This is a genomic window from Xanthomonas sp. WHRI 6108, from assembly GCF_040202385.2.
GTDB lineage: Bacteria > Pseudomonadota > Gammaproteobacteria > Xanthomonadales > Xanthomonadaceae > Xanthomonas > Xanthomonas arboricola.
On sequence record NZ_CP168198.1, the window covers coordinates 3430163 to 3487575 of the forward strand.

Sequence of the window (57413 nt, forward strand, 5' to 3'; positions counted from 1 at the left end):
CGGCGGCAACTGCGATTCATCGCTGGCGGCAATGCGCGCTGCCGATGCCTGGCCGGCACTGTGCGGTGACGAGGTCGCAGTGCTCGCCTAACATCATCCAGCGCGGCAGCGCGTTGAACCGTCTTTCTGCCCCGACGCAGTGCCATGCCGGTACGGCCACGCAACAGCCGGCCCGCCGCGCTAGCGCATGTAGAGACCGGGACGATAGCGTTCCATCAGCGACTGCGGAGCCAGCGGCGGCGTGAAGCCGTAGCGCGCATAGAGACCATGCGCATCGCTGGTGGCCAGGCTGAAACGGCGCAGCCCCTGCAGATCGGGGTGCGCCATGACCGCGTCCATCATTGCCTTGCCATAGCCCTTGCCCTGATGCTCGGGCAACACGAACACATCGCCCAGATAGGCGACGGTTGCATAGTCGGAAACCACCCGCGCAAAGGCCACCTGCCCGCCCTGCAGAAACCCGCCGAAGCACAGCGAGTTGGCGATGGAGCGCTGTACCACCGCAAGCGGGATGTCCCTGGCCCAGCTGCTGTGCTGGGCCAGGTAGCGATGGACCAGCGCAACATCGAGTTCGGAGTGATCGGTGGAAACGCGCAGCGGCGACATGACAACAGCTCCGGCAACAGTGGGCCTCAGGGTAGCGCCTGCGCAGGCAGCAGCAACAGTGCGCACAGCACCAGCATGAATCCTGCGATCACCGCATCCAGCACACGCCATGCGCGCGGATCGCGGAAGGCCGGCTGCAACAAGCGCGCGCCATGGCCCAAAGCGGAAAACCACGCGATGCTGGCCAGGCACGCACCCGACGCGAATGCCCAGCGCAGCTGGCCCGGGTAGCGCGCGGACAGGCTGCCCAGCAGCAGCATCGTATCCAGATAGACATGCGGGTTGAGAAAGGTAAATGCCAGGCACGCCAGCATGGCGCGCTGCCAGCGTTGCGCACCCGCCTGCGACGGCGCCAACCCGCTGGTGCCACGCCAGGCCCTGCGTGCAGCCAGCGCGCCATATGCCGCGAGAAATGCAGCTCCCGCATAGCGAAGTCCCTGCAGCAGCTCCGGCCATTGCGTCACCAGCACGCCGATCCCGGCTACGCCCAGCACGATCAGCGCGATATCGCCGAACGCGCAGATCGCCACCACCAGACCGACATGCTGGCGCTGCAGTCCCTGCCGCAGCACGAATGCATTCTGCGCACCGATGGCGATGATGAGACCTGCGCTGGCGATAAAGCCAGAGATTGCGGCTTGAAGGAACACGAGCACCTCCCGGATCACAGGCGCCAATGCTGGGCGTTCCGCTGCAATTAGGAAAACTAAATCTTCTGTATCCTGCTTAGAACTTCTAATCCCGCCGAACGCCATGGATCTTCTGCATCCGCAACTGGCCGCATTCGCTGCCGTTCTCGAGGAAGGCAGCTTCGACGCCGCTGCGCAGCGGCTGTCGGTGACGCCGTCGGCAATTTCGCAGCGGGTCAAGGCACTGGAAGACCGGCTCGGCCAGGTGCTGGTGATCCGCAAGGCCCCCTGCCGCCCTACCCCGGCCGGTGAACGCCTGCTGCGCCGGGTGAAGCCGATGCAGGTCCTGGAATCCGAAGCGATCGCCGACTTCCTTCCCGGCGACAGCAGCGCCGGGCATCCGCGCACGCTGGCCATCGCCGTCAATGACGACTCGCTGCAGACCTGGTTTCTGGCGGCCCTGTCGGCGCTGCACCGGAAGCACTGCGTTCTTTTCGATGTGCAGATGGACGACCAGGACCACACCCTGGAGCTGTTGCGCTCCGGGGCGGTGCTCGGTGCCGTCACCGCCGAGCGCAAGCCGCTGCAGGGCTGCAATGTGCAGGCGCTGGGAGTGATGCGTTACCACGCCATCGCATCGGCCGCATTCGTTGCAACGCATTTCAAGCAGGGCTTCAGCGCAGCGGCCCTGGCCCACGCACCGATGCTGGTGTTCAACCGAAAGGACACGCTGCAGACCCGCTTTGTCCGCCGCATCACCCGCACACAGGTGGCGCCGCCGATCCACTACCTGCCGACCTCGACCGGTTTCGTGGAAGCGGCAGCACGCGGACTCGGCTGGTGTCTAGCGCCGGAATCGATGGTCGTGCCTGCCGTGCGCAACAGGCAGGTGGTCATCATCGACCCAACACGCTGGCTCGATGTGCCCCTGTACTGGCAATGCGCCGCGGTGCGATCGAGCACTTTGCAGCAGCTCGGCCAGGCCCTGCGCAAGGCCGCGGCTGCAAGCCTGCGCTGAGACCGGCCGTGCCGCACGCGAAACGGGCGGGCAATACCCATGAACGAGCGCGCAACTGCCGGCAGGCTATCGCACCGGATTGGCCTGCAGATGCGGTCGCTACCCTGCCCGCGCACGCTTGGCCCAGCCGCGTTGCCCGGCATCCGGCTGCCGCCGCAGCGACAGCCGGGTCGCCGTGCCACGCCGAGCCTGCTAGCCTTTCCGCCTATTCCGTTGTGATTGCCGATCCGTCATGAAAAAAGCCGTTGTTCTGTTGTCCGGGGGCATGGATTCCGCTGCCGTCATCGCGCTTGCGCAGGAGCAGGGCTTTGCCGTGCATGCCTTGAGCGTGCGCTACGGCCAGCGCCATACCTCCGAGCTGGACGCCGCCGCGCGCGTGGCCGCGGCGCAGGGCGTCATCGCGCACAAGGTGGTGGACGTGGACCTGCGCAGCATCGGCGGCTCGGCGCTCACCGACGACATCGACGTGCCCGATGCCGGTGGCGACGGCATCCCGGTCACCTACGTGCCGGCGCGCAACACCATCATGCTGTCGCTGGCACTGGGCTGGGCCGAGGTGATCGGCGCCAACGACCTGTTCTGCGGCGTCAACGCGGTCGATTATTCGGGTTACCCCGACTGCCGACCCGAATTCGTGCGCGCCTTCGAAGTGCTGGCCAACCTGGCCACCAAGGCAGGCGTGGAAGGCGCCGGCCTGCGCGTGCACGCACCGCTGCAGTTCCTCAGCAAGGCTGACATCGTGCGTGAAGGCGTGCGCCTGGGCGTGGACTTCGGCCTGACCGTGTCCTGCTACCGCGCCGACGCCGACGGACGCGCCTGCGGCCACTGCGACGCCTGCCGCCTGCGTGCCGCCGGTTTCGCCGACGCCGGCGTCGCGGACCCCACCCACTACGCCATTTCGCCTTGACGCCGCTGTAGGGTAGAATGCGCACCCCGGCGCACTGCCGGGACAGTGGGCCGTTAGCTCAGTCGGTAGAGCAGAAGACTTTTAATCTTTTGGTCGATGGTTCGAATCCATCACGGCCCACCAATCAAATCAGCAACTTGAAGAGCGCCGAAGACGCTTTTTTTGTGCCCGCCGGAAAGTTGCCGGGACCTGCATCGCCAGGGATCCTGCGTCACGGCCGCGAAGTCGGATGGCATCCACCATCTGCCGCAACTGGCCCGCCGCCGTCAAAGCCGGCTTCTCCCCTGCAGATCGCGTGTCATCTTGCAGGTCGTGGGCCCGGCGCAGGCGGTCGTGGCGTTCTCGCCAATCATGTGGCTCCCGTCTTCTGGATACGCGATTGCACGCGCCGCGTTCGTCGCGTAGCTCCTGCGGCGCGCGCCTGCTTGCGCAGCCAGCTGAGGACGTCCACTGCAGCGTCCACGCGCATGCAGACATGCAGGTGGCCCAGCACGACGCTCTGCGCATCGCCGCCCGGCAAAATGTCGTCAAAGCCAGTGGCTTCGCAGGCGATCAGGACGGGCGAGGCATCGGGTTGCGCGTCGGAATGCAGCATGGCCAGCACATAGCCCTGCATCATCTCAAAGCTAAGGACGACGCCCGTGCAGACGCGGAACTGTTTGCCCAGGCTCATCGCTGCGGCTCCGTCAACGCGCTATCGACGCTAGCGATTGCATCGGCGCCGGCAAGCGTGAGCGCATGCACAGCCTTACCTGCGACGCCGAGATGGGCATTAGGGCTTCGCCAGGCGGCACGCGTCCCTTCGCGGGCATTGAAGATCGGCCCCACATCATGGACGACCGGGTACGCCACAGACGTGGGTGCTTCATGGGTGTCGTGAGACATGCTGGATTCCTTTTGTGTTCTGGAATCCGCCACCCAGACGCCAATCGGGGTGGCGGACGGTACGCGGTTGGCGTGCCGGCCAAAAGGACCCGGTGGGCCTTGCGGCCCCCGCGCACCGCCCGCCATAAAACTGGCCGGCATGCGCCCGCGACGATGCGGGCGATAAAAAAGCGCCGTGCATCGGTCGATGGGCGCTGGTGCGCCTTTTGGTTCGGGACGCCAATCCCGGTCGCCGATTGTGCGGCGACGTTGGCATACTCGCGCCGCCGCTTGGCGCCTGTCAATGCAGAACGTGCAACGCGGCGGCTTCGGCTGCGAAGAAACGCGGCGAAAGCACTGCCCGCGTAGCCAGCAAAACCTGAAACTCCAGCACATCCCGCCGGACGATCGGCCCGGGGCGCTGCGGCTGCACCCATATGCCACAAGCCCTGGCGGGAGTGGACTGGCGCCGCGGCAAATGCGAATTCACATGCCGCGCCACGTTTCCTATCGTTGTTGGCTCAACGACACGCGAGCGCCATGCCATGACCAACATCGAAAAAGCCGGAACGTTTCTGCTTGGAGACCGCAAGCTCACCCGCATCGGCTACGGCGCAATGCAGCTGGCGGGGCCTGGCGTGTTCGGCCCGCCCAAGGACCGCGAAGGTGCGTTGGCGGTGCTGCGCGAAGCCATCGCGCTGGGCGTCAACCATATCGACACCAGCGATTTCTACGGGCCGCACATCACCAATCAGCTGATCCGCGAGGCACTGCATCCCTACCCGCAGGAATTGACCATCGTCACCAAGATCGGCGCCGCGCGCGGCACGGATGGTTCCTGGCGACCTGCCTTCTCGCCGCAGCAACTGGTCGAGGCGGTGCACGACAATCTGCGCAACCTGGGGCTTGAAGCGCTGGAGGTGGTCAACCTGCGCGTGATGTTCAAGGCACAGGAGCCGGCAGAAGGCTCGATCGCCGAGCAACTGGAGGCCTTGATCAAGCTGCAGCGCGATGGCCTGGTGCGGCACATCGGCATCAGCAACGTCACCGCGACGCAGGTGGCCGAGGCACGCGCCATGACCGACATCGTCTGCGTGCAGAACATGTACAACATCGCGCATCGACACGACGACGAAATCATCGACACGCTCGCGCGCGACGACATCGCCTACGTGCCGTTCTTCCCGCTCGGCGGCTTCTCGCCATTGCAATCGTCCACGCTTGCGGCTGTTGCCCAGCGCCTGGCCGCAACCCCGATGCAGGTGGCACTGGCGTGGTTGCTGCAGCGCTCGCCCAACATCTTGCTGATTCCGGGGACCTCGTCGGTGGCACATCTGCGCGCCAATCTGTTCGCGGCGGAACTGAAACTGCCGGCCGATGCCGTCGAAGAATTGAACAGGATCGCCGCGTAAGCGCAGACGGCTGCCTCCTGGCTCGCCTTGCACGGGGGACCGGAAGCAGCCAACAAAGTGTCGCGGGTGGTCTTCAGGCGGGAGCGGACGGCATGCCAGCAATCGCAGTGGATGCGTGACACACGCCGATTGCGGGCAACCGGCCGCGCCCGCCTTTGAGTGAGCGCGGTCGCTCTAGCGCCCGGGCCTAGCGCTCGGGCTTAGCGCCCCGGCTCATCGTTCCACAGCAGCTTGTGCAGCTGCATCTGGAAGCGCACCGGCAGACGATCGGCCACGATCCAGTCGGCCAGCTCCCGCGGCGTCACTTCGCTCTTGCTGGGCGAAAACCACACCGTGCAGCGGCGGTCCAGCGCATGCGCGGCGACAATCTCGCGCGACCATTCGTAATCGGCGCGGCTGCAGATCACGAACTTGATCTGGTCGCGTGCGGTCAGCAGCGGCAGATTCTCCCAGCGATTGCGCTGTTCCTCGCCGGAGGCGGGCGTCTTGATGTCGACCACGCGCGAGACGCGCGGATCCACGGCCGACACGTCCAATGCACCGGACGTCTCCAGCGAAACATCGAAGCCGGCATCGCACAGTTTCTGCAGCAGCACCAGGCAGCGCTTCTGCGCCAATGGCTCGCCGCCGGTCACGCAGACATGGCGCACGCCGTGGCTGGTCACCTCGGCGACGATTGCATCGATGTCATGCCATTCACCGCCATGGAAGGCGTAGGCGGTGTCGCAGTAATGGCAGCGCAGCGGGCAACCGGTCAAACGCACGAACACGGTCGGCCAGCCGGCGGCCTCGGCTTCGCCCTGCAGGGACAGAAATATTTCGGTGATCTTCAATCGCGGCAACGGCGACTGGACGATCTCGCTGGGGACGGCGGCGGCGTTCATTGGCAAAGTATTCGTCACGCCCGAAGGCGCGCACGCGCGGGCTCAGCGCAGTTGCTGGCCGAGACGGATGGACTGCAGACGTTCCTGTGCCACGCGCGCTGCGTCGGAGCCGGGATACTGCGATGCGACCTGCTGCAAGGTCTGCTGGGCCTGATCGTTCTTGCCTTCGCCATACTGCGACAGGCCAAGCTTCAACAGGCCGCCAGAGGCCTTGTCATGCGTGGGATAGCGGCTGACGAGATCGCGAAACTGCGCCTCGGCCAGCTGGAAATTTCGGGTGGCGTAGTAACTCTCGCCCAGCCAGTACAAGGCATTGGGGGTGTAGACGCCGTTTGGATACAGCTCCAGAAAACTCAGGAACAACTGCGAGGCATCGTCGTACTTGCCGTTCTTCAAGGCATCGAAAGCGACGTTGTAAGCAGTGCGTTCCTCGTTGCTGACGGCCAGGGTGCCTGGGTCGCCATGCACGCTGGGCGGCTTCTCGGAAGTTGCCGCCGCTGCAGGCCGCGCGGCCGGAGCCGGGGCGGGTGTGACGCTGCCGGTGGGAGATGGCAATGGCGGGGTTGCGCCACCTGCACCTTCCAGCCGATTCAGGCGTCCGTCCAGATCCAGATACTGATCCTTGGACTGCTGCTTGAGTTGTTCGTTGTCGTGCTGCAGCTGCTCCACGGTCGCTCGCAAGCCCTGCAGGTCCGAACGCGCCTGCTGCAGCTGGTTGAGGAGATCGTTGTTGGCCTGGCTGTTGGCCTGCTGCTGCTCGAGAACGGCAACACGATCAGCGAGACTGGCTCGCTGCGCGTGTGCCGGCGCGGCGACCACAAGGGCCGCCGCGACGAACAGGGATGTCACTCGAAAGCGCATCGCTTCTTACTGAGCCGTGTACACGATTTCGACGCGACGGTTCTGCGACCAGCAGCTTTCGCTGGTTTCGGTGCAGACCGGACGCTCTTCGCCGTAGCTGACGACGGTCAGCTGGCTGGCGGAACCGCCGGCAGCCTGCAGCGACGACGACACGGCATTGCCGCGACGCTCGCCCAGACCCATGTTGTACTCACGCGAACCGCGCTCGTCAGCATTGCCCTGCAGGGTGATGCGCGAGGAAGGACGGTCACGCAGGTACTTGGCGTGGCACGCCATGATGGCCTGGAATTCCGGCTTCAGGGAGTCCTGATCCAGATCGAAGTAGACGACGCGCTGACGCAGGCAGGCATCGGTATCCAGGTCGCCCGGGCCGTACAGGCCAGAGGTGGACGGGCCGGTGGGAACGGAGGAACCAGCGGTGGTGTCAGTCGCAGGAGGCGGAGTTTCCTTCACCTTCTTCGAACAACCGGCCAGCACGGCAACGGACAACAGGGAGACAAGCAAGACGCGGGTGGACTTGTTCATGGGATACCTATGGAGGCTCTGGGCCAATGAGTGGTTTAACGCAGCGAAATATTAACATTAATGCGCGGTTCGGTAAGGCCCCCACGAAGGTTCTCTCACATCTCCATCCGCCAGAACCAGGCGCTGGCGGACACGAGCGTCGGCGGACACGGCATAGAGCACGCCACGACCACCTTCACGTGCGGCGTACAGCACCATGCTGGCGTTCGGCGCAAAGCTCGGCGACTCGTCCAGCGACCCCGGCGAGAGCGTGCTCCAGCTCGGCGAACCCAGGCTGCGGTCCATCATGGCGATGCGGTAGCTGTTGCCGCTGCCCTGTGCCACGGCGATCTTCTTGCCGTCGAACGAGACGCTGGCGGTGGCGTTGTAGTTGCCCTGGAAGGTCACGCGGTTGGCGCTGCCGCCGCTTGCGGCCACCTGGTAGATCTGCGGGCGACCGCCGCGGTCGGAGGTGAAGTAGATGCTGCCGCCGTCCGGCGCCCAGGTCGGCTCGGTGTCGATGCCGAAGTGATTGGTCAGCTGGGTCAGCTGCTTGCTGCCCAGATCCATGACGTAGATTTCCGGGTTGCCGCTGCGCGACAGTGCCAGCGCCAGGCGGCGGCCGTCCGGCGAGAACGACGGCGCACCGTTGATGCCGCGGAAGCTGGACACCAGCTCACGCGCGCCGGTGGCGATGTCCTGCAGGTAGATCGAGGAATTGCCGCGCTCGAAGCTCACATAGGCCAGCTTCTTGCCGTCCGGGCTCCAGTTCGGCGACAGCAGTGGCTCGGCCGAGCGCACGATGGTCTGCGGGTTGTAGCCGTCCGAGTCGGCCACCATCAGTGCATAGCGCATGGCGCCGCCCTTGCCGCTGGCGGTCACATAGGCGATCCGGGTCCAGAACGCGCCACGCACGCCGGTGATCTTTTCGTAGATCGCGTCGGCCATCTGGTGCGAGACATCGCGCATCGCATTGGCACGTGCGGTCATGGCCAGGCCGAGCAGACGCTCGCCCTTGGCCACGTCGAACAGTTCGTACTCGACGCGGTAAGCGCCTTCGCCGGCATCCATCACGCGGCCGACCACAATGTAGTTCTGCTTGAGCGTACGCCAAGTCTGGAACTGCACCTCGGTGCCGCGGGTCGGCTTCTCGACGATCTGCGCAACCGGCAGCGTGCGGAACTGGCCGGAACGGTCCAGGTCGGCGCCGACGACGGCAGACACATCGGTCTGCGGCGCAGTGCCGGAGCCCTGGTACGGCATGGGCACGACGGTGATCGGCGTCGCCGAAGCGCTACCGCCGACGATATCGATGGTGAGCCCTTGCTGTTGCGCGAGCGCGCTCAGCGGCAACAACAGGGCGGTCAAGGCAGCTAGCCAACGCAGCGGTTTTTTCATGGACGGCTCGGATCGGGCAGGAAAAGTGTGCAAGGGATACCAATCAGCGAGTGAACATACTCGCAATCGTGAACGAGACAGCGTGAAAATGAAGCGAGTGGTCGCCCACTGGGCATTCCGGCGGCCAGCGAGCGAGCTTGCGTGCGGTGGCGCAGCAATACTCACCCGCCGGAACTGCGCCAGGCAGTCGGCCACATCCCGCAAATCTACCTTCCTACGAGGGGCGCAGTGCAGGTCATGCTGCCGCGCCCCGACCATCCAGGATCAGGGGGATGACTAATCCTGGGGGGTGAACACAAACGTCAGGTTGCGCTGGAACACCGACTCGAACCCACGGTACGGCAATGGCTGCGCGCTCAGCACCGCTGCCTCGATCGAGCGCTGGCCGGCCTCGTCGTAAGGGCAACCCGGCGCCACCTTGGCCTCCATCACGGTGCCACCCGGCAACTGGCGGATGTTGATGCTGCATTTCTGGCCCGGCGGCACCGACGGGGGGCGCACCCACTGCGCCAGCACCTTCTGCTGGATCGCCGCGGCGTACTTGGCCGACAGATCGGTGTTGGTACCGCCCTGCCCTGCGGTCGGCTGCGCGGTGGCGGCGGCAGCCGACGAAGCCTGCTGCGCACGCGCGGCGGCGACCTGGCGCAGTTTCTGCTCGGCCAGCGCGGCTTCCTTGGTGGCCTGTTCGCGCTGGCGGCGGATCTCTGCGATCTTCTTTTCGCGTTCGGCATCGGCGGCAGCCTGCTGCGCCGCGGCCTGCTTCTTCTTGGCGTCGGCTTCTTCCTGCTGCTTGGCCAGGCGCAGTTTCTGCTCGGCCTCTTCCTGGCGTTTGCGCTCGGTCAGGTCGATCTGCTCCTGACGGCGCTTGGCCTCCTGTTCCTGCTTGGCCTTTTCCGCCGACAGCGCCAGCGCGTCGACGCGGTCCTGGTCGACCTTGTCCGGCTGCGCGACACGTTCCTGCGCCTGCGCCTGTTGCGGCGTGGGCGCATCCTGCGGACGCGGTTCGGGAATCGGCTGCGGCGGCGGCACGGTGTCTTCCGGCGCCGGTTCGGGCAGCGGTGCCGGCGGTGGCGGCGCCTCCACCGGCGTGGCCTTCAGCGCCTGGCGCGCAACGCGCGCTTCGGCGGCGGACACGTCCAGCGAGGCTTCCATGCTGGGGTCGCCCGCGGCCGGCTCGACCGAGCGTTCGGGCGACCACAGCCAGCCGGCGATGAACACCAGCGCGACCAGCACGTGCACGACCAGGGCCAGCACGACTGGCCGCAGCCAGCCATCCTCGCGCGCCGTCTGAGTGGGGAGTGCGTCAGCGTGCATCGCTGCCTGCAGTGCCGCCGGAGTCGGAGATCAGGCCGACCTTCTCGACCTTGGCCTGCTTGAGCACGTCGATGGCGTCCATGATCTTTTGATACGGCGCGGCACGATCGCCGGCCACGACCACGCGCGCGTCCTTGTCCTGCGCCACGATGGCGGCCAGTTGCGCCTGCAGCGCCGCTACGTCCATCGCCTGCGGCTTGCCCTTGGGCAGCTGCAGTGCGAGCTGGCCGTCGGCGGCCACCACCACCACCACCGGATCCTGCTTGCTCTCCAGCGCCTTGGCGCGCGAGCTGGGCAGGTTGACGTCGGTGCTCAGGGTCAGCAGCGGCGCGGTCACCATGAAGATGATCAGCAGCACCAGCATCACGTCGATATACGGCACGACGTTGATGTCGGATTTGAGCTTGCGCTTCTTACGGCGGGAAATACCGGAAATCATCGCGGAACGTTCCTATTGATCCCCCGCACATGGATGTGCGGGCTCTTGCGAGGGACTCGCCCATCCAATCCATCGCACATGCGTGTGCGCGCTGTCGCGAGGGGCTTGCCTGTCCAATCCCTGCGCCACGCCAGACGCGCATGTGCGAACGCCACACCTGCCACGTCCACGCAGCGGGATGTGCGTGCCGTGACGGGGCATTCGCCTGGCTGCCGGCTGTCGCAGGGCACGCGCATTACTCGTCCGCGCCGGCCTGGCGCTGCAGGATCGAGCTGAACTCGTCGGCGAAGGTCTCGTAGCGCACCGACAGCCGTTCCACGCGGGTGGTGAAGCGGTTGTAGGCCCACACCGCCGGGATCGCCACGAACAGGCCGATGGCGGTGGCGAACAGCGCTTCGGAAATACCCGGTGCGACCGCAGCGATACCGGCCTGCTCGCCGCTGCTGACCATGTCGTGCATGGTTACCATGATGCCGAACACGGTGCCGACCAGGCCGACGTACGGCGCGGTGGAACCGATGTTGGCCAGCAATTCAAGATTGCGCTCGAGCTGGTCGACTTCGCGGGTGAAGGCGGTGCGCATGGCGCGCTGCGCGCCTTCCAGTTGCACCCGCCCGTCCAGCCGGCGGCGGTCGCGCAGCCGCGAGAACTCGCGGAAGCCGCTCTCGAACATCGACTCCAGGCCGCCGACGGTGCGGTTACGGTCGGTGGCCGACGCGTAGAGCTTGGCCAGATCGGCGCCGGACCAGAAGCGGTTTTCGAACTCGTCCGCCTCGCGGTTGGCCTGCTTGAAGGCGCGCGCCTTGCGGAAAATGATCACCCAGCTGATGAACGAGCCGATCAGCAGCAGCAACACGATGATCTTGACCGGGATACTCGCCCGCAGGATCAGATCGACATAGTTGATGCTGCTGTTGTGCGCCACGCTGGCGGTCTGTGCCGCAGCGGCGGCAACGTCCTGCGGTAGTGCTTCCACTACCGTGTCCTGCAGGGCCAGGAGCAATGCAATCGACATCCGTTTGTTCCTCAATAATCGGATTCTGGGGTTTCTAGAGCTTTCAACACGTCATACAGCGCATCGTCCATCCCGCGTGGGCGGAAGTCGCTGGTGCCGAGTGCGGCAATGCGCACCTCGGCGGTCAGCAGCACTTCGCCCTCGCGACGTACCGACTGCGCAAACAGCAGGCTGGCCCGTTTGCATCGCAGCAGTACCGCCGACACTGACAGCGCGTCGTCGAGCCGGGCCGGCTTGAGGAAATCCAGTTGCATCGAGCGGACCGCGAACACCAGATCGTGCTTCTGGCGCATGCGCTCCTGCCCGTAGCCGAGTGCGCGCATCCACTCCGTGCGCGCCCGTTCCATGAAAGCGACGTAGCGCGCATGGTAGACCACGCCCCCGGCGTCGGTATCTTCCCAGTACACGCGTGTCGGCCAACTGAATACAGGCGGGGATTGGGGAATCGGGAGTCGGGAATCGGCGGTCATGGGCACGGATTGTTGGTCGAGACGGCCTGGGCGCGCGATGAACGGAGCATCATCAGAACAGCTCTCCCGGCTCGCCGAATCCTGGCGCGCGGTCCCGTGGCGGTTTCAGCCCCAGGTGCGTGTAGGCCTTGTGGGTGGCCATGCGGCCGCGCGCGGTGCGGATCAAAAAGCCCTGCTGGATCAGGTAGGGCTCGATCACGTCTTCCAGCGTGCCGCGCTCTTCCGACAGCGAGGCGGCCAGCGACTCCACCCCGACCGGGCCGCCGTCGAAATGATCGACGATGGTGCGCAACATGCGGCGGTCGAGCTCGTCGAAGCCTTCCGGGTCGACCTTGAGCATCTGCATCGCCGCCTGCGCCACCGGCAGGTCGATATGCCCCGCCGCCTTGACTTGGGCAAAGTCGCGCACCCGCCGCAGCAGCCGGTTGGCGATACGCGGGGTGCCGCGCGCACGGCGGGCGATCTCGGCCGCGCCCTCGGGCGTGCAGTCGATGCCCAGGATCGCCGCCGAGCGGATCACGATGCGGGTCAGTTCCTGCGGCGAATAGAACTCCAGCCGCTGCACGATGCCGAAGCGGTCGCGCAGCGGCGCGGTCAGCAGGCCGGCACGGGTGGTGGCACCGATCAGGGTGAACGGCGGCAGATCGATCTTGATCGAGCGCGCGGCCGGGCCGTCGCCGATCATGATGTCGATCTGGAAATCCTCCATCGCCGGATACAGCACTTCCTCCACCACCGGCGAGAGGCGATGGATCTCGTCGATGAACAGCACATCGTGCGGCTGCAGGTTGGTCAGCAGCGCGGCCAGATCGCCGGCCTTCTCGATCACCGGGCCGGAGGTCGAGCGCAGGTTCACGCCCAGCTCGTTGGCGATGACATGACTGAGCGTGGTCTTGCCCAGACCGGGCGGCCCGAAGATCAGCACATGGTCCATCGCCTCGCCGCGCGCCTTGGCCGCTTCGATGTAGATCTCCATCTGCTCGCGCACCGGCTGCTGGCCCAGATAATCGGCAAGGCGCTTGGGGCGGATGCTCGCATCGGCGGCATCGTCTTCGCGGGTGGCACTGCTGGCGATGATGCGCTGTTCGGTCATCCCGCCATCTTCGCATGCCGCGTGCGGGCGGCGCAGCATCTAGCAATCAAGATCGGCCTGCCGCAGCACACTGAAGAACGCGTCGAAGCTGGGTGCGCGCCAGGTGGGGACCAGCCCCTCCCAGCGATCGAAATACACCACGTCCGGCTCGCACTGCGGGCCGCGCGCGCGATAGTCCAGGCACAACAGACAGTCAATGTTATGGCTTGACAGCACCAGCACCCGATCCAGGCCGGCGTGCAGGCAGGCCGCCGCGCTGAAGTCGTCGGGGTCTTCGAAGGCAGCGGCCAGATCCAGCAGGCTGCCGATCTTCGCCAGCGGCGACAGATACCGATCCACCAGCACGCATTCCCAATCCACGTAAAGATCGGAGGGAAAGCGGGTCCGCGGCACCCAGCACCAGCCGGTGTCGCCGCCGTCCTGGGCACTGTAGAGCTGCTTGAACAACGCCGGCAGGCGCACGCCCAGGCGCGCTTCGGTGGCAGCCAACACAGAGGCGTCCGCAGCGGCCCCGCCGTCGTTCCAGTACCCGGCACCGCTCCAGAACGTGGTCAACGCGGGCGGCTGCGGCTGCCAACGCACCACATCCCCATCGTGCTTGGCCTGCAGGGCGGGCGACCAGTAGTGGACATCGACCAACTGCGACAGCAGAGCGTCCACGTTGGCGAACTCCGCCAGCCTGCGATTATTGCCTGCGTCGACATAGACCACGGTGGGCTCAACATCGGATGCGGAGTAGTCCAGGCACAGCGCGCGGCTGGGCGTGCGGTCATCGGCGGCAATGACGATCAGGCGGCCGTCATCGCTACCGGCAGCCAGACCGGCAAATGCGTCATCGCGGTAGTCCTCGCGAGCGCGCACCTGTGCGAAGGAAAACAATTCCGCACTGCCAAGCAGGCGTGCACGCGGGATCAGCCATTCGGCCTTAAGCCAGTTGTCCGGTTCCTCAAGCGACTGGCCACGCGCCATCTGCACAGCGCCGCCGTCATAGCGTGCATACAGGCTGCGCAGCCACGCCGGCAGACGTACACCGAGCCGCGCCTGCGCCGCTGCGATGGCGGCCTCGCTCGCCGGCACGCGCCCGAGGTTGAGCGCTTCGTCCCAGAAGGTGGCCAGGCTCGGCGAACGACCGTAGATCATCCACTTGAGCGCTGCCATGCTCAGATCTCCACTTGCGCGCCCAGCTCGACCAGGCGGTTGCCGGGGATGCGGAAGAAGCCGGTGGCCGGGGCGGCGTTGCGATGCATCAGCGCGAACAGCTTGTCGCGCCAGATCGGCATGCCGCGGTTGGCGCTGGCCACGATGGTCTCGCGGCTGGCGAAGAAGGTGGTGTCCATCGGGTCGAAATGGATGCCGCCCTGGTCACAGGAACGCATCAGCGCCAGCGGCACGTCCGGCGTTTCCATGAAGCCGAAGCGCACATAGACGCGGTAGAACTCGTCGCCGATCGATTCGATCTGCAGGCGCTTGTCCGCCGGCGCGTACGGGATCGGCAAGGTGTCGACGTTGAGGAAGATGTTGCGCTCGTGCAGCACCTTGTTGTGCTTGAGGTTGTGCATCAGCGCATGCGGCACCACCATCGGGTCGGCGGTGAGGAACACCGCCATGCCCGGCACGCGCGCCGGCGGGGCGAGCATCAGGCCCGGCAGGAAGCTGTCGATGCGGATGCCGTCCTTGCGGATTTCCTCGCGCAGCAGCGCGCGACCGCGGCGCCAGGTGCGCATCAGGGTGAACACCACGATGCCCAGCGCCAGCGGGAACCAGGCACCCTGCAACAGCTTGGCGCCGTTGGCGATGACGAAGGCCAGCTCGATGAAGAAGAACACCACGCACAGCGGCAGCACCCAGTTGCGCCAGCGCGGCCACAACGAGCGCGCCACCAGCGCCAGCAGCAGGGTATCGATCAGCATGGTCATCGACACCGAGATACCGTAGGCCACCGCCAGATTGGTGGAACTGCGGAAGATCAGCACCAGCGCGATCACCATCACCATCAGCAGCCAGTTGATGCCGGGCACGTAGATCTGGCCGATGGTGGTGCGCGAGGTGTGCTTGATCAGCATGCGCGGGATGTAGCCCAGCTGCATCGCCTGGCGGGCCACCGAATAGGCGCCGGTGATGACCGCCTGCGACGCGATCACGGCCGCCAGCGTGGCCAGGATGATCATCGGATACAGCGCCCAGCCCGGCACCGCTTCGAAGAACGGGTTCTTCAGTGCGGAGGGGTGATTGAGCACCAGCGCGCCCTGCCCCAGGTAGTTGAGCAGCAGCATCGGCAACACGAAGAAATACCAGCCATGGCGGATCGGCTTGGCGCCGAAGTGGCCCATGTCCGCATACAGCGCTTCACCGCCGGTCACCGCCAGCACCACTGCGCCCAGGATGAACACCCCGTGCCAGCCGTGCTCCATGAAGAAGCGGATCGCCCACCAGGGGTTGAAGGCCTTCATCACTTCCGGCGCGTCGACGATGTTCCAGGCGCCGATCGCCCCCAGCGACAGGAACCACAGGCAGGTGATCGGGCCGAACACCTTGCCGACCTTTTCGGTGCCGAAGCGCTGCACCATGAACACCACCAGCAGCACGATCACGGTGATCGGCACGATGAAGGGATGCAGGCTGGGCGCGGCGATTTCCAGGCCTTCGACCGCGCCCATCACCGAGATGGCCGGGGTGATCACGCCATCGCCGAAGAACAGCGAGGCGCCGAAGATGCCGAGAATGCCGACCACGTACGCCGAGCGCGACCCGCTGCGCAGGGTGCGCTGGGTCAGCGCCATCAAGGCCATGATGCCGCCCTCGCCCTCGTTGTCGGCGCGCATGATGATGGTGACGTACTTGAGCGTCACCGTGACCATCAGCGCCCAGAACGCCAGCGACAGCACGCCCAGCACGGTGTCGTGGTCGCTGGTCAGCCCGTAGTGCGGCGAGAACGCCTCCTTGAGGGTGTACAGCGGACTGGTACCGATATCGCCGAAGACGACGCCGATGGCGCCGATGACCAAGGCCATATGGCTATTGGCAGGCGCATGGCCGTGGCCAGCTGCGGAAGTGGGGGTCTGGGACATGAAGTGGGCAGGGTATCGCCAAGTGGCGTGAAGGAGAGGAGGACGGCGCGACCTAACGCAGCGCGGCCTGGAGGGCCTTGCGAATGACCGTGGCGACTTCGTCGCCTTCTGCCCCGGCCTCGCGTGCCATGCGTGCGGCCTCGGCCGGCTTGTAACCCAGTTGCTGCAAGGCCACCGTGGCTTCGGACACCGCATCCGGGCCAAGCTGGCCGGTGATCGGCGCGCCACTGCTGAAGTCAGCGGCGCGGTCGCGCAGCTCCACCACCATACGCTCGGCGGTCTTCTTGCCGATGCCGGGGATGCGGGTCAGCGCGGTGATGTCGCCGCTGGTGATCAGGCGGGCGAACTCGTCCACGCTGACCCCGGACAGTACCGCCAGCGCGATCTTGGCGCCGATGCCGGTGACCTTCTGCACGTCGCGGAACAGCCTGCGCTCGCCTTCGCGCAGGAATCCGTACAGCGACACGCTGTCTTCCTTCTGCGCGTAGTGGGTGAACAGGATCACGTCGCGGCCGACATCGGGCAGGTCGTAGAAGGTGCTCATCGGCGCCTCCAGCTCATACCCCACCCCACCGACATCGATCACCAGCCACGGCGGCTGCTTGTAGGCCAGCAGCCCGCGCAGGCGGCCGATCATTGGGCACCTCCAAGGAGATGCCGGGATTGGGCATTGGGGATTGGGGATTGGTTAGTTCCCTCGCGGCCGTTGACAACGGCCGCGTACAGCCCGATCAGCTCAGCGCGAACGGACCTGCCGTTGCCAATCCCCAATCCCGACTCCCGACTCCCGATTCTCATTTCTTGCGGCTCCAGGCCTGTTGGGTATTGACGCCCAGGCGCTGCGCGGTGGCGCGCACGTGGGCGTGAGTGATGGCGACCGCCAGTGCGTCGGCGGCGTCGGCCTGCAGCTTGCCTTTCAGGTTGAGCATGATGCCGACCATGTGCTGCACCTGCACCTTGTCCGCCCCGCCCTTGCCGACCAGCGCCAGCTTGATCTCGGTGGCAGCGTACTCGTGCACCGGCAGATCGCGCAGCACCACTGCGCAGATCGCCGCGCCGCGCGCGTGGCCCAGCTTGAGCGCGGAATCGGCGCTCTTGCCCATGAACACCTTCTCGATCGCCACTTCCTGTGGCCGGTAGGTCTCGATCACCTCGCCCAGCCCGTGCAGCAGGCGCTTGAGCCGCTGCGCGAAGTCGCCCTCGCCCAGCAGCACCAGCGGCGCATGATAGACATGCCGGCTGCGACCGCTCTCGTCGACGTCGATGATGCCGAGCCCGGTGCGCTGGGAGCCGGGATCGATGCCGAGGATGCGGGTCATTGAAACGCCGGGATTGGGGATTCGGGATTCGGGATTGGTGACGCACCTGCCGTGCGGCGATCGCATTGCTGTTGCGAATCCCGAATAACGAATCCCGCCATCCCGGCCATCATCAGGCGCCGAGCGCCGCTTGATCGACGTTCGAATAGACGTCCTGGACATCGTCCAGGTCTTCGAGCATGTCGAGCAGCTTGCGGACCTGCACGGCGGTGTCGCCGTCCACGGCGATGTCATTTTCGGCGCGGAAGGTGATTTCGGCGTGCGCCGGCTCCAGGCCGGCGGCGGTCAGCGCCTGCTTGACCTGGGCAAAGGCGTCCGGGGCGGTCAGCACGTCGATGGCGCCGTCTTCCGGGTAGACCACCACATCGTCGGCGCCGGCCTCGATCGCCGCGTCGGTGAGGGTGTCTTCGTCGGTGCCGGCGGCAAAGCTCAGCACGCCCAGGCGCTTGAACATGAAGGCCACCGAGCCGTCGGTGCCCATGTTGCCGCCGCACTTGCTGAAGGCATGGCGCACATCGGCCACCGCGCGCACGCGGTTGTCGGTCAGGCAGTCCACGATCACCGCCACGCCGCCGGGGGCGTAGCCCTCGTAGCGCACTTCCTCGTACTCCACGCCTTCCAGCTCGCCGGTGGCTTTCTTGATGGCGCGCTCGATCACGTCCTTGGACATGTTCGCCGACAGACCCTTGTCCACCGCCACGCGCAGGCGCGGGTTATTGGACGGATCGCCACCGCCGCCGCGCGCGGCGACGCTGATCTCGCGAATGATTTTGGTGAACATCTTGCCGCGCTTGGCGTCGGAGGCGTTCTTGCGGCCTTCGATGGAGGGGCCTCTACCCATGGGTGGTTCCAGACTGGCTTGGATGACAGGGCGCGGATTTTACCTGATTGCTCGCCCGCACCGGGGCGGCGGCGTTCAGTGGCGGAACCGGCCCTGGCGCAGGAAGCGCAGCACCTGCTGCGCCGCCTCGGGTGAGCGCAACAGGCCGCTGTGGCTGGCCTGCACCACGCAATGGTCGCGCAGCCCGGGCAGGCGGGTTTCGGCCAGCGCCACGGTGCCGTCCGAGCTGCCGTCCAGCGGCGCCAGCCATCGCCCCACCCCGCGCGCGACAGTGCCGGCGATCTGGCCGATCTCCGCCTCGCCCTCCCATTGCACGACACCGTGCTGCAGCAAGGCCGCGCTGCGCCCCAGCGCCCAACGCCCGCCGCGACGGGCCAGGCCGCGCGCGGCGGCGCTGCCGCACAACGGCGAGCCCAGACAGACCACGCGGCGCACCGGCAATTCGGGCGCGGCGCGCAGGGCCTGCAGCGCGACCAGCCCGCCCAGGCTGTGGCAGACCAGCAATTGCGCGCCGGTCGCCTGCAGGCGTTCGATCAGCCGTGGCACGGCCCGTTCGGGTCCGCCAAGCACACTGGCGTAGCCGAACAGCGCCGGCGCCAGGCCCTCGGCACGCAGCCGGCGCGCGAGCGGCAACAGCCAGTGCGCGGTGTTCCAGATGCCGTGCACCAGCAGCACGTCGGCGGTCGCGGCGCTCGCCCGCTCACGCAGGATGCGTTGGGAGTGACCCGGGATGAACGAGGATGCGCCGGACAAGGAGGTCATGACCGCGACTTGGCGCCGGCTTCAGGTGAGCGCGACGGCGTGCCGGATCTGCAGTGAGTCAGGTGCGCGCGAATCAACGCCACCCGCGCCGGGCCGGCAGACCGGCAACCGATTGGCGCCGGCAACCGTGGTCGCAGGCCGCGCCAGCCGGGCATCGGCGCGCCGTTCAATCGGCCGCAATGCGCGGGGTGCGGCGCAGGATGAATTCGCGGTCGAGGATCTTGCCGACCGGGAAATCGTATTCGCCGACCTTCTCGAACCCGTAGCGGGCGTAGAAGCGCTGCGCGCCGAAATTCTCCGACCACACGCCAATCCACAACGTGCGCGGACCGTCGCGCTCCAGCCAGTCCAGCGTGGTCTCGAACAGGCGGCTGCCCCAACCGCTGTTCTGGTAGTCCTTCAACAGATACAGCCGCTTGAGCTCACCGTCGCCGGGACGCACGTCCTGGTGCGGCAGCCCGCAGGGGCCGGCGGCAGCGTGGCCGACCAGCAGGTTGTCCATCTCCAGCAGCCAGATCGCATAGTCCGGGTGCGCCAGCACGATGCGCGCGCGCTCGACCGCATAGGTCTCCTGCAGGAAGCCGTGCAGATCCTCCTGCGGGTAGAGATGCCCGAAGGTTTCGGTAAAGGTCTGCGCAGCCAGCAGCGACAAGGCTTCGGCATCGTCCGGTGTGGCGCGGCGGATGCGGGTCATGCGGGCGTCTCGTGCCGGGTGGACGTGGCAGCTTCGCGCATGCGGTGGTGGGGTCGCAAGCGGGGATTCGGGATTCGGGATTCGGGATTCGGGATTCGGGATTCGGGAATCGGGAATCGGGAATCGGGAATCGGGAATCGGGAATCGGGAATCGGGAATCGGAAGAGCATCTGCGATCCGATACGCGTTTGCGGGCCGGCGCGGCGTGGACTGCGCGCAGTGCGTTGTTGAGGGCGAGCGCGGGGCAAGGCCCTGCGTCGCGGCTGCGGCAGACGCCGCCGGCGTGGGCATCGATCGTTGAGCGGGGGCGCGATGCGCCCGCGCCATCCCTGCATGCGACACGCTGCGCGGCGCAGCGTGCCGGATGCACGGCCACGCTGGGGTGGCCGTGTGGGCGGCAGGTCAGACCTGCTTGGGGCGTACCTGCACGTGCACTTCGGCCAGCTGATCGGCGGCGATCGGCGACGGGGCGTCGGTCATCAGGTCCTGTGCGCCGGTGGTCTTGGGGAACGGGATGACGTCGCGGATGGAGTCGGTGCCTGCCATCAGCGCCGCGATGCGGTCGATGCCGAAGGCGATGCCGCCGTGCGGCGGTGCGCCGTAGTTGAGCGCATCCAGCAGGAAGCCGAACTTGGCGCGCGCTTCCTCGGCGCCGATGCCGAGCAGTTCGAACACCGCGCTCTGCATGTCCGGGCGGTGGATACGGATCGAGCCGCCGCCGATTTCGTTGCCGTTGAGCACCATGTCGTAGCCGCGCGACACCGCGGTGCGGGCATTGGCGCGCAGGTCGGCGATGTCGTCCACCGCCGGCGCGGTGAAGGGGTGATGCAGGGCGACGTAGCGCTGCGCCTCCTCGTCCCACTCGAACATCGGGAAATCGGTGACCCACAGCGGCGCCCAGCCATCGGCGATCAGGTTGAAATCCTTGCCGGCCTTCAGGCGCAGCGCGCCCATGAAGTCGGACACCTTGTTGTAGCCGCCGGCACCGAAGAACACGATGTCGCCGTTGCCGGCCCCGACGTGCTTGAGCAGCGCAGCGAAGGCGTCTTCGCCGAAGAACTTGGCGATCGGCGAGCTGACTTCGCCGCTCTCCGACAGCTTGACGTAGGCCAGGCCCTTGGCGCCGTACTTGGCGGCGTGGGCGGCGTATTCGTCGATCTGCTTGCGCGACAGCGTGGCGCCACCGGGGATGCGCAGCGCGGCCACGCGGCCGTCGGCATCGTTGGCGGCGGCGGTGAACACCGGGAACTCGCTGGTCTTGACCAGTTCGGCCACGTCGACCAGTTCCAGCGCGATGCGCAGGTCCGGCTTGTCCGAGCCATAGCGACGCATCGCCTCTGCCCAGGTCATGCGTGGGAACTGCGCGGCCAGTTCGACGTCCACCACTTCGGCGAAGATGGCGCGGATCATGTCTTCGACGAAATCCTGCACGTCGCGCTCGCGCACGAAGGCGAATTCCATGTCGAGCTGGGTGAATTCCAGCTGGCGGTCGGCGCGCAGCGCTTCGTCGCGGAAGCAACGCGCGATCTGGTAGTAGCGGTCGAAGCCGGCCACCATCAGGATCTGCTTGAACAGCTGCGGGCTCTGCGGCAAGGCGTAGAACTCGCCCGGATGCATGCGCGCCGGCACCAGGAAGTCGCGCGCGCCTTCCGGGGTGGCCTTGGTCAGGATCGGGGTCTCGATGTCCTGGAAATCGCGTGCGTCCAGGTGCCGGCGCAGCGCCTGCACCAGCTTGATGCGAGTGCGCTGCATGCGCTGCATTTCCGGACGGCGCAGGTCCAGATAGCGGTACTTCAGGCGCGTCTCCTCGCCCGGGTTCTCGTGCGCGTGGAACGGCAGCGGCGCGGCCTTGTTGAGGATGCTGATGCGGGTGGCGATCACTTCCACCTTGCCGGTGCGCAGCTTGTCGTTGACCGCGTGCCGCGCACGCACCACGCCTTCGACCTGCAGCACGTCTTCGTAGCCGAGGCTGGCGGCCACCTTGAACAGCTCGGCACTGGCGTCGTCGCCGGCCACCGGTTCCACCGTCACCTGCACGATGCCTTCGTGGTCGCGCAGGTCGATGAAGCACACCCCGCCCAGGTTGCGGGCCACGTCGGTCCAGCCGGCGAGAGTGACGGTTTGGCCGATCAAGGTCTCATCGACCAGGCCGCAGAAGTGGGTACGCATCGAAAGCTCCGCTGAAAAACCCGACACAGGACAGCGCCGGAGAGCCGGATATTCTGGGGCCGGCGGGCGGCAGGAGCAAATCGGCGGGCGCTCATGGCCGCTTAAGTCAGGGCCCGGCTGAATAGGCGCCAGACCCTTCCGCACCAAGGACGCCACGATGCTGCGCACCGCCCTGCTGCTCTCCGGCTTCGGCCTGATCACCCTGACCGGCCTGCTGACCAGCGCGCCTGCCGCCGCGCAGGACCGCGGCTGGAACGGCCCCAGCATCACCTGCTCCAGCAACGACAACCATCGCCGCGAGTGCGATACGCCGTTCCGCGGCCGCGCGGTACTGGTCGAAAACATCTCAGGCACGCGCTGCATCGAAGGCCGCAACTGGGGCAGCGAGCGCGGCCGCGTCTGGGTCGACAACGGCTGCCGGGCGCGCTTTGTCGATGGCCGCAACGGCGGCGGCTGGGGCGGCAACGGTGGACCCGGCGGCGGGGTGGCCGGCACGGTGCGCTGCGAGAGCAACGACCAGCGCCAGAAGATCTGCGACACCGGCTGGCGCCGCGCCATGCTGGTGCGCCAGCTGTCCAATACGCCCTGCGTGGAAGGCCGCAACTGGCGCCAGGACGGGGGCCGGATCTGGGTGGACGACGGCTGCCGGGGCGAGTTTGCACAGGCACGCGGCGGCGGCTGGGACCGGGGTGACGGCGGCTACGGTGGCCGCGACGACCGCCCGCGCAACGATTACGCCATCACCTGCGCCAGCGACGACCGCCGTCTGCGTACCTGCGGCTGGGATGGCCGCTATGGCCGCCCGGTGCTGACCCGCCAGCTGTCCGACACCCGTTGCGAAGAAGGCCGCAGCTGGGGGTACGACGAGCGCCGCGCGACGGTGTGGGTCAACGATGGTTGCCGGGCACGCTTCGAGGCGCGTTGAAGCAGCGAACAGGCGCGCCGCGCGCGGCTGGGTCCAGGGGTTGGGACTTCCGCCCTGCCAGCGGCTGCGGCGCGCTGGTCCGGCTCAGGCGGGGTCGGCCGCGGGCTTGGCAGCAGGCTTGCTCTCGGCGGCGGCCGCCGGCTTGGCATCGCCACCGGCGCTGCTGCTCTCGGTGAGGTTTTTCTTCTTCTCGCCCGCCGACTTGAAGTCGGTCTCATACCAGCCGCTGCCGGACAGACGGAACGAGGGCGCGGTGATCTGGCGCTTGATCGTGGCCGCCGCGCAGGCAGGACAGGTCTGCGGATCGGGGTCGGCCATCTTCTGCAGGCGGTCGAAGGCGTGACCGCAGGTGGTGCACTGGAAACCGTAGATGGGCATGGCAGGATCAGCTGAAGACGATGCGGGGCGCAGATTCTAGACGGATGCGGGCGGGCAGGTGCAGTGGGCCGTCTGCGACCCTGCACGCGCGCGAACATCTTGCGGGTGAGAGACATCGATCGATGGTGGCTGGGTGGCGCTTGCGCGCCAGGTGCGCTCGCTCGACATCGCCGTTCCAATCGGCAGAAACACGAGGTCGGAGTGTCGCGCGCGTATCGAAGATCGCAGCCTACGCATCGAGCAGTCATCAAATCGGCGTGATCTCGCGAACCGCGCAGAGAGATGAGGCAACCATCCCGCACGCCACAAACTCACGCTTTGCATCGGCCTGACCTCACACCGGCCGCTATCGAGAGCCACTGAGCCAGGTCGTTTCGATCAAGCCGCACAATCCGGGCTGCTACACTCGAACACGTGATCGACGCGCCTCTCCCCCCACGAGGACCGCATCCATGTTGCGGCTGACTGCCTTATTGCTGGGCGTTGCCCTGTTGCTAACCGGCAGCGGGCTGCTCGGCACCTTGCTTGCCGTGCGCGGTGGCCAGGCCGGTTTCGATGCGCGTGCGCTGGGCCTGATCATGTCCGGGTATTTCGCCGGCTTCTTTCTCGGCACCTTTTTCGCACCGCCGCTGATTCGGCGTATCGGGCATATCCGCGCATTCGCCTTTTACGCGGCGCTGGCGGCGATTGCCGTGTTGCTGCATCCGATCTGGTTGAACGCCTGGGGCTGGGGCCTGCTGCGCCTGGTCACCGGCGCGGCACTGGTCGGTCTGTACACGGTGATCGAAAGCTGGCTCAACGCCGAGCCGGACGCGCGTCGGCGCAGTCGGGTGTTCTCGGTGTACATGGCGATCAACCTGTCGGCGTTGGCGCTGGGCCAGATCCTGCTCACTGCAGGCGATGCGGGCGCACCGGCGATGTTCACGCTGACGGCAATCCTGATCTGTGCGGCGGTGATGCCGGTGATGACCACGCGCCTGATTCCGCCCGAAGTGCCGCACGTCTCGCGGCTGCGCCTGAAAACGCTGTATGCGTTGGCGCCGGTGGCGACCATCGGCGCGGGACTGTCGGGCCTGGCGATGGGGGCGTTCTGGGGCTTGTTGCCGGTGTACGCCAACCGCATCGGGCTGGATGCCGATGGCGTGGCGATGTTCATGCTCACCGCCATCATCGGCGGCGCGGTGTTGCAGTGGCCGATCGGGCGCATCAGCGATGGCCATGACCGGCGCATCGGCCTGGTCACGATCAGCGTGCTGGCAGCCGGCATTGCGATCGCCGCCGCGGTACCGATGGTGCAGGCACAGACACACCTGTTGTTCGTGCTGTTCTTCGTCTACGGCGGGTTGGCGTTCTCGCTGTATCCGTTTGCGGTGGCGCACATGCTCGACTACCTGCCGCGCGAAGATCTGCTCTCCGGCTGCAGCAGCCTGCTGCTGGTGCATGGCGTGGGCGCAGCGATCGGTCCGGCCCTGGCCGGCGGCGCAATGCAGAAATTCGGGCCAGCGGCACTACCGGTGTATTTCGCGGTGATGCTGCTGGCGCTGTCCGGATTTACGCTGACCCGCCTGCTGCGCTTCACGCGCCGCCGCACCCATCCGATCTCGTTCCGCCCGATGCTGCGCACCACGCCATCGGCGCTGGAGTTGATGCCGGAAACACAACAGGCCGAAGCACCGCCGCACGTCAAGGGCGGCTGACACACCTGTTTCGCCGTCGTCAGTCGCTGCGCTGCTAATCATGTGATCTGCGGCGTTGCTGCAGGGGCGCCCTTGCCCGCCCACCATCGCGGGGGCGCCGCACGGCGGAGCAGCTGGTGGAGGACTTTTTGGATGGATCAGCTATCGAGCGGTCTATCTGTTGCTTGGCTGCAAGGCCCTTGCTCGCCCACCATCGCGGGACACGCCGCAAGGCAGAGCAGATGGTGGAGGACTTTTTGGATGGATCAGCTATCGAGCGGTCTATCTGCCGCTTGGCTGCAAGGCCCTTGCCCGCCCACCATCGCGGGACACGCCGCAAGTACGTCCTTGTAGGCTCTTACGCGGCATCCATGCCGCGTAAGGTCCCGCGACGGTGAGCGGACAAGGACCAGTCAAGTTGGTCGGTGTGCATGGTTAAGAGCAGTGCGTGATGCGCGTTGCTCGATACTGGTGTGCCGCTCGAAGCCCGACACACGTGCGACGACCGACTTTTCAAGCGACTACCAACCAACTTCCTGGTGCGGTGTTCCTTACCGGTTGCGGGCCCCTCGGCGGCATGGATGCCGCCAAGGGGCCTCCACGGACGGATTCACGGCGTGTCCCGCAAGTGGTGAGGGCACCGCGCACTCGACTTACCAGGCTCTTGACCTGAGCACTTGAGTGCATCTACAACAACGCGACGACTCGAAACCGCTTGTCTTGAAGTGGAGACAACGCCGCGACACGAAACTCCGGGTGTCTTGCAACAGCGCGGCCCGGAAACATCCAGACAGCGCTGAATCGCCATCGTCCCGACGTTAGGACTTCCCAAGTCCATCTGGTGATCCCGGCCACACCTTTAGCGCGGTCATCATCACGCAATGCAAGCGCGGCAGTCTTTGCGGACCCTCCCCGCTTGTTGGATTGCAATGGATTCGACGTCCTCCTCGCGCGTGCGCCGTCCGGCCACGCTCGCCTTGTTGCTGGTTCCGCTCACCCTGCCCGCTTATGCGCAACAAGTCCCCGATGGCGCAGCGTCTGGCCCGGCTGCGGCCGAACCGGGTAGCGCTGGCGAACAGGTGTCCACGCTGGACCAGGTGCAGGTGGTCGGCCAGGCGATGACGTATTCCAAGACCAACGTCAGCAAGGAAATGCTGGACCGCCAGTTCGTGCTCGGCAGCGTCAACGATGCGCTCAACGAACTGCCCGGCGTGGTGGTCACCGAGGCCGATGCCTTCGGCTCGTCGGATTGGGGCACCCAGATCAGCATGCGCGGCTTTGTCAGCAACCGCGATACCCAGCAGATCGGCACCACCATCGATGGCGTGCCCAATGGCGGTTCGGCGTATGGCGGCGGCTCCAAGGCCAACCGTTTCATCGACATGCCGGACCTGGAAACGGTGGAAGTCAGCCAGGGCACCGCTGACATCGCCTCGCGCTCCAACGAAGCGCTGGGCGGCACCTTGAACTATCTCACCGGCGAGCCGCTGGAAGAGCAGCGCGTGCGCGTGATCGGCGGCATCGGCGACAACCAGGCGCGCAAGTATTACGCGCGCTACGACACCGGCCTGCTCGGCGGCAACACACGCGCCTGGGTCAGCGGCTCGTCGGCACGCAACGACGATTGGATCGACGGCAGCGGCCACACCAGTCGCGATCACCTGGCCGGCAAGTTCGTCAGCATCCTGGACAAGTGGACGCTCAGCGGCTACGCCTCCTACGACGATGCCGACGAATCCGAATACACCAGCGTGACACCCGAGCAGTTCGCGCGCGACCCCGAGCACGATCTGTTGACCGGCACGCTCACCGGCATTCCGTACCTGGACCAGAACTACCGCTCCGGCTCGCGTGCGCTGCGCAAGAACACCTTTGGCTACCTGCGTGGCGCCTTCGATGGCGGCAACGGCTTCAAGACCACGCTGACCGGCTATGCGCATCGCATGCAGGGCCGCGGCGACTGGATTCCGCCGTATCTGGTCGATGTCACCAACGATGGCGCCGGCGCGCCGGAATCCGAAGCGCGCGGCGGCAACACCGTGTACGCCGGCAGCGACCTGGGCAAGCTGTATTACCTCACGCCCGGCGGCGCGGCCGCGACCATGCTGGCCGGCTGCGCCGGCAGCGATGCGGTGCCGGCCGAATCCAACCCGGCGTGCTATCCGGCCGGCTCGGTGCCGGTGCAGTCGTATCGGCACAGCCACTACGACAACCACCGCGCTGGCGCGATGGCCGATGTGGAATGGCGCGCCGATCTCGGCGCCATCGACAACACCGTGCGCGCCGGCGCCTGGCTGGAGCGCTACGACCGCAGTGTCACCCGCGACTGGCATCGCCTGCTCAACGTCGGCACCAACATCAGCTTCGATCATCAGCCGTACTGGGTGCAGTTCAAGGACAACTACCAGACCGACGAGCAGATGTATTACGTCGAGGACGTGATGCGCTACGGCGCCTTCGCCTGGCGCGTAGGCGTCAAGCAGTTCTTCGTCGACCAGACCCGCGACCGCCGCATCGGCGATGCGCAGCATGTGGAATCGGATTCGCATTCGGACCCGCTGCTGTCGGCCGGCCTGACCTGGACCACACCGGTGCAGGGCCTGGAAGCCTTTGCAGGTTACTCGCAGAACTTCGCTGCGATTCCGTCCGGCGTGCTCGGCGAGACCGACCCGGTCGCACTGAGCCGCGTGCAACCGGAGACCGCCGACAACGTCGAACTCGGCCTGCGCATCAGCCGCTGGCCGTTGACCGGCAGCGTGACCCTGTACGACATCCGCTTCGACAACCGCATCGTCTATGTGCCGGCCAACTTCGTCACCGGCATCGACTACCTGGGCGAAACCGACGGCGTGTACGAGAACTTCGGCGGCGTGCATGCGCGCGGCGTGGAAGCGGCACTGGGCTATGGCTGGGACAACGGCTGGCGCATCAACGGTGCCTACACCTACAACAAGGCCGATTACCTGGGCAGCGGCGACGCCGCACGCGATACCGCGCTGGAGATCACCCCGGGCGCGCAGGTGATCGGCCAACCGCGCAACACCCTGGTGATGTCGGCGGACTGGCGCGGCCAGGCGTGGCGCTTCGGTGTGTCCGGGCGCTATCTGGGCAAGCGCTACCTGGATGCCTCCAACCGCGCCGCACTCGATGGCGTGACCACCTTCGATGCCAACCTCGGGGTGGAGCTGTCGCAGCTGTCGTCGCAGCTCAAGGGCCTGCAGCTGGCGCTCAACGTCAGCAACCTCACCGACAAACGCTACCTGGAAGGCGTGGACGGCAGCGACAGTGCCTTTATCGCCGCGCCACGCACGGTCGGGCTGACGTTGACGCTGGATCTCTAACGTCGGCGGCGCATTGCCGACCTGCGCGGGATAGGCTTTGCGATGTACTGGAGCGGATCGGGCTGAAGACACGCCACCCGATCCGCCCCCTGCATCGCCTGCCACACAGGTGCAAACGGAGAGGATCGGCGGTGTTGCAAGCGCAAGACAATAAAGCCGCTGACGCGTCGGTTACGCTCAGCCCGCTCCAACGCAGACAGGATGGGAGCGCCAACCAGGTGACACGATGATCGACCTTCCCCGCCGCCGCGTTCTGCAGACCGGGCTTGCCAGTGCCGCCGCCGCGCTGCTGCCCCCCAGCATCGCGCGGGCCGCCGCCATCGCGCCGGACCGCCGCACCGGCACGCTGGAGGATCTGCAGCATGTGGTGATCCTGATGCAGGAAAACCGCGCCTTCGATCATTACTTCGGCAGCCTGCCCGGCGTGCGCGGGTTCGGCGATCGTTTTCCGATTCCCGCACCGCCGCTACCGGGCGCGCCCGCGCGCACGGTGTGGCTGCAGCCCAGCGAGGACGGCCGCCAATGGCTGACGCCGTTCGCGCTGGATACGGCAGCGCAATTCGGCTTCATGCGCGTGCAAGGCACGCCGCATAGCTGGGTGGATGCGCAACGCGCCTGGGATCACGGCCGGCTCGGCCACTGGGCCGCCGCCAAGCACAACCATGCGCTGGGCTATTACCGGCGCGCGGATATTCCGTTCCAGTACGCGCTCGCCGACGCCTTCACCATCTGCGATGCGTACCACGCCTCGATCCAGACCGGCACCAATTCCAATCGCGTGTTCCTGTGGAGCGGCGGCAACGACCCGCAGGCGCGTGCCGGTGGCCCGGTGATCGGCAACTCGCACGACAACTTTGCGGAGCTGGGCGGTTTCCCCGACTCCTACCGCTGGACGACCTACGTCGAGCAGCTACAGAACGCCGGCGTGTCCTGGCAGATTTATCAGGACATGCGCGACAACTTCACCGACAACCCGCTGGCGGGCTTTGCGCCATTCCGGCAGGCCTTCACTGCCGCGCCCGGGCACGATGCGCAACTGCGCGCGCGTGGCGTGAGCACGCGCGGTGTCGAGCAGCTGCGCGCCGATGTGCTGGGCGGGCAACTGCCATCGGTGAGTTTCATCATTGCCGATGCGGCCGGCAGCGAACACCCTGATCCCTCCAGCCCAGCGCAAGGCGCAGCCTACACTGCACGCGTGCTGGATGCGCTCACCGCCGACCCGCAGGTATGGAGCCGCACCGCACTGCTGCTGATGTTCGACGAGAACGACGGCTTTTTCGATCACATGCCGCCGCCGGCGCCGCCGTCGCCGGACCCACGCGCGGCCGGCGGCCTTGCCGGCGCATCCAGCATCGCCACCGACGACGATTACCACCGCCACCCGGCACCGGGCGAACAGAAAGTGGATCTGCCCGAGCTGCGCGGCCGCCCCTATGGCCTGGGTCCGCGCGTGCCGCTGTACGTGATCTCGCCGTGGAGCCGCGGCGGCTGGGTGGACTCGCAGGTGTACGACCACACATCGGTATTGCGGCTGCTGGAACGCCGCTTCGGCGTGCCCGCACCGGAGATCACACCGTGGCGGCGCGCAGTCTGTGGCGACCTGGTCAATGCGTTCGATTTCCGCACGGCCGATGCGCGCCCGTTCGCCGCGGCGCTGCCCGATGTCAGCGCAACCGCAGCGCGCGCGGCAGCCCTGCGCGAACACGCACTGCCGCCCTTGCCTGCCGCGTTGCAACCGCCGCAGCAGCCCTTCGGTACACGCCGTTCGCGGGCGCTACCGTATCGCCAAAGCGTGGAACTGGCCGCGTTGCCCGAGCGTGGCCAGGTGAGGCTGCGCATGTCCAACGCGGGTGCTGCGGTGGTCCTGCATGTCTACGACCGCTTTGATCTTGCGGCGATTCCGCGCCGTTACACCGTAGGGAGCGGCGCAGCAGTGGATGCCACGTGGACCACCGACGATGGCCGTTACGATCTGTGGTTGCTCGGCCCCAACGGATTCCATCGTCACTACCGTGGCGATCTGAGTGCACCGTTGCTGGTGACCGAGATCACCCAGGATGCAAACGATCCCGCGGCCGTGTCGTTATCGCTGCGCAATGCCGGCAGCACTGTCGTGCAGGTGGAGCTGCAACCGGCCGCATATTCAGCCGCGCAGCCGCACGAGCGCCTGAGCGTTGCACCCGGCACCACCGAGCGGCGCCGTTGGAAAGCGGCGGCAACTGGCGGCTGGTACGACCTGTGGGTGCACCACGACGGCGCAGCCCAGCGCTTGGCCGGGCGTATCGAAACCGGCGCAGACAGCGTCAGCGACCCGGCCATGGGCGGGCCGGCGCGGCTGCAGCAAGACCTGCCTTTGCCGATCGGCGCACCCGGCTGAGCCTTGCAGTGAGAACGCAGGCTGCTGCGTGCTCAGCATGCTTGCGCACGGTGCCGCTCAGTGCGCGTCGGCCGCATCCAGCATGCCAATCGTTCCCACTCACACGCGACATAACGCGGGAGGCAGCGGGTCGTTGCGCTCACCCCACCATGCTGTCGCGCACCGCGGCCGCCACTGCCTTCAACGCCGCGTCGCGCGCATCGCTGTCGACGCTGGCGCCATTCAAGTACGCGGTGAGCAGCAATGGCGCCTTGCCTGCCGGTGGCCAGATGATGGCGATGTCGTTGCGGGTGTCGCTGCCGTTGCTGCCGGTCTTGTCGCCGATCTTCCAGCCGCGCGGCAGGCCGGCGCGCAGGCAGGTATCGCCGGTGCGGTTGTCGATCATCCAGTCGGTCAGCTGCTTGCGCGAGGCCAGTTGCAGCGCGTTGCCGAGCAGCAGGGTGCGCAAGGTGGCGGCCATTGCCGCTGGCGTGGTGGTGTCGCGCAGGTCGCCCGGGGCAAACCGGTTCATCTCCGGCTCGCGGCGATCGCTGCGGGTGTGCGCATCGCCGATGCCGCGCAGGAAGGCGGTCAGTCCGGCCGGGTTGCCGACCAGCGGAAACAGCAGGTTGGCGGCCGGATTGTCGCTGTAGATCATCGTGGCCCGGCAGAGCTCGGCCACGCTCAGCGCCCCGCCGACATGGCGCTCGGTGACCGGGGCATGCTCGAGCATGTCGGAGGCACGGATCTTGACCCGTTGCACCAGCGTCAGCTTGCCCTGGTCCACCCGCTGCAAGACTGCCGCAGCCAATACAAATTTGAAGGTGCTGCACATCGGAAAGCGCTCGTCCTCGCGCTGGCCGAGGCGCCTGCCGGTGGCGCTGTCGAGCAGGCTGATGCCCAGGCGGCCGCCGGTGCGGCGTTCGATCTCCGCCCACTGCGCCCGCAGCACATCGTCCGCCGTCATCGCCGGGGTGAGTGCCCCTGCAGGTCTGGAGGCCGCAAGCAGCACGCCCGCGCCGGTTGCGTACAGGAATTGTCGACGGTTCAACATGCAGCAGCCTCCCGGTGAGAGCCCGCAGTATCGGCGCATGCCAGCCACCGGACTATTGCGATGTTTCAATCCCTGGCATGAATTGAACTAATCTCTGTGCATGCCCCGGCCCCGTCTTCCGCTCAATGCCCTGCGCGCCTTCGAGGCCGCCGCGCGCCACCAGAACCTGACCCGCGCCGCGAGCGAGCTGTGCGTCAGCCAGGCCGCGCTCAGCCACCAGATCAAGGCGCTGGAACAGCAACTGGGCAGCAGCCTGTTCCACCGCCTGCCACGCGGCGTGGCGCTCACCGACGAGGGCGCGGCGCTGGCACCGGTGCTCGGCGAGGCCTTCGACCGCATTGCGGCGACCCTGGAGCGCTTTGCCGACGGGCGCTATCGCGAGGTGCTCAGCGTCGGCGTGGTCGGCACCTTCGCCACCGGCTGGCTGCTGCCGCGATTGCCAGCGTTTCATGCCGCGCATCCGGATATCGAATTGCGCCTTTCCACCCACAACAACCGGGTCGATCTGGCTGGCGAAGGGCTGGATCTGGCGATCCGTTTTGGCGACGGCGACTGGCAGGGCCAGATCGCCCATGCGCTGATGGAGGCGCCGTTTGCGCCGGTGTGCGCGCCCAGCATGGCGCGGGGCCTGCGCACACCGGCCGATCTGGCCCAACTGCCGTTATTGCGCTCGTACCGTCTGGACGAATGGCCGCAGTGGTTTCGCGCGGCGGGCGTGGCCGAAGTCGCCGCACGCGGGGCGATGTTCGATTCGTCGTTGACGCTGGCCAGCGCGGCGGCCGCCGGTGCCGGCGTGGCATTGTTGCCGTTGCCGATGTTTCGCCAGGATCTGGATGCCGGGCGCCTGGTCTGCCCGTTCCCGATCCAGATCGACGCCGGACGCTATTGGCTCACCCGGCTGCGCTCGCGCCCGGAAGGCGATGCCGATGCACGATTGCGCGACTGGCTGACAACGGAGCAACAGCGCTCCGGTTGAGCGAGCCCGCCGCTGCGCTCAGCGGCGCGCGGATGCCGCGATCCCCTGCACCGCCACGCGGCGAAACGCCTCGTAGTGCGCCCTGTCGGCGAACCAGTGCGGGGCGAACAGCTCGAACAAGCGGTCGTTGTGATACAGCAGCAGCACCCGCTCGTTCTCGCGGTAGCGGATGTAATCGGACCAGGGCCGGCGCAGTCGCCCGTCTGCCCAGGTGATCTCCAGCCCGGTCTCGTCCCACGCAAAGGTGTAGGTATGCCGCAGCGCGGCCTGCTGCGCGTGCAGGCGTTTGATCTTCCGCGGCAAGCCCCAGACGTGCAACACCACCAGGCCGATCAAGCCGCCGCCTCCGGCACCGATCAGCATCGGGCCGATGATTTCGCCGGCCCCGATCAGTTGCAGCAACCCCGCCCCGATCAACAGCAGGACCACCAGGATCACGATCAACAGCTTGGCCGTCTGTCGCGCATGCAGGCGCTGCGCGGCCAGATGGTCTTCCAGACTGATGGTGGCGCTGATCATGTTGCCTACCTCCCTGTGCTTGGCCCCACGCGCATCGTAACGCCTGCGCGTTACGCGCCTTCGATCAACTCCATCCACGCCGCTTCGGCTGTGGCCAGCTGCTGCGCCGTCGCCTCGCGGTCGCGGCCCAGCACCGCCATTTTGTCGGTGTCGGCATAGTTGCCGGGGTTGGCCAGTTCGCGGTCCAGTGCCGCCAGCGCCGCTTCCAGTTCGCCGACGCGCTTTTCCGCGCTGGCCAGCTTGTGCGGGTTGACGGCCTTTTTCGGCGGCAGCGGCTTGGTCGGCGGCGGCGGAGTCGGCGCCACTTCGGCCATCTTCTGCTTGGTGCCCTGCGCGGCCGGGCGGCTGCGCAGCCAGGCGGCGTATTCGTCCAGATCGCCAGCGAACGGCTCGACCACGCCATCGGCCACGCGCCAGAAACTGTCGCAGACCAGGCCGATCAGATGGCGGTCATGCGAGACCATCACGATGGCGCCCTCGAAGTCGCTCAGCGCTTCGGCCAGGGCCTCGCGCATCTCCAGGTCCAGATGGTTGGTCGGTTCGTCCAGCAGCAGCACGTTCGGCTGCTGCCAGGCGATGAGCGCCAGCGCCAGACGCGCGCGCTCGCCGCCGGAAAACCCGTCCACCACTTCGAAGGCGCGGTCGCCGGCGAAGTTCCATTTCCCCAGGAAATCGCGGAACGCCTGATTGGCGCCATCCGGCGACAGCTCGCGGAAGTGATCCATCGGCGACTGGCCCTCGTGCAGCGATTCCACCGTGTGCTGGGCGAAGTAGCCGATCCGCAGATCCGGATGCGCACTGCGCTCGCCCGACAGCGGCTGCAGCTCGCCCACCAGCGTCTTGACCAGCGTTGACTTACCCGCACCATTCGGCCCCAGCAACCCGATCCGGTCACCCGCCTCCAATCCGAATCCGACATCGTGCAACACGGTAATCGCATCGCTGGACCCCAGCTTTTGCGATTCCCCATTCCCGATTCCCGATTCCCGCGGCGCAGCCGCATACCCGCACGCAGCGTGATTCAGCCGGATCAACGAAAACGGCAACCGATTGGGCTGGGCGAACTGGATGCGGAATTCGCGCTCGGCGCGTACCGCCTCGGTGCCGGCCATCTTGGCCAGGCGCTTCATGCGGCTCTGTGCCTGGGTGGCCTTGCTGGCCTGCGCCTTGAAGCGGTCGATGAAGCTCTGCAGATGCGCACGCTCGGCCTGTTCCTTGTCGTGGGCGATCTGCTGCTGACGCAGGTGCTCGATGCGCTGGCGCTCGAAATCGGTATAGCCGCCGACGTACAGCTTGGCGGTGCCGCCGTGCAGATGCAGCGTATGCGTGGCCACGTTGTCGAGGAACTCGCGGTCATGCGAAATCAGCAGCAAGGTGCCCGGGTACTTGAGCAGCCATTGCTCCAGCCACAGCACCGCATCCATGTCCAGGTGGTTGGTCGGTTCGTCCAGCAGCAGCAGGTCGCTGGGCATCATCAGCGCGCGCGCCAGGTTCAGGCGCACCCGCCAGCCGCCGGAGAACGAGGACACCGCGCGGTGATGGGTGTCGGCCGGGAAGCCCAGGCCGTGCAGCAACTTGCCGGCACGCGCCTCGGCGTCGTAGGCGCCGAGCTCGGCCATCTTCTGGTGCGCATTGGCGACCGCTTCCCAGTCCTCGCGCGCAGTGGCTGCGGCCTCTTCCTGCAGGATCGCCGAGACCTCGATGTCGCCGCCGAGCACGAACGACAGCGCCGGATCGGGCAGCGACGGGGTTTCCTGCGAGACGCTGGCGGTGCGCACCTTGCCGGGCAGGTCGACATCGCCCTTGTCCGCTTCCAGTTCGCCCTTGACCGCGGCGAACAGGCTCGACTTGCCGGTGCCATTGCGGCCCACCACACCAACGCGGTAGCCGGCATGCATGGTCAGGTCGACGTTGGACAACAGCAGACGCTCGCCGCGTCGCATGGAGAAGTTGCGCAGGGAAATCATTGATGGACAGTCCGATAGAACGAAAAGGAATGAGCAGATGAGCAGCACTCCTGCGACGCCATTCTAGCGTTAACGAATAATTAGCGCCTTCGGGCTGGCCGTCGTTCCCTTCGCATCGCCGCGACCAGACCCCGCCCAGCCTTGCTGGTCCTGCCTGGACCCCCGTTCGGAGTTGTCATGAATTACCCGTTGTCCACGCTCGCAACCGCCGTCGTTGCGGCGCTGCTCGCCTCCCCCGCCTTCGCCCAGACCGCCACCCCGGCCAGCGCGCCCGCCAATACGCTCGATACCGTCATCGTCACCGGCACCCGCGTCTCCGACCGTACCGTGGCCGAGTCGCAGTCGCCGATCGACATCATCAGCGCCGAGTCGCTGCAGGCCACCGGCACCTCGGAGCTGGCCACCGCGTTGGCCCGCGCGCTGCCGTCGCTGAACTTCCCGCGCCCGGCCCTGAGCGACGGCACCAGCGCGATCCGTCCCGCGCAGCTGCGCGGCCTGTCGCCGGACCAGGTGCTGGTGCTGGTCAACGGCAAGCGCCGCCACACCTCCTCGCTGCTCAACCTCAACGGCACCATCGGCCGTGGCGCCGCGGCAGTGGACCTGAACACCATTCCGGTGGCGGCGATCGCGCGCGTGGAAGTGCTGCGCGACGGCGCCTCGGCGCAGTACGGCTCCGATGCCATCGCCGGTGTGGTCAACATCGTGCTCAAGGGCGCGGAGAAGGGCGGCAGCCTGCAGGCCGGCTTCGGCCAGTATTCGGCCGGCGACGGCAGCAACTACGAGCTGTCCGGCGACACCGGCGTGGCCTACGGCAACGAGCGCGGCTGGCTGCACGTGGCCGCCCAGCTCAACCAGCAGGACCCCACCGACCGCGCGCGCGGCTATGCCGGCGCACCCAGCGCCTCGCAGCCGGCCGTGGGCCAGAAGGCGTTCAAGATCGGCGACCCGGACGTCAACGCGCAGGCGGTGTCGGCCAATACCGAGTTCGCCTTCAGCGACAGCATCACCGGCTACGCCTTCGCCACCGCCAGCAACCGCGACATCACCTCGTTCGCGTTCTTCCGCGCGCCGGGCAGCAGCCAGAACATCCTGTCGGTGTATCCGCAGGGCTTCCTGCCGGAAATCCAGACCTACGCCAAGGACCGCTCGCTGGTGGCCGGCGTGCGCGGTTCCACCGCCAGTGGCTGGGACTGGGATGCCAGCTACAACTACGGCTACAACAAGATCGATTTCCACACCCGCAACACCCTCAACGTCAGCCTGGGGCCGAGCTCGCCGACCTCCTTCTACGATGGCGCGCTGGAGACCACGCAGAACATCGTCAACCTGGACGTCAAGCGCGGCTTCGACTGGGGCCTGGCATATCCGGTGACGGTGGCCTTCGGTGCCGAATACCGCAACGAGAAGTGGAACCAGTCGCCGGGCGAAGTGGGCTCGTATTTCCAGGCCGGCACACTGGCCGGTGGCGCGCAGGGCTTTGGCGGATTCGCGCCCAGCGTGTCCGGGCGATACTCGCGTGACAGCTACGCGCTGTATGCGGACCTGGAAGCCGATTTCACCGACAAGTTCTCCGCCGGCCTGGCCGGGCGCTACGAAGACTTCAACGACTTCGGCAGCCAGGCATCGGGCAAGTTGTCCGGGCGCTATGCGTTCACCGACAAGATCGCGCTGCGCGGCACGGTGGCGTCGGGCTTCCGCGCGCCATCGCTGGCGCAGCAGTATTTCCAGTCCACCAGCACCACCTTCCTGGCCGGCAATCCGAACCCGTTCGAGATCCGCACCTTCCCGGCCGACAGCAACGTGGCGCGCGCGCTGGGTGCAGAGCCGCTGGATGCCGAGACCTCGCTGTCCTACAGCCTGGGCCTGGTGCTGCAGCCGACCGATGCGCTCTACCTCACCGTGGATGCGTACCAGATCGATGTGGACGACCGCATCGTGCTGTCGTCCAACCTCACCGGCACCGGCGTGCGTAACCTGCTCGAAGCGCAGGGCATCTTCGGCATCAACGGCGGACGCTACTTCACCAATGCGGTGGACACGCGCACGCGCGGCGTGGACGTGGTCGGCAGCTACCGCTGGCAGCTCGCCGCCAGCAGCGTGGACCTGACCGCCGGCTACAACTATTCGGAAACCGAAGTGCGCAGCGTCGCCGCCAATCCGGCTGCGTTGTCGGCCAACGGGCTGAGCCTGGAGCGCATCGACCGCACCGAACGCGGTCGCATCGAGGAAGGCTTCCCGCGCGACAAGTTCCTGGTCAACGGTAGCTGGAACCTGGAGCACTGGACGCTGGCATTGGGTGCCACGCGCTATGGCAAGTACAGCACGCGTCCGGCCGCGGCGATCAACGACCAGACCTTCGGGGCCAAGTGGGTGGTGGATGCCTCGGCCAGCTACAAGATCGATCGCTGGACGCTGACCCTGGGTGCGGACAATCTGCTGGACGAGTACCCGGACGAGAACAACTTCGCCAACTCCACCAGCGGGCAGTTCCCGTACAGCAATCTGTCGCCGTTCGGCTTCAACGGTGCCTACGTGTACGGCCGCATCAACTATCGCTGGTAATCAAGACAGCGATCCACACTGCTGCGGTGTTGCCACGTGTCGGTTGCTGACGCGCGCGGCACGACCGCATCCTGACGCCTGACCACACGCCCCGGCTTGCCCGGGGCGTGTGCGTTTTTGCCCGTTGTCCGTGCGGCGTTTTGATGCAGCCATCCAGGCGCGGGCATCGATGCGCCGTGAAGAGCTGCCGGCGGCCGCGGTGGTATCAACACCGCTTCCACCCTGCCGGAGCACCCACCATGGACGCAGCGCAGCTCTCACGTGGCCGCCTGATCGATCACCTGCATCTGGTCGTCCACGACCTGGCGGCGAGCCGACGTTTCTACCAGGCGGTGCTCGATGTGCTGGGCATTCCGATCGGTGGCGAAGGCGAGGGATTCTTCTGGGCCGACGAGCTGTTCGTGTCCGATCGCGACACGATGGCGCAAGGCCAACTCACCGGCCGCCACCATCTGGCCTTCCAGGCGCACGACGTGGCCATGGTGCATGCATTCCATCAGACCGCCCTCGCTAACGGCGGCCGCGACAACGGCGCGCCGGGCGTGCGCCCGTATCACCCCAGCTACTACGCTGCGTTCGTGCTCGACCCGGATGGCAACAACATCGAAGCGGTGTTCCATGGTCCTGCGCAACGCAGTGCCGATGCGGTGCAGATCACGTTCTGATGCAGAAGTTTCATATCTCGTATCGATGTCCATGATGGTGCAGGCAAGCGGCTGATACCGCAGGTCTGGTGCAAACCACGCATCACTTTGGTGCACGATGACAACGATGGCAGTAGCACGTCATACATGACAGTTACTTGCGCAACGTAACCAAAATTTGACATGCGGTTACACGTGGTTAATGGTTGGGAACGCACCGCAGCTGCCGCAACGGACGCGGCCCGGGAGGGGGCCCCCTGCGATGCATCCGTTCCCCACTCGGAGTTGTCACCGCATGAATTGCAAGACCAGTCCACTCGCAGTTGCCGTTGTTCTTGCACTGTCGTTTTCCGCTTCAAACGCGTCCGCGCAGTCACAGGCTCCCACCCAGAAAACGCTCGATACCTTGATCGTGACCGGCACGCGCGTGGCCGATCGCACCGTGGCCGAATCGGCATCGCCGATCGACATCATCTCGCCACAGGCACTGGAATCGACCGGCACCACCGAGCTGGCTACCGCGCTGTCACGCGCGATCCCCTCGTTGAATTTCCCGCGCCCGGCCATCTCCGACGGCTCGGACGCAGTGCGCCCGGCGCAGCTGCGCGGCCTGTCGCCCGACCAGGTACTGGTGCTGGTCAACGGCAAGCGCTATCACAGCACCGCGTTGATCAATCTCAACGACACCCAGGGCCGTGGTTCGTCGCCGGCCGATCTCAACACCATTCCGATCGCCGCAGTGGAGCGCATCGAAGTGCTGCGTGACGGCGCATCGGCGCAATACGGTTCGGATGCGATTGCCGGCGTGATCAACATCGTGCTCAAAGGCAGCGGCGAAGGCGGCAGCGTCAATGGCCGCTACGGCAAGTACAGCGCCGGCGATGGCGAGCAGTATCAGCTGTCCGGCGATGCCGGTTTCAGCTTTGCCGGAACCGGCAAGGTGCATCTGGCCGCGCAGGCCGGGCATTCGGACCAGACCAACCGCGCACTGCCATTCCAGGGCCGCGTGGAGCAGCGTTACGGCGATCCGGACATCGACCAGGGCGCGATCTCCTTCAACGGCGAATACAGCCCCACCGACTACCTGACCTTCTACTCGTTCGGCATGGTCAGCCGCCGCGAAGTACTGTCCAACGGCTACTTCCGCTTTGCCGGCGACAACCGCAACCGCCCGGAAATCTATCCGGACGGCTTCCTGCCGCAGATCTACAACGTCAGCAAGGACGTGTCCTGGGTGGGCGGTTTGAAGACCTCCACCGAAGGCGGCTTGAACATCGACCTGAGCTACAACTACGGCCAGAACAATCTCACCTTCGATGTGCGCAACAGCTTGAACAACAGCCTGGGCCTGGCCAGCCCGACCGACTTCCATGCCGGTACGCTGGAAGTGACCCAGAACGTGCTCAATGCCGACTTCACCAAGACGCTCGACTGGGGCCTGGCGTATCCGGTCACGCTGGCCTTCGGTGCGGAATGGCGCGGTGAGAAGTTCAACCAGTCGCCCGGCGATGCGGCGTCCTCGGCCAATGGCGGCATTCCCTCTGCGGCAGGCACACTGATCCCGGGCGCACAGGTGTTTCCCGGCTTCAAACTCTCCGACGCCGGCTACTACAACCGCAACAGCCATTCGGCGTACGTCGACCTGGAAGCGGATCTGACCGAAAAGCTTTCGGCCGGCCTGGCCGGGCGCTACGAGAAGTACAGCGATTTCGGCGATACCGCCACCGGCAAGCTGTCGTTGCGTTACGCGTTCACCGACAAGGTGGCCGTCCGCGCCACCGCCTCCACCGGGTTCCGTGCGCCGTCGTTGCAGCAGCAGAACTTCCAGTCGATCGCCACGCAGTTCCTCAACGTGGCCCAGCCCAACGGCACGGTCACCGCGATCCCGTTCGAGATCGGCACCTTCCGTACCGACAACCCGGCCGCGATCGCACTCGGCGCCGAGCCGTTGAAGGCCGAGGAATCCAAGAACTACGGTCTTGGCGTGGTGCTGCAGCCGATCGAAAACCTGTACATCACGGTCGATGCCTACCGCATCGATATCGATGACCGCATCGTGCTGTCGGAAAACCTCACCTCCAATGCAGCGCGCAATTACCTGCAGGCCAATGGCTTCCCGGGCATCGGTGGCGGGCGCTACTTCACCAACGCGGTGGACACCAAGACCCAGGGCGTGGATGCGGTCGGCACCTATCGCTGGAACCTGGACGGCGGCAGCGCGGAGCTGACCTCCGGCTACAACTACAACAAGACCGAAGTGGAACGGGTCGCCGACAACCCGGCAGCGCTGGAAGCGATCGATCCGGGTGCGGTGCGCATCGGCCGCGCCGAACTCGGTCGCATCACCGAAGGCACGCCGCGCGACAAGTTCTTCCTGGGCGGCACCTGGTCGCCGGGCAACTGGTCGTTCACCGGCACCGCCACACGCTGGGGCGAGTTCAGCACCTTCGGCACCAACGCCGGCAGCGACCAGACCTATGCGGCCAAGTGGACGCTGGACCTGGCCGCGTCCTACAAGTTGAACGACTGGAACTTCACCATCGGCGGCGACAACGTGCTCAACGAGTATCCCGACCGCCAGGAAGCCGGCCTGGGCACGCGCACCTACCTGCCCTACAGCAGCGCCTCGCCGTTCGGTTTCAACGGTGCGCTGGTGTATGCCAACGTGAGCTACAAGTGGTAAATCGCCGCGTGCCGGTCGGCAGCGACCGGCATGTCGATCGCCTCGTCCCACCTCGCTGAGACGAGGCAGCACGTCCGCAGCATCGCTCGCCCTTTCCGATTGTCGCGAAAGGGTGAGTTCCCCCCTCTTTCGCAAGGATGCGCCACGCAGCAGACGCTGCGTCGCAGTCTGCTGTCTTGCTGTGCACGTCGCCTTGCCAGCGCACACGCGCTGCGCGCAGGTAACACGGATCACGCAGTCCGCCGTCGTCTTCCCCCGGCAATACGCGCAGCGCATCGCTGCGTCCACCATCCCCTTTGAGTCTCCATTCCCATGCACACCTCCAACGCACTCTCGCTTGCGATCTCGGTCGCACTCACCGTCTGTACGTTCGCTGCCAGTGCGCAATCGCAGCCTGCCCAGCCGCAGAAGACCCTGGACACCCTGATCGTCACCGGTACCCGCGTCAGCGACCGCACGGTGGCCGAATCCGAATCGCCGATCGACATCATCACCGAGCAGTCGCTGCAGGCCACCGGCGCGACCGACATCGCCACCGCGCTGGGCAAGCTGCTGCCGTCGCTGAATTTCCCGCGCCCGGCGATCTCCGACGGCAACGATGCCGCGCGCCCGGCCACGCTGCGCGGCCTGTCGCCGGATGCGGTGCTGGTGCTGGTGGACGGCAAGCGCTATCACACCTCCTCGCTGATCAACTACAACCCGTACGTCGGCCGCGGCTCGGCGCCGGCCGACCTGAACTCGCTGCCGATGTCGGCCATCGCGCGCATCGAAGTGCTGCGCGACGGCGCCTCGGCCCAGTACGGCTCCGATGCGATTGCCGGCGTGGTCAATATCGTGCTCAAGCATGGCGCCGATGCCGGCAGCAACAGCGTGTCGGTCAATGGCGGCATCATGGACAAGGGCGATGGCGAACAGAACGGCATCGACGGCTCGGTCGGCCTGCCGTTCGGCGGCAGCGGCGGCGACACCGCACCGGGCTGGGTGCGGTTGTCGTGGAACTACCAGAACACCATGAGCACCAACCGCGGCGAGAACACCAACCGCGCCACCACCGTGCCGGGCACGCCCAATCCGGGCGGTGTGCCCTACCAGCGCCACGGCGACCCGGCCTCCACGTTCTATCAGGGTCTGGCTGCATTCGGCTACGCGTTCTCGCCCAACCTGGAACTGTACGGCCATCTCAGCATGAGCCGTCGCGAGGTCACCTCCAACGGCTATTACCGCGCCGCCGACAACACCGCGCGCAACGTGCAGGCGATCTACCCGAACGGCTTCCTGCCGCAGATCTACAACCCCACCAACGACCGCTCGGCGGTGCTGGGTTTGAAGGGCAGCACCGAGAGCGAATGGAACTGGGACGTGTCGGCCACCTACGGCAAGAACGACATGACCTTCAACATCCTCAACAGCATCAACACCAACCTGTACTACACCACCGGCAGCTCGCCGACCAACTTCAATTCCGGTGGCTTCGAAACCGAACAGGGCACGATCAACCTGGACGTTAACAAGTCCTTCGACTGGGGCCTGGCGTATCCGGTCAATGTGGCCTTCGGTGCCGAGCATCGCCAGGACCGCTACCAGATCACCGCCGGCTCGCCGGAGTCGTACTTCTTCGACCCCAATACCATCAATCCCGACGACGGCGCGCCGTATCCGGGCGGCGCACAGGTGTTCTCCGGCCTGGAGCCGACGGTGGCCGGCAAGTTCGGACGCCACAGCAATGCGGTCTACGCCAACCTGGAAGCGGACATCACCGACAAGCTGTCCGGCGGCATCGCCGGGCGCTACGAAAACTACAGCGATGCCGGCTCCACGCGTTCGGGCAAGCTGTCGGCGCGCTACGCCTTCAGCGACACCTTCTCGCTGCGCGGCACCATCTCCAACGGCTTCCGCGCACCGTCGCTGGCCCAGCAGAACTACGCCTCGGTGGTGACGCTGATCCAGAACGGCGAGCTGGTGCAGGTCGGTACCTACCGCACCTCCGACCCGGTCGCGGTGGCGCTTGGCGCCGGCCCGCTGAGCCCGGAGAAATCCACCAACTACGGCCTGGGCGCTGTGTGGCAGCCGACCGCCAGCTTCACTTCCAGCCTGGACGTCTACCAGATCCGCATCTGGGACCAGATCCTGTATTCGGACCAACTGCAGCTGGCGCAGCCGATCGGCCAGGTGGCCGCGGTGCAGTTCTTCGTCAACGGCGCCACCAGCCGCACCCGTGGCGTGGACTGGATCAACAGCTATCTCGCCGACCTGGGCAGCTACGGCAAGCTCAATCTCAGTGCCAGCGCCAACTACAACAAGACCACGATCCTGGAACTGTCCAACCCCAACTTCGGGCGCGCCAGCCAGGGCCTGCTCACCGACGCCACCCCGCGCACCAAGTACATGGCGGCGGCGGACTGGACGCTGGGCGGCTTTGCGCTGAACTTCAACGCCACCCGCTATGGATCGATCAAGCGTATCAGCGACCCGGCCGATGGCAGCCAGGACCAGACCTACGACGCGCGCTGGTTGTTGAACCTGGCCGCCAGCCAGACCTGGAACGCGTTCACCTTCACCGTGGGCGCGGACAACCTTACCAATCAGTATCCGACCAAGGCGCAGCTGACCACCGCCTACGACGACCGCGCCGGCGGCCTGCAGTATTCGTCGCTGTCGCCGTTCGGCTTCAACGGCCGCTACTGGTACGGGCGGGTCACCTACCGGTTCTGACCGGCGGGTTCGAGCGGACCTGACGATCCGCGCCTGCGTTAACGTAAACACCGCCGAGTGATCGGCGGTGTTTGTCGTTGTGGGCTTCGATTCGCCAGCTGCGGCCGTGCGTCACCTGCCGCGGTGATTGCCAGCGCTAGGACTGCCGCAACACTGCGTGCCGGCCTGGCCCGGCCCGGCACTGCGTCGCCTGGCCGCAGCTCACCAGGAGGCGAGCAGCGCGTCCACACCACGCAGGTTGGCGCGATCGTTCCAGCTCAGCGTGTCCAGCTGCTCCAGCCGAAGCGCCGGCAGACGCGCCAGCAGGCAGGCCAGCGCGGCTTCCATTTCGATCAGCGCCAGCCGGTTGCCCAGGCAGTGGTGGATGCCGCCACCGAACGACAGTGCGCGGCCCTGCTGGCGGCGGATATCCAGCAGCTGCGGGTCGGTGAACTGCAGCGTGTCGTGATTGGCCGCGCCCAGCATCAGATACAGCATGGCGCCCTGGGGAACCGCCACGCCCTCGATCTCAAAATCCTGCAACGCCGTGCGCGTGGCGATCTGCACCGAGCTGTCGTAGCGCATGCATTCAAGCACTGCATTGGGCAGCAGGCCCGGGGTTTCCTGCAGCAGGCGCAATTGCTGCGGATGCCGATGCAGCGCGACCAGCGCATTGCAGATCATGTTGGAAGTGGTCTCGTGGCCGGCAAAGAACAGCAGGATCACGTTGGAGACGATCTCCTCGTCGCTCATGCGGCGGCCGTTGTCCTCGGCCTGGATGAAACGCGCGATCAGATCATCGCCGCCAGCGCTGCGACGTTGCGCGATCACGCCGTGGAAATATGTTGCCAGCTGGTCGTACGCAACGCTGGTCGCCTGCAGTTCTTCCGCCGTCATCATCGGATCGAAGACTTTTGCCAGTGCGCTGGTCGCGTGACTCAACGCGGTGACATCGGCCGCATCGATATCCAGCATCCGGCAGATGATGGCGATCGGCAGCGGGAACGCGAACTCGGTCAGCAGATCGCAGTGGCCGTTGGCCTGGAAAGCGTCGATCAACCCGGCGGCGGTATCGCTGGCCACTTCACGCATGGACTCCATCTGCCGCGCACCAAAGGCCTGTGTCATCAGTCCGCGCAGCTGGGTGTGCAGCGGCGGGTTGAGCAGCAGGAACATGCGGCTCATGCCCTGAAACAGCGGCAGGTGCACCGCCGCCTCGCCGTAACGCAGACGAATGCTTTGCAGATAGTCGCGGCCGACCCGGCGATCGCTAAGCAGGCGATCGACCACGGCGTAGCGGCCAGACATCAGCCGCCCATCTGCCACCTGCACCAACGCGCCTTCCTCGCGCAGGCGTGCATAGGTCGGATAGGGATCGTGCCGGAACTGGGGTGTTGCCAAATCGCTGAGATGCATGGCCTGGCTCGTGTGGCGTCACCCGCAACAGGGGCGATGCGTGCGTGGGCCTGCCGAAGGACGCAGGCGCTCCACTGGGAGCCCGGATTGTCGGCCGGCGCTGCGCCGCGGCGTTGCGCAGGGGCGAAGCGGTGTCGTCAATGTTGAATCGGCGTGCCGGACTTGCGTCCTGCGTCGCAACTCGCACGCGCACGTGCGGGCCACAGCGGTTTACGCGCGGCGTCTGACGCATGGATCGGCCTGCGTGCATGCGCGGCGTGTCGCATCGCGTTAATCAAGCGCTGTGTACTATGGGCGTCCGGCCAACCGGACCAGCAACGCGGTCCCGGTTCCCCCGCGCCGGACTCCAGCCATGACCACGCAATGCCCGCAGGCGACGCCCGGCGCAGTGCCGTCGGCTGGTCGCGCCCGCGACGCTCTCTCGGACACCCTCACAACGGATTGGAATGCATCACGACACCAGCCTCATCGACATCATCGCCGTCGGCCTCGCGGTCGCTTTCGTGCTGGGCACGCTCGCACAGAAAGTGAAACTCTCGCCGCTGGTCGGCTATCTGCTGGCCGGCGTCTGCGTCGGGCCGTTCACGCCCGGCTTCGTGGCCGACCAGACCATGGCCAACCAGCTGTCCGAGCTGGGCGTGATGCTGCTGATGTTCGGCGTGGGCCTGCACTTCTCGCTCGACGATCTGATGGAAGTGAAATGGATCGCGATTCCGGGCGCGTTGGCGCAGATCGTGGTCGCCACGCTGCTCGGCTGGGCGCTGGCCTGGAGCATGGGCTGGCCGTTGATGCATGGGCTGGTGTTCGGCCTGGCGCTGTCGGTGGCCAGTACCGTGGTGCTGCTGCGTGCACTGGAGGAACGCCGCCTGCTGGAAACCCAGCGCGGCCGCATCGCGGTGGGCTGGCTGATCGTCGAAGACCTGGTGATGGTGATCGCGCTGGTGATGTTGCCGGCCCTGGCCGAGGTGCTGGGTACCGCCGCGCCGGCTGCGGCGCATGCCGGCGAATCCACCTCGCTGCTGGCCGCACTGGGCCTGACGCTGTTCAAGATGGTGGCGTTCGTGGCGGTGATGCTGGTGGTCGGGCGGCGGGTGATTCCGTGGTCGCTGGAAAAGGTCGCCGCCACCGGCTCGCGCGAGCTGTTCACCCTGGCCGTGCTCGGCATCGCGCTGGGCGTGGCGTTCCTGTCGGCCACGCTGTTCGGCGTGTCGTTCGCGCTGGGCGCGTTCTTCGCCGGCATGTTGCTGAAGGAATCCGAGCTCAGCCACAAGGCCGCCAGCGATTCGCTGCCGTTGCGCGATGCGTTCGCGGTGCTGTTCTTCGTCTCGGTGGGCATGCTGTTCGACCCGATGATCCTGGTCGAGCATCCGTGGCAGGTGCTGGCCACGTTCCTGACCGTGACCCTGGGCAAGTCGCTGGCCGCATTCGTGATCGTGCGTGCATTCGGCCACCCCACCGGCACCGCGCTGACCATTTCCACCAGCCTGGCGCAGATCGGCGAGTTCTCCTTCATCCTGGCCGGGCTGGGCGTGCAGCTGGCGATCCTGCCGGAAACCGGGCGCGACCTGATCCTGGCTGGCGCGCTGCTGTCGATCATCGCCAACCCGTTCCTGTTCTCGTGGCTGGATCGCTGGCAGGCCAGGCAGGCGCAGGACGCCCCGGCCGCGGTGGAGCCGGAACTGCCGCCCGGCCCGCCGCTGCCGCTGGATGGCCATGCCATCGTGATCGGCTACGGCCGCGTCGGCAGCGCGCTGGCGCAGTTGCTGCGTAGCCGCGGCGTGCCGGTGCTGGTGATCGACGACAACAGCGATCATGTGGCCAAGGCGCATGCGGCCGGCATTCCCGGCATCCGCGGCAGTGCGGCGGCCGACCGCGTGCTGGCCGAAGCCCGCCCGGAGCACGCCAAGATCGCGATCCTGGCGATCCCGCAGCCGCTGGAAGCCGGCGAGGCGCTGGCCAAGCTGCGCGCAATCAACCCCTCGCTGACGCTGCTGGCGCGCGCGCACAGCGACACCGAGGTCAAGCACCTGCTTGAACACGGCGCCGACGGCGCGGTGCTGGCCGAACGCGAGCTGGCCTATTCGCTGGCCGAGATGGTGATGTCCACCCCGCCGTATCGGGCATTGCGCGTACCGGCGTCGTAACCGCAAGGCGGGGCGACGCAGCGCTGCACGACACGAAAACCCGCCGGCGGCGCCTGCGGGTTTTTTGTTGCCTGCAGGTGGTTCAGTGCGAAACGGCTTGCAGCCGTGCATTGATCGAACTGCGACCAGGGCACCGAAAAATGCCCACCAAATCCACTTGATAATCATTCCCATCCGGAGCAGGATGAGCGCCCGTTTCCTTGGCGGCCTCATCCATGACGTTTGCGGTTGGCGTTCTCAACGCAGTGCCAAGCGTGCAGTTGTGCGAGCTGCTGGGCCGCATCGGCTACGGCTTTGTGGTGCTCGATCTGGAACATGTGCTGCGCGCGCCGGACGAACTGGAACACGCCATCCGCGCCTGCGAGCTGTCCGGCTGCGAGGCCTGGGTGCGCGTGCCGGAGGTGGACGAAAAACTGATCGGCCGCGTGCTGGATGCCGGCGCGCGCGGGATCGTGATTCCACGCGCCGAATCGGCCGCGCAACTGGCCGATGCCATCGCCGCGGCACGGTTCCCGCCACTGGGCCGGCGCGGCATCACCGGCGGGCGCGTCACCGGTTTCGGCAATGTCGACCTGCCCACCTACATCGCGCAGGCCAATCGCGATATCCGCATCGTGCCGATGATCGAAAGTGCCGCCGGCATTGCGGCAGTGTCCGAGCTGCTGGCGCTGCCCGGCGTGGCGCTGGTGATGGAAGGCGCGCTGGATCTTGCGCTGGATCTGGGCCTGGGCCCGCAACCGACCCATCCACAGGTGTGGGAGCTGCTGCTGCAATTGCATGCGCACTGCGTTGCGGCCAACGTGCCGTTCTGCCCCAATCCGCGCACCGACGCGCAACGCGCGCACTGGCTGCAACAGCCGGACCTGCGCTGGCTGCTGGCGGGCGAAGACCGCGCGCTGATTCAACGCGCACTGCGCGGCCACCTGGCCAGCTTCTCCGCACCCACTCCACCACCCGCCTGCAGGAGCACGCCGTAGATGTCGACGTTCCGTTTCCACGCCCTGACCATCGCCATCGCTGCGGCCACGTGGGCCCTGCCGCCGTTGGCGTTCGCCACCGAGTCGCCGGATGCGGCAGCCACCGATGCGCAGACGCCGATCCGTGCGCTGGACACGATCCAGGTGCAAGGCAGCCTGCTCGGGCGTTCCAGGCCCGACGACGTGCAGCGCTATGCCGGCAGCCGCCAGGTGATCGACCGCGAGCAACTGCGCAATGGCGGCAACCGCTCGCTGGACGATGCCCTGCAGCGCGTGCCGGGCATCAAGATCTTCGACGAGACCGGCACCGGGGCGTTGCCGCAGCTGATGCTGCGCGGCCTGTACGAAAGCCGCAGCGGCCGCGTGCAGGTACTGGAAGACGGCATTCCGCTGGCACTGGCGCCGTACGGGCAGACCAGCCTGTCGTTGTTTCCGGTGGGACTGAACCAGATCGACCGCATCGATATCGTGCGCGGTGGCGCAGCCGTGCAGTACGGGCCGAACAATGTCGGCGGGGTGATCAATCTGGTCAGCAAGGAGATCCCCAGCGAGTGGAGTACCACGCTGGCGCACAAGGTCACCGCCGGCGGCCAGGGCCAGTTCCTGCAGGACAGCGCGCTCAGCAGCGGCGGCTACTTCACCGACAACCTCGGCCTGCAGGTCGATGCCAATCGCACTTACGGCGAGTACTGGCGCGCGCACAGCGATACCGACATCAGCAATCTGCGCGTGCGTGCGGAGTGGTGGCTGGACGACACCAAGTTGCTCAAGGCCAGCGTGCAACGCTATCTGGTCGACATGGATCTGGCCGGCACGCTCAGCCCCGACGATTACCGGCGCGACCCGCGCCAGTCCACCCGCCCGCTGGACAGCTTCAATGGGCGTACCACGCGCGCATCGTTGAGCTACGAGCAGTTGTTCGGAGACTGGGGCCCGCTGAAGGATGTTCGGTTGTCCTGGACCAACTTCAGCGCGCGCAGCAGCCGCAACTTCATCGTCGGCATGCGCCAGGCCGCCACCGAAACCTGGCGTTCGGACCTGCCGCCGCAACTGCGCCAGACCGCACCGCGCGACTTCCGCGTGGTCGGCAGCGAGCCGCGGCTGAGCTGGAGCATGGGCGATGCCGGTGAGGTGCGTCAGCAGTGGACCGCCGGCGTGCGTGCGGTGCACGAGGACATCGATTTTTTGGTCGGCAATCTGCGTCTGCGCGATGGCCTGTTCACCAGCGTGCGTGACTGGCAATTCGAAGACCGCGCCCTGGCCGCCTACGTCAGCAATACGATCACCCTGCCCGACGAACGCCTGACCATCACCCCGGGCCTGCGCTACGAGCGGCTGGATTCGCGCTATTTCAATCGCGCCACCGGCCTGCGCACGCGCAACCAGACCCGCGATGTATTGCCGGGGTTGACGGTGGGTTTCCAGGCCAACGCAGAATGGTTCTTCTATGCGGACGGGCAGCGCTCGCTGCGTGCGCCGCAGGTCACCCAGATCATCTTCGGCAACAACCTGGATGCCGAACTGGCATGGAATTACGAAGCCGGCACGCGTTACCAGCCCAACGACCGCACCCGCATCCAGCTCGGTGCGTATCTGATCGATTTCGATCAGCAGATCCAGCTGGACAACACCACGCGCGTGTTCCGCAACCTCGGCAAGACCCGCCATCAAGGCGGCGAGCTGGAACTGCAATGGAGCCCGGAAAACCTGCGCGCGCTCACCCTCAACGCCGGTTATGCATATCTGGATGCCAGCCAGGAATCGGGCGCATTCCGCGGGCTGCGCGTGCCCTACACCTCGCGCAACCAGATCACCCTGGGCGGCAACTACACGCTCGGTCACACCACTGTCGCACTGTCGAGCTACTACTTCAGCAAGGCCTACAGCGATGCGGCAAACACCGTGCAGGACAACGCGATCGCCTCGGTCGGCGAGCTGCCGTCGTACTGGGTATGGAACACGCAGGTGAGCCATACCCTGTTCGAACGCGATGGACAAAAATTCAGCGCGTCGCTGGCGATCAACAACCTGTTCGATCGGCAGTACTGGTTCCGCGGTGTGGATACCAGTCCATGGGGCCGCCAGGCCGCACCGTCGCGCACCGTCACCGCCGGGCTGGAGTACACGTTTTAGGCCTCCAACCCGGCACATGCCGTAGCGACCGACGTACAGGGGCGTCGGTCGGCTGACGGCAACGGCGCTCGCGCTGGCGGGCGCCGCAGACAACACGGCGTGCATGACGCACGTCTCCCTGCCGCAGCATGCGGCATGCGATCACCGTATCGCAGGCCACCCAACGCCCCTGCGGCGCCAGGCAGCCCGTTTCAGTACCGGTTTTTTCCACCGTCCTGTTGAACGAGAGCTGCCATGACTGCGACATCCGCTGCACCGTTGGTGATCCTCACCCATGTCTGCCATCCGGCCATCACCGAAGGGTTTCTTCCGGCCGCGCATGCGCTCGGCCTGCCGGTGTGGCTGCTGACCGACCACCGACTCGATCACCTCAGCCATTTCCGCGAGCATCCGGCGCATGCACCGCAACGGGTGATCGAATGCGATGTGTTCAATCCGCTCGGCGTGCTGGATGTACTGCACGACGCCGATGTATCGCCGCGCGCGGTGTTCAGCAACAGCGATCATCTGCAGACCAGCACCGCGCTGGTCGCAGCGGGTCTCGGCCTGCCTGGCAAGGACTGGCAGGTCTGCTACGCGGCCAAGAACAAGGCGGCGATGCGTCAGCGCCTGCGTGCGCGTGGGCTGCCATCGCCGTGGTTCTGCACGCTGGCGCCGGGCGCCGCATTGCCGGCCGACATTCCGTGGCCGGTGGTGGCCAAACCGCGCGAGGGCGTGGCCAGTCTGGACGTGCGCCATTGTGCAGATGCCGCGCAGTTGCAGGCCTATCTGGACGATGTGTGGCAGCGCCATCCGCAGCGCACCGTGCTGCTGGAAGGCATGCTGGAAGGCGCGCTGTTCACGCTGGAAACGCTGGGTGATGGCCACACGCTGCAGGCGCTGGGCGGCTTCAGGGTGCGCCTGTCGCCGCCGCCGCACTTCGTGGAATGCGAGGCGCAGTGGGATGCCCGCGTGGACACGCCGGTGATTGCGCAGGCGCTGCAACAGTTGCACAGCTTCGGGGTCGGCTTCGGGCTGTGCCATAGCGAATTCATCCTCACCAGCGACGGCCCGGTGCTGGTGGAGATCAACTACCGCAGCATCGGCGACCGCCGCGAGTTCCTGCTCGACGACATGTTCGGCAGGCAATGGTTCACCGCCGCGCTGGCGCCACATCTGGGCCTGCCGCTGCCGCAGCTGCGCTGCGATCGTGCCCATGCCTTATTGCGTTACTACGTCGCCGAGCAGGACGGCGAGCTGGTGACCGCCAGCGAAGATCGCCGCCACCACGATGCGCATAGCGATGTGCACTACCGGCGCATGCGCGCACCCGGCGAGCGTATCCGCCTGAGCCATTCCAACAAGGATTACCTGGGTGTGCTGAGCGCGGTGGCCAGCGATGCACAGGCGCTGCAACAGGCGGTGGTGCATGCCGAAGCGGGGCTGCAGTGGCGGATCGATGGCGCGGAGCTGCGCGCATGAGCAGTGCCGCCGACCAACGCTATATCGCCACCCGCATCATCGATGCCTGCCTGCGCGAGGACCTGCGCGGCATCGCCACCCGCGGCAGCGCCGCAATACCCGAGGCAGGCGTGCTGGCGGCATGGACCGACCCCAGCCCGGTGGAGGGCTGGTGGCGCATCGCGCATCTGCCCGACGGCACGCTGTGGTTGCCGATCCATCGGCAGGGCTATCTGCAGGACATCAGTGCCTGCGGTGACAGCTGGATCGTGCAGGGCGCCGATGGCGCGCATGTCGAACGCGGTGCGCAGGCCTGGCTGCAACGCATGAGCGCGCAGCTGGACAGCGAGACGCAACAGCTGCATCGCGCCTACGCCGAAGAAGCCGAGTGCGCTGCCGCCCACCTGGGCCTGGCGCGCCAGGCCTACGACGCGCAGGCACCTGCGCTGCTCAACGCATTGCAGCATGCAGATGCGGCCGAGCGTGCATACCGCTGCGATCAACTGGCCAGCTATCGCGATCATCCGTTCTATCCCACCGCACGTGCCAAGGCCGGGCTGGATGCCTCGGAACTGCGCGATTACGCACCGGAATTCGCGCCCACCTTCGCGCTGCGCTGGCTGGCGGTTCCGCGTGCGCAGGTCAGCTGCACCAGTGCAGCGCCGGCCGAGTTGTGGCCGGACTTCGCCACATTGGGCCTGCCGCCCGCGCTGGCCGAGACGCATGTCGCCTGGCCGGTGCATCCGCTGGTGTGGGCACGGCTGGAGCAGGACGGGTTTGCACTGCCGCCAGGCACACTGCGCGCGCCGCAGGCCTGGCTGGAGGTGCGCCCCACCCTGTCGGTCCGCACGCTGGTACCGCTGCAGCATCCGCAGCTGCATCTCAAGCTGCCGATTCCGATGCGCACGCTGGGCGCGCTCAATCTGCGCCTGATCAAGCCCTCCACGCTGTACGACGGCCACTGGCTGGAGCGCGCACTGCGGCGCATCGATGCGCTGGATCCGGCCCTGCGCGGCCGCTGCGTGTTCGTGGACGAATCGCATGGCGGGCATGTGGGACAGACCCGTCATCTGGCCTATCTGCTGCGGCGTTATCCACCGTTGGAGGACGCCACGCTGGTGCCGGTGGCCGCGCTGTGCGCGCGGTTGCCCGATGGCCGGCCGATGGCGATCCATCTGGCCGAGCGCTTTGCGCAGGGCGATCTGCTCGGCTGGTGGCGCGCGTACACCGAGCTGATGCTGGCGGTGCATCTGCGCCTGTGGCTGCGCTACGGCATCGCGCTGGAAGCCAATCAGCAGAACAGCGTGCTGGTCTACGCCGATGGCCAGGCGACGCGGCTGCTGATGAAGGACAACGACGCCGCGCGTATCGCGATGCCGCAGTTGCGCGCGCAGCTGCCGGATCTGGACGCGTTGGGCCCGCTGCACGATGCGCGCATCGCGGTGGACCAGCCGCAAGCCCTGGCGCAGATGTTCTGCACCATCGTGCTGCAGCTGGATCTGCAGGCGGTGCTGGAAGGCCTGGCCGAATGGCAGCCGGCGCTGCGCGCGCCGCTGTACACGCAGTTGCAGACGCAGTTCGCCTTGACGCTGGCGCAGCTGGATGTCGATGGCATCGATACCGCTCCCGCACGTCGCCTGCTGGCCGCACCGCGGCTGCCGGTGAAATACCTGCTCAGCGCCGGCAGCCTGCTCAGCAAGCAACTCACCGGTGCGAGCGACATCAACAAGTTCTACGGCGATAGCGCGCCCAATCCCTTCGGCGACGCCTTCGCCGGCGCGCAGCAGAGGCCGCGTCGGCAGGCGGGTGCCCAGCGATGAAGCGCATCCTGGGCCCGGTGCTGGCCGCGCATTACCTTGCCGCCTTCACCGCACTGGGCATGCCGCTGTTTCTGCCGCAGGTGCTGGCCGAACTGGCGCCCTCGGCGGCGGTTGGCTGGAGCGGCGTGCTGTACGTGTTGCCGACGCTGTGTACCGCGTTGACGGCCGGCACCTGGGGGCGTCTGGCCGACCGCTATGGACGCAAGCGCTCGTTATTGCGTGCGCAACTGGGGCTGGCGCTGGGCTTTGCGATCGCCGGCTTCGCGCCGTCACTGAGCTGGCTGGTGATCGGCCTGATCGTGCAAGGCACCTGCGGCGGCTCGCTGGCGGCAGCCAATGCGTACCTGGCCAGCCAGCCGCAGGCCGGCCCGCTGGCACGTGCGCTCGACTGGACGCAGTATTCGGCGCGCCTGGCGATGGTCAGCGCGCCTGCGTTGCTGGGCCTGGCCGTGGCGCTTGGCCCGGCGCAGTCGCTGTATCGCGCGCTTGCACTGCTGCCGCTGCTGGCGTTCGCGCTGACCTGGCGTCTGCCCGCCGACCGGCCTGCGCCGCGGCTGACCGCGTCCACTGCGCAGTCCGCGCCCTCCGGGCATGCGGCTGCGTCGGCGCCATCGGCGTCAGCACCGGCCAGCGCACTATGGCCTGCGTTGCTGATCGCGCAGTTCCTGTTCTGCTTCGCGATGGTGGTGACCTTCCCCTACTTCATCCCGTATGCGCTGGCGCGCGGCGCCGGCCACGACGCGCTGGCCGGCCTGCTCTACAGCCTGCCGCACCTGGTCTATCTGGTGGTGCTGCCGTGGTGGCGGCGCGGCGATGGCGAGGCTTGGCTGGTGCCCGGCCTGGCGCTGTTCGCGCTGGCCTGCCTGTGGCAGGCGCTGCTGCACGACGCCGCCGCATTGGCAGTGGCGCGGCTGCTGTTCGGGTTCGGCATGTTGTTCGGCCTGCGTGGGCTCAACCGCAGCCTGGCGCTGGTCGCCAGCGGGCATGGCGCCGGGCGCCTGTTCGGCCGCTTCGATGCCTGCGGCAAATGGGCCGGCGTGTTCGCCGGTGCCGCTGCCGGCGCGCTGGCCCAGGCGGCCGGCCCTGCCACCCCTTTCCTGGCTGCCGCGCTGGCTGCGGCGGCCGCTGCGCTCACCGTTCTGGTGCGCTTCCCTTCGAGGAGATCCGCCGATGTCGCCGCACACGATGCATGACCCCTGGTACGACAGCATGGCCGACGCGCAGGCCTGCAGTTGCTGGTTGAACTGCTACCTGCGCGAGTTCGCAATTCCGCAACGCACAGTGGACTTCGATTACCGCGGGCTGGATCGCCCCGGCCCGCGCGTGGCCGAGCAGCGCTGGCTGCGGATCGCGCTGGGCGATACCGGCACGCTGTGCGTGCGCATTGCCTACTCCGATCGCCTGGGCCGCTGCCGCTTTGCCTCCACGCCGTTTCTCAAGGGCGCCGGCCAACCGTGGCAGAGCCTGGACGCGCATGCCTTGGCGCGTTGCCTGCTGCAGGCACTGGGCAGCACGCAGGCGGTCAACCCGGAACTGCTCGCGCAAAGCGCCAACAGCGTGGCGATCACTGCCGCACTGCTGCGCCAGGCACAGGGCACCACCGCGACCGGCGAGGCGATGATCGACGCCGAACAATCGATGCTGTGGGGGCATGCCTTGCATCCCACGCCCAAGAGCCGCGAAGGCGTCGACCTAGCGCAGGTGCTGGCCTGCGCGCCGGAGGCGCGCGCCGCGTTCCAGCTGTTCTGGTTCCGCATCGACCCACGGCTGTTGCGCATGCAGGGCCGCGATGTACGTGCCAGCCTGCGGCAGCTCTCCGGCGGCGAGGCGCTGTATCCCTGTCATCCGTGGGAAGCGCAGCGCCTGCTCGACGACCCGCTGCTGCGCACCCTGCAGGCGCGCGGGCTGATCGAGCCTGTCGGCATGCTCGGCGAGGCACTGCGGCCCACCTCGTCGGTGCGCACGCTGTATCACCCGGAACTGGATTATTTCCTCAAGTGCTCGGTGCATGTGCGGTTGACCAACTGCGTGCGCAAGAACGCCTGGTACGAGCTGGAAAGTGCGGTCGCGCTCACCGAGCTGCTGGCACCGAGCTGGCGTGCGCTGGCCGTGCAGGTGCCAGGCTTCGATGTGATGCTGGAGCCGGCGGCCACCTCGCTGGAGGTCGCCCAGGTCGATCCCGCCTTGCACGACGCCGACCCGCTGGCGGCGCGTGGCCTGTCGGAGAGCTTCGGCATCCTGTACCGGCAGACCCTGCCCGCCGCGCAACGCGCGCGTTGGCAGCCGCAGGTGGCCGCCGCGTTGTTCACCTGCGATGCGCAGGGCAACAGCGTGTGTGCGTCCAGGCTGCAGGCACTGGGCGGCGCGCAGATGGATCGCCACACCGCCACGCTGCTGTGGTTCCGCGCCTATGCCGGCTTGCTGCTGGACGGGGTGTGGAGTGCCCTGTTCCAGCACGGCATCGCGCTGGAACCGCACCTGCAGAACACCGTGATCGGGTTTGCCGATGGTTGGCCGACGCGGGTATGGATCCGCGACCTGGAAGGCACCAAGCTGCTCGCACATCACTGGCCCGCCACGCGCTTGCAGGGCGTGGGCGAACGCGCCCGGCAATCGCTGTACTACACGCCGGAACAGGGCTGGAATCGGGTGGCGTATTGCGCGCTGGTCAACAACCTGGCCGAGGCGATCCTCCATCTGACCGAAGGCCATGCCGCGCTGGAGGCGCGCCTGTGGCAATGCGTGGGCGAGCTCGCCGCACGCTGGCAACAGCGCCATGGCACGCAAGCCGCGCTGCAGGGCCTGCTCGACGGCGCGCCGCTGCCTGGCAAGAACAACCTGGGCACTCGGCTGTGGCAACGCGCCGATCGCCAATCCGATTACACCGCGCTGCCCAATCCGATTCCACGCATCGCAGCGGCACGGCGGGTGGCGGCATGAGCCTGCGCATCGATATGGACGCCGTGGTGCAGGCATTGCCGGGCATCCGCGGCCGAAGCGATGGCCCGCTGTGCGCCTACGTCTACGACCTGGCCGCCCTGGATGCGCACGCGGCCTGGATGCGCGCGCAACTGCCGGCCGACTGCGAGCTGTTCTACGCGGCAAAAGCCAATGCGGAGCCGCCGATCCTGCACACGCTCGCCCCGCACGTGGATGGTTTCGAGGCGGCCTCCGGCGGCGAACTGGCCTGGCTGCATCGGCAACAACCCCAGGCCGCGTTGTTGTTCGGCGGCCCTGGCAAGCTCGATGGCGAACTGGCCCAGGCCGCCGCGCTGCCCGACTGCACCGTGCATGTGGAAAGCCTGGGCGAACTGGAACGCCTGGCCGCGATCGCGGCGCAGGCCGGCCGCTGCGTGCCGGTGTTCCTGCGTATGAACATCGCCGTGCCCGGCGCGCAGAGCACGCGCCTGATGATGGGCGGGCAGCCCTCGCCGTTCGGTCTGG

General features: G+C 66.8%; 47 protein-coding genes and 1 tRNA gene (2 of these 48 running past the window's edge). 22 read left to right on the plus strand and 26 right to left on the minus strand.

Annotated features, from left to right (window positions below):
* Nucleotides 1–91, plus strand: partial view of a hypothetical protein gene (locus ABQ039_RS14440; RefSeq protein ID WP_184550851.1) — the 3' portion only. Its footprint begins 275 nt before the window's first position; 91 of the gene's 366 nt are visible here — the last part of the coding sequence; its start codon lies beyond the left edge, outside the window; its stop codon occupies nucleotides 89–91.
* A gap of 89 nt (nucleotides 92–180) precedes the next feature.
* Here the strand turns inward: ABQ039_RS14440 and ABQ039_RS14445 are convergent, their stop codons facing one another.
* Nucleotides 181–606: a GNAT family N-acetyltransferase gene (locus ABQ039_RS14445; RefSeq protein WP_184550849.1), complete on the minus strand. Its 426-nt coding sequence runs from the start codon at nucleotides 604–606 to the stop codon at nucleotides 181–183.
* Between the two features lie 26 nt (nucleotides 607–632).
* The gene (locus tag ABQ039_RS14450) at nucleotides 633–1283 is read right to left on the minus strand and encodes a LysE/ArgO family amino acid transporter (RefSeq protein WP_221239046.1); all 651 of its coding nucleotides are present in this window, start codon (nucleotides 1281–1283) and stop codon (nucleotides 633–635) included.
* Nucleotides 1284–1359: 76 nt separating this feature from the next.
* Between ABQ039_RS14450 and ABQ039_RS14455 the strand changes: the two genes are divergently transcribed.
* The 3 genes from ABQ039_RS14455 (at nucleotide 1360) to ABQ039_RS14465 (ending at nucleotide 3283) form a co-directional block, all read left to right on the plus strand.
* A complete protein-coding gene (locus tag ABQ039_RS14455; protein WP_349778003.1) occupies nucleotides 1360–2253 on the plus strand; it encodes a LysR family transcriptional regulator ArgP in 894 nt (297 codons plus the stop codon).
* Nucleotides 2254–2485: 232 nt separating this feature from the next.
* Nucleotides 2486–3160 (plus strand): 7-cyano-7-deazaguanine synthase QueC, encoded by a 675-nt coding sequence (queC, locus tag ABQ039_RS14460; protein WP_039519526.1) that lies wholly within the window; start codon nucleotides 2486–2488, stop codon nucleotides 3158–3160.
* A 47-nt stretch (nucleotides 3161–3207) separates the two neighbouring features.
* Nucleotides 3208–3283, plus strand: a tRNA-Lys gene (locus ABQ039_RS14465).
* A 226-nt stretch (nucleotides 3284–3509) separates the two neighbouring features.
* Here the strand turns inward: ABQ039_RS14465 and ABQ039_RS14470 are convergent.
* Complete coding sequence (locus ABQ039_RS14470) at nucleotides 3510–3833, minus strand: hypothetical protein (RefSeq protein WP_184608781.1); 324 nt, start codon at nucleotides 3831–3833, stop codon at nucleotides 3510–3512.
* On the minus strand, nucleotides 3830–4045 hold the full coding sequence (locus tag ABQ039_RS14475) for a hypothetical protein (protein WP_184577646.1): 216 nt from the start codon (nucleotides 4043–4045) through the stop codon (nucleotides 3830–3832). The genes ABQ039_RS14470 and ABQ039_RS14475 overlap by 4 nt, the downstream gene beginning before the upstream one ends.
* A gap of 524 nt (nucleotides 4046–4569) precedes the next feature.
* Here ABQ039_RS14475 and ABQ039_RS14480 point away from each other — a divergent pair.
* A complete protein-coding gene (locus tag ABQ039_RS14480) occupies nucleotides 4570–5436 on the plus strand; it encodes an aldo/keto reductase family oxidoreductase (RefSeq protein ID WP_184608779.1) in 867 nt (288 codons plus the stop codon).
* A 200-nt stretch (nucleotides 5437–5636) separates the two neighbouring features.
* On the opposite strand, the gene queE is transcribed toward ABQ039_RS14480, so the two are convergent.
* The 17 genes from queE to aspS all read right to left on the minus strand — a co-directional run bounded on the left by queE (nucleotide 5637) and on the right by aspS (nucleotide 22267).
* Entirely contained in the window at nucleotides 5637–6320 is a 684-nt protein-coding gene (queE, locus tag ABQ039_RS14485) for a 7-carboxy-7-deazaguanine synthase QueE (protein WP_184608776.1), read from the minus strand.
* Nucleotides 6321–6362: 42 nt separating this feature from the next.
* Nucleotides 6363–7181, minus strand: a complete 819-nt coding sequence (ybgF, locus tag ABQ039_RS14490; RefSeq protein ID WP_024939947.1) for a tol-pal system protein YbgF — start codon at nucleotides 7179–7181, stop codon at nucleotides 6363–6365.
* A 6-nt stretch (nucleotides 7182–7187) separates the two neighbouring features.
* Nucleotides 7188–7706: a peptidoglycan-associated lipoprotein Pal gene (gene pal, locus ABQ039_RS14495; RefSeq protein WP_016904129.1), complete on the minus strand. Its 519-nt coding sequence runs from the start codon at nucleotides 7704–7706 to the stop codon at nucleotides 7188–7190.
* A 57-nt stretch (nucleotides 7707–7763) separates the two neighbouring features.
* Nucleotides 7764–9083 carry a Tol-Pal system beta propeller repeat protein TolB gene (tolB, locus tag ABQ039_RS14500; RefSeq protein WP_024939948.1) on the minus strand — a complete coding sequence of 440 codons (1320 nt, stop codon included), beginning with the start codon at nucleotides 9081–9083 and terminating at the stop codon, nucleotides 7764–7766.
* Between the two features lie 276 nt (nucleotides 9084–9359).
* Nucleotides 9360–10397 carry a cell envelope integrity protein TolA gene (tolA, locus tag ABQ039_RS14505; protein WP_046343846.1) on the minus strand — a complete coding sequence of 346 codons (1038 nt, stop codon included), beginning with the start codon at nucleotides 10395–10397 and terminating at the stop codon, nucleotides 9360–9362.
* Nucleotides 10387–10836: a protein TolR gene (gene tolR / locus ABQ039_RS14510; protein WP_016904126.1), complete on the minus strand. Its 450-nt coding sequence runs from the start codon at nucleotides 10834–10836 to the stop codon at nucleotides 10387–10389. Before tolR ends, tolA begins: the two co-directional genes overlap by 11 nt.
* 235 nt (nucleotides 10837–11071) lie before the next feature.
* Nucleotides 11072–11851 carry a protein TolQ gene (gene tolQ / locus ABQ039_RS14515; protein WP_016904125.1) on the minus strand — a complete coding sequence of 260 codons (780 nt, stop codon included), beginning with the start codon at nucleotides 11849–11851 and terminating at the stop codon, nucleotides 11072–11074.
* 11 nt (nucleotides 11852–11862) lie between these two features.
* A complete protein-coding gene (ybgC, locus tag ABQ039_RS14520) occupies nucleotides 11863–12321 on the minus strand; it encodes a tol-pal system-associated acyl-CoA thioesterase (protein WP_184608774.1) in 459 nt (152 codons plus the stop codon).
* Nucleotides 12322–12373: 52 nt separating this feature from the next.
* Entirely contained in the window at nucleotides 12374–13414 is a 1041-nt protein-coding gene (gene ruvB / locus ABQ039_RS14525) for a Holliday junction branch migration DNA helicase RuvB (protein ID WP_104609133.1), read from the minus strand.
* A gap of 39 nt (nucleotides 13415–13453) precedes the next feature.
* Nucleotides 13454–14572 (minus strand): SMI1/KNR4 family protein, encoded by a 1119-nt coding sequence (locus ABQ039_RS14530; RefSeq protein ID WP_184608771.1) that lies wholly within the window; start codon nucleotides 14570–14572, stop codon nucleotides 13454–13456.
* Between the two features lie 2 nt (nucleotides 14573–14574).
* The gene (locus ABQ039_RS14535; protein WP_026064726.1) at nucleotides 14575–16482 is read right to left on the minus strand and encodes a potassium transporter Kup; all 1908 of its coding nucleotides are present in this window, start codon (nucleotides 16480–16482) and stop codon (nucleotides 14575–14577) included.
* A 52-nt stretch (nucleotides 16483–16534) separates the two neighbouring features.
* Nucleotides 16535–17119 (minus strand): Holliday junction branch migration protein RuvA, encoded by a 585-nt coding sequence (ruvA, locus tag ABQ039_RS14540; protein ID WP_016904121.1) that lies wholly within the window; start codon nucleotides 17117–17119, stop codon nucleotides 16535–16537.
* A 157-nt stretch (nucleotides 17120–17276) separates the two neighbouring features.
* On the minus strand, nucleotides 17277–17801 hold the full coding sequence (gene ruvC / locus ABQ039_RS14545; RefSeq protein ID WP_016904120.1) for a crossover junction endodeoxyribonuclease RuvC: 525 nt from the start codon (nucleotides 17799–17801) through the stop codon (nucleotides 17277–17279).
* A gap of 112 nt (nucleotides 17802–17913) precedes the next feature.
* The gene (locus ABQ039_RS14550; RefSeq protein ID WP_024940614.1) at nucleotides 17914–18642 is read right to left on the minus strand and encodes a YebC/PmpR family DNA-binding transcriptional regulator; all 729 of its coding nucleotides are present in this window, start codon (nucleotides 18640–18642) and stop codon (nucleotides 17914–17916) included.
* Between the two features lie 75 nt (nucleotides 18643–18717).
* The gene (locus tag ABQ039_RS14555) at nucleotides 18718–19395 is read right to left on the minus strand and encodes an esterase/lipase family protein (protein WP_374057867.1); all 678 of its coding nucleotides are present in this window, start codon (nucleotides 19393–19395) and stop codon (nucleotides 18718–18720) included.
* 175 nt (nucleotides 19396–19570) lie between these two features.
* Nucleotides 19571–20098 (minus strand): GNAT family N-acetyltransferase, encoded by a 528-nt coding sequence (locus ABQ039_RS14560; protein WP_046343852.1) that lies wholly within the window; start codon nucleotides 20096–20098, stop codon nucleotides 19571–19573.
* Between the two features lie 402 nt (nucleotides 20099–20500).
* Nucleotides 20501–22267 (minus strand): aspartate--tRNA ligase, encoded by a 1767-nt coding sequence (gene aspS / locus ABQ039_RS14565; protein ID WP_102251478.1) that lies wholly within the window; start codon nucleotides 22265–22267, stop codon nucleotides 20501–20503.
* A gap of 157 nt (nucleotides 22268–22424) precedes the next feature.
* Between aspS and ABQ039_RS14570 the strand changes: the two genes are divergently transcribed.
* A complete protein-coding gene (locus ABQ039_RS14570) occupies nucleotides 22425–23192 on the plus strand; it encodes a DUF3011 domain-containing protein (protein WP_184608767.1) in 768 nt (255 codons plus the stop codon).
* Between the two features lie 84 nt (nucleotides 23193–23276).
* Here the strand turns inward: ABQ039_RS14570 and ABQ039_RS14575 are convergent, their stop codons facing one another.
* Nucleotides 23277–23570: an FmdB family zinc ribbon protein gene (locus tag ABQ039_RS14575; protein ID WP_016904137.1), complete on the minus strand. Its 294-nt coding sequence runs from the start codon at nucleotides 23568–23570 to the stop codon at nucleotides 23277–23279.
* A 452-nt stretch (nucleotides 23571–24022) separates the two neighbouring features.
* Here ABQ039_RS14575 and ABQ039_RS14580 point away from each other — a divergent pair, with 452 nt between their 5' ends.
* The 3 genes from ABQ039_RS14580 (at nucleotide 24023) to ABQ039_RS14590 (ending at nucleotide 30964) form a co-directional block, all read left to right on the plus strand.
* On the plus strand, nucleotides 24023–25267 hold the full coding sequence (locus ABQ039_RS14580; protein WP_184518184.1) for an MFS transporter: 1245 nt from the start codon (nucleotides 24023–24025) through the stop codon (nucleotides 25265–25267).
* Between the two features lie 908 nt (nucleotides 25268–26175).
* Entirely contained in the window at nucleotides 26176–28587 is a 2412-nt protein-coding gene (locus tag ABQ039_RS14585) for a TonB-dependent receptor (RefSeq protein WP_184518181.1), read from the plus strand.
* Nucleotides 28588–28813: 226 nt separating this feature from the next.
* Nucleotides 28814–30964: a phosphocholine-specific phospholipase C gene (locus tag ABQ039_RS14590; protein ID WP_184608765.1), complete on the plus strand. Its 2151-nt coding sequence runs from the start codon at nucleotides 28814–28816 to the stop codon at nucleotides 30962–30964.
* A gap of 139 nt (nucleotides 30965–31103) precedes the next feature.
* On the opposite strand, the gene bla is transcribed toward ABQ039_RS14590, so the two are convergent.
* Nucleotides 31104–31997 (minus strand): class A beta-lactamase, encoded by an 894-nt coding sequence (bla, locus tag ABQ039_RS14595; protein ID WP_184608762.1) that lies wholly within the window; start codon nucleotides 31995–31997, stop codon nucleotides 31104–31106.
* Between the two features lie 100 nt (nucleotides 31998–32097).
* On the opposite strand from bla, the gene ampR reads away from it, so the two are divergent.
* Entirely contained in the window at nucleotides 32098–32973 is an 876-nt protein-coding gene (gene ampR / locus ABQ039_RS14600; RefSeq protein ID WP_102251473.1) for a LysR family transcriptional regulator AmpR, read from the plus strand.
* A gap of 18 nt (nucleotides 32974–32991) precedes the next feature.
* Here the strand turns inward: ampR and ABQ039_RS14605 are convergent, their stop codons facing one another.
* Both ABQ039_RS14605 and ABQ039_RS14610 read right to left on the minus strand, forming a co-directional pair.
* Complete coding sequence (locus ABQ039_RS14605) at nucleotides 32992–33492, minus strand: YcxB family protein (protein WP_046343867.1); 501 nt, start codon at nucleotides 33490–33492, stop codon at nucleotides 32992–32994.
* A 50-nt stretch (nucleotides 33493–33542) separates the two neighbouring features.
* Nucleotides 33543–35459 (minus strand): ABC-F family ATP-binding cassette domain-containing protein, encoded by a 1917-nt coding sequence (locus ABQ039_RS14610; RefSeq protein ID WP_184608760.1) that lies wholly within the window; start codon nucleotides 35457–35459, stop codon nucleotides 33543–33545.
* Nucleotides 35460–35636: 177 nt separating this feature from the next.
* Between ABQ039_RS14610 and ABQ039_RS14615 the strand changes: the two genes are divergently transcribed.
* The 4 genes from ABQ039_RS14615 to ABQ039_RS14630 all read left to right on the plus strand — a co-directional run bounded on the left by ABQ039_RS14615 (nucleotide 35637) and on the right by ABQ039_RS14630 (nucleotide 44060).
* Nucleotides 35637–38021, plus strand: coding sequence for a TonB-dependent siderophore receptor (locus tag ABQ039_RS14615; protein WP_039525915.1), 2385 nt, complete (start codon nucleotides 35637–35639; stop codon nucleotides 38019–38021).
* A 239-nt stretch (nucleotides 38022–38260) separates the two neighbouring features.
* Nucleotides 38261–38686, plus strand: coding sequence for a VOC family protein (locus ABQ039_RS14620; protein ID WP_065032687.1), 426 nt, complete (start codon nucleotides 38261–38263; stop codon nucleotides 38684–38686).
* Between the two features lie 274 nt (nucleotides 38687–38960).
* A complete protein-coding gene (locus tag ABQ039_RS14625; protein WP_024940250.1) occupies nucleotides 38961–41348 on the plus strand; it encodes a TonB-dependent siderophore receptor in 2388 nt (795 codons plus the stop codon).
* A gap of 312 nt (nucleotides 41349–41660) precedes the next feature.
* Nucleotides 41661–44060 carry a TonB-dependent siderophore receptor gene (locus ABQ039_RS14630; protein WP_065049427.1) on the plus strand — a complete coding sequence of 800 codons (2400 nt, stop codon included), beginning with the start codon at nucleotides 41661–41663 and terminating at the stop codon, nucleotides 44058–44060.
* Nucleotides 44061–44261: 201 nt separating this feature from the next.
* On the opposite strand, the gene ABQ039_RS14635 is transcribed toward ABQ039_RS14630, so the two are convergent.
* Entirely contained in the window at nucleotides 44262–45455 is a 1194-nt protein-coding gene (locus ABQ039_RS14635) for a cytochrome P450 (protein ID WP_166770498.1), read from the minus strand.
* Between the two features lie 446 nt (nucleotides 45456–45901).
* On the opposite strand from ABQ039_RS14635, the gene ybaL reads away from it, so the two are divergent.
* From ybaL to ABQ039_RS14675, 8 genes are all read left to right on the plus strand, one after another.
* On the plus strand, nucleotides 45902–47599 hold the full coding sequence (gene ybaL, locus ABQ039_RS14640; RefSeq protein ID WP_046343878.1) for a YbaL family putative K(+) efflux transporter: 1698 nt from the start codon (nucleotides 45902–45904) through the stop codon (nucleotides 47597–47599).
* Nucleotides 47600–47814: 215 nt separating this feature from the next.
* Nucleotides 47815–48576: an HpcH/HpaI aldolase/citrate lyase family protein gene (locus ABQ039_RS14645; protein ID WP_054591042.1), complete on the plus strand. Its 762-nt coding sequence runs from the start codon at nucleotides 47815–47817 to the stop codon at nucleotides 48574–48576.
* Nucleotides 48577–50709 carry a TonB-dependent siderophore receptor gene (locus ABQ039_RS14650; RefSeq protein WP_349778002.1) on the plus strand — a complete coding sequence of 711 codons (2133 nt, stop codon included), beginning with the start codon at nucleotides 48577–48579 and terminating at the stop codon, nucleotides 50707–50709.
* A 234-nt stretch (nucleotides 50710–50943) separates the two neighbouring features.
* Nucleotides 50944–52170, plus strand: coding sequence for a siderophore biosynthesis protein PvsA (locus tag ABQ039_RS14655; protein ID WP_349778001.1), 1227 nt, complete (start codon nucleotides 50944–50946; stop codon nucleotides 52168–52170).
* Complete coding sequence (locus ABQ039_RS14660) at nucleotides 52167–53969, plus strand: IucA/IucC family protein (protein ID WP_349778000.1); 1803 nt, start codon at nucleotides 52167–52169, stop codon at nucleotides 53967–53969. The genes ABQ039_RS14655 and ABQ039_RS14660 overlap by 4 nt, the downstream gene beginning before the upstream one ends.
* A complete protein-coding gene (locus ABQ039_RS14665; protein WP_167709447.1) occupies nucleotides 53966–55162 on the plus strand; it encodes an MFS transporter in 1197 nt (398 codons plus the stop codon). The genes ABQ039_RS14660 and ABQ039_RS14665 overlap by 4 nt, the downstream gene beginning before the upstream one ends.
* Nucleotides 55140–56909 carry an IucA/IucC family protein gene (locus ABQ039_RS14670; RefSeq protein ID WP_349777999.1) on the plus strand — a complete coding sequence of 590 codons (1770 nt, stop codon included), beginning with the start codon at nucleotides 55140–55142 and terminating at the stop codon, nucleotides 56907–56909. The genes ABQ039_RS14665 and ABQ039_RS14670 overlap by 23 nt, the downstream gene beginning before the upstream one ends.
* Nucleotides 56906–57413 carry the beginning of a type III PLP-dependent enzyme gene (locus tag ABQ039_RS14675; protein WP_349777998.1) on the plus strand. Its footprint extends 779 nt past the window's final position, so 508 of the gene's 1287 nt are visible here — the first part of the coding sequence; the start codon lies at nucleotides 56906–56908; its stop codon lies off the right edge, out of view. Before ABQ039_RS14670 ends, ABQ039_RS14675 begins: the two co-directional genes overlap by 4 nt.

What these genes read in the sequence shown, in the direction of transcription:
- ABQ039_RS14445 (WP_184550849.1), bottom strand. Translation starts at nt 606, where the DNA reads ATGTCGCCGCTGCGCGTTTCCACCGATCACTCCGAACTCGATGTTGCG.
- ABQ039_RS14455 (WP_349778003.1), top strand. Translation starts at nt 1,360, where the DNA reads ATGGATCTTCTGCATCCGCAACTGGCCGCATTCGCTGCCGTTCTCGAG.
- queC (WP_039519526.1), top strand. Translation starts at nt 2,486, where the DNA reads ATGAAAAAAGCCGTTGTTCTGTTGTCCGGGGGCATGGATTCCGCTGCC.
- ABQ039_RS14470 (WP_184608781.1), bottom strand. Translation starts at nt 3,833, where the DNA reads ATGAGCCTGGGCAAACAGTTCCGCGTCTGCACGGGCGTCGTCCTTAGC.
- ABQ039_RS14475 (WP_184577646.1), bottom strand. Translation starts at nt 4,045, where the DNA reads ATGTCTCACGACACCCATGAAGCACCCACGTCTGTGGCGTACCCGGTC.
- ABQ039_RS14480 (WP_184608779.1), top strand. Translation starts at nt 4,570, where the DNA reads ATGACCAACATCGAAAAAGCCGGAACGTTTCTGCTTGGAGACCGCAAG.
- queE (WP_184608776.1), bottom strand. Translation starts at nt 6,320, where the DNA reads ATGAACGCCGCCGCCGTCCCCAGCGAGATCGTCCAGTCGCCGTTGCCG.
- ybgF (WP_024939947.1), bottom strand. Translation starts at nt 7,181, where the DNA reads ATGCGCTTTCGAGTGACATCCCTGTTCGTCGCGGCGGCCCTTGTGGTC.
- pal (WP_016904129.1), bottom strand. Translation starts at nt 7,706, where the DNA reads ATGAACAAGTCCACCCGCGTCTTGCTTGTCTCCCTGTTGTCCGTTGCC.
- tolB (WP_024939948.1), bottom strand. Translation starts at nt 9,083, where the DNA reads ATGAAAAAACCGCTGCGTTGGCTAGCTGCCTTGACCGCCCTGTTGTTG.
- tolA (WP_046343846.1), bottom strand. Translation starts at nt 10,397, where the DNA reads ATGCACGCTGACGCACTCCCCACTCAGACGGCGCGCGAGGATGGCTGG.
- tolR (WP_016904126.1), bottom strand. Translation starts at nt 10,836, where the DNA reads ATGATTTCCGGTATTTCCCGCCGTAAGAAGCGCAAGCTCAAATCCGAC.
- tolQ (WP_016904125.1), bottom strand. Translation starts at nt 11,851, where the DNA reads ATGTCGATTGCATTGCTCCTGGCCCTGCAGGACACGGTAGTGGAAGCA.
- ybgC (WP_184608774.1), bottom strand. Translation starts at nt 12,321, where the DNA reads ATGACCGCCGATTCCCGACTCCCGATTCCCCAATCCCCGCCTGTATTC.
- ruvB (WP_104609133.1), bottom strand. Translation starts at nt 13,414, where the DNA reads ATGACCGAACAGCGCATCATCGCCAGCAGTGCCACCCGCGAAGACGAT.
- ABQ039_RS14530 (WP_184608771.1), bottom strand. Translation starts at nt 14,572, where the DNA reads ATGGCAGCGCTCAAGTGGATGATCTACGGTCGTTCGCCGAGCCTGGCC.
- ABQ039_RS14535 (WP_026064726.1), bottom strand. Translation starts at nt 16,482, where the DNA reads ATGTCCCAGACCCCCACTTCCGCAGCTGGCCACGGCCATGCGCCTGCC.
- ruvA (WP_016904121.1), bottom strand. Translation starts at nt 17,119, where the DNA reads ATGATCGGCCGCCTGCGCGGGCTGCTGGCCTACAAGCAGCCGCCGTGG.
- ruvC (WP_016904120.1), bottom strand. Translation starts at nt 17,801, where the DNA reads ATGACCCGCATCCTCGGCATCGATCCCGGCTCCCAGCGCACCGGGCTC.
- ABQ039_RS14550 (WP_024940614.1), bottom strand. Translation starts at nt 18,642, where the DNA reads ATGGGTAGAGGCCCCTCCATCGAAGGCCGCAAGAACGCCTCCGACGCC.
- ABQ039_RS14560 (WP_046343852.1), bottom strand. Translation starts at nt 20,098, where the DNA reads ATGACCCGCATCCGCCGCGCCACACCGGACGATGCCGAAGCCTTGTCG.
- aspS (WP_102251478.1), bottom strand. Translation starts at nt 22,267, where the DNA reads ATGCGTACCCACTTCTGCGGCCTGGTCGATGAGACCTTGATCGGCCAA.
- ABQ039_RS14570 (WP_184608767.1), top strand. Translation starts at nt 22,425, where the DNA reads ATGCTGCGCACCGCCCTGCTGCTCTCCGGCTTCGGCCTGATCACCCTG.
- ABQ039_RS14575 (WP_016904137.1), bottom strand. Translation starts at nt 23,570, where the DNA reads ATGCCCATCTACGGTTTCCAGTGCACCACCTGCGGTCACGCCTTCGAC.
- ABQ039_RS14580 (WP_184518184.1), top strand. Translation starts at nt 24,023, where the DNA reads ATGTTGCGGCTGACTGCCTTATTGCTGGGCGTTGCCCTGTTGCTAACC.
- ABQ039_RS14585 (WP_184518181.1), top strand. Translation starts at nt 26,176, where the DNA reads ATGGATTCGACGTCCTCCTCGCGCGTGCGCCGTCCGGCCACGCTCGCC.
- ABQ039_RS14590 (WP_184608765.1), top strand. Translation starts at nt 28,814, where the DNA reads ATGATCGACCTTCCCCGCCGCCGCGTTCTGCAGACCGGGCTTGCCAGT.
- bla (WP_184608762.1), bottom strand. Translation starts at nt 31,997, where the DNA reads ATGTTGAACCGTCGACAATTCCTGTACGCAACCGGCGCGGGCGTGCTG.
- ampR (WP_102251473.1), top strand. Translation starts at nt 32,098, where the DNA reads ATGCCCCGGCCCCGTCTTCCGCTCAATGCCCTGCGCGCCTTCGAGGCC.
- ABQ039_RS14605 (WP_046343867.1), bottom strand. Translation starts at nt 33,492, where the DNA reads ATGATCAGCGCCACCATCAGTCTGGAAGACCATCTGGCCGCGCAGCGC.
- ABQ039_RS14610 (WP_184608760.1), bottom strand. Translation starts at nt 35,459, where the DNA reads ATGATTTCCCTGCGCAACTTCTCCATGCGACGCGGCGAGCGTCTGCTG.
- ABQ039_RS14615 (WP_039525915.1), top strand. Translation starts at nt 35,637, where the DNA reads ATGAATTACCCGTTGTCCACGCTCGCAACCGCCGTCGTTGCGGCGCTG.
- ABQ039_RS14620 (WP_065032687.1), top strand. Translation starts at nt 38,261, where the DNA reads ATGGACGCAGCGCAGCTCTCACGTGGCCGCCTGATCGATCACCTGCAT.
- ABQ039_RS14625 (WP_024940250.1), top strand. Translation starts at nt 38,961, where the DNA reads ATGAATTGCAAGACCAGTCCACTCGCAGTTGCCGTTGTTCTTGCACTG.
- ABQ039_RS14630 (WP_065049427.1), top strand. Translation starts at nt 41,661, where the DNA reads ATGCACACCTCCAACGCACTCTCGCTTGCGATCTCGGTCGCACTCACC.
- ABQ039_RS14635 (WP_166770498.1), bottom strand. Translation starts at nt 45,455, where the DNA reads ATGCATCTCAGCGATTTGGCAACACCCCAGTTCCGGCACGATCCCTAT.
- ybaL (WP_046343878.1), top strand. Translation starts at nt 45,902, where the DNA reads ATGCATCACGACACCAGCCTCATCGACATCATCGCCGTCGGCCTCGCG.
- ABQ039_RS14645 (WP_054591042.1), top strand. Translation starts at nt 47,815, where the DNA reads ATGACGTTTGCGGTTGGCGTTCTCAACGCAGTGCCAAGCGTGCAGTTG.
- ABQ039_RS14650 (WP_349778002.1), top strand. Translation starts at nt 48,577, where the DNA reads ATGTCGACGTTCCGTTTCCACGCCCTGACCATCGCCATCGCTGCGGCC.
- ABQ039_RS14655 (WP_349778001.1), top strand. Translation starts at nt 50,944, where the DNA reads ATGACTGCGACATCCGCTGCACCGTTGGTGATCCTCACCCATGTCTGC.
- ABQ039_RS14660 (WP_349778000.1), top strand. Translation starts at nt 52,167, where the DNA reads ATGAGCAGTGCCGCCGACCAACGCTATATCGCCACCCGCATCATCGAT.
- ABQ039_RS14665 (WP_167709447.1), top strand. Translation starts at nt 53,966, where the DNA reads ATGAAGCGCATCCTGGGCCCGGTGCTGGCCGCGCATTACCTTGCCGCC.
- ABQ039_RS14670 (WP_349777999.1), top strand. Translation starts at nt 55,140, where the DNA reads ATGTCGCCGCACACGATGCATGACCCCTGGTACGACAGCATGGCCGAC.